Origin of the sequence: Flavonifractor sp. AGMB03687 (assembly GCF_017811815.1) — a bacterium.
Classification (GTDB): Bacteria; Bacillota; Clostridia; order Oscillospirales; family Oscillospiraceae; genus Flavonifractor.
In genome coordinates this window covers 1-55,524 of record NZ_JADKZI010000012.1, presented here as the reverse complement: position 1 = coordinate 55,524, position 55,524 = coordinate 1, and the positions used below count along the sequence as shown (strand labels likewise).

Genomic DNA, 55,524 nt, shown 5'->3' with positions numbered 1-55,524 from the left:
TTTAAATTCAACAGTGAGCTTATCATCAAATACCGTAACTTTTTCAATAAGCCGCCTTACTAATTGCTCATCATATTCCTCCAACTCGCAGGATTGTTCATTTAAGAAATCAGTCATTTCAGCGATTCGTTGCCTTTTTCCTTCACGCTCTGCATTCTCTGCAAGTGCATTTTGCTTCAATTCTCGAAGGCGGTAAATTTCATCAGCCACATCTTCATAGTCATTCTTGGACTTTGCTTGTATAAGAAGCTGTTGTTGTAATTCTTCCAATTTGCCATCAATATCATCGGTGGCATTATCATTTTCTTCATTAAATACAGTAGCTATGTTTTTCTGCAAGGTTGAGAGGAAGGGTTCTTTGTTAGCCAAAAGCTCGTTAATAGCCTTGACCACTGCTGTCTGCAATGTTTCCTCGTTTATGGTAGGAGCAGTGCATTCAGACCCTTTTTCCTCCAATCGGCTAACACATCTCCAAACAATAGACTTGTAGCCTCTGTTATTCCAATGTACCCGTCGGTAAATATCGCCGCAGTGTCCGCAGTAAACAATACTCGATAAAGCATACTTGCTGCTATAGACTCGCTTTTTACCGCCTTTGCGGCCACGAAGATTTGCTCTTCGAACCATCTCTTCTTGAACTTGCATAAAAAGCTCCCTTGGAATAATCGGCTCATGGCTGTTTTCTACATAATACTGGGGAACGATGCCGTTATTCTTGACCCGCTTTTTAGAAAGGAAATCAACCGTATATGTCTTTTGTAGAAGGGCATCACCGATGTACTTTTCATTCTGCAATATCTTTTTTAGTGTTTCTGGTCTCCATTTGGCTTTGCCTGCCGCTGTAAGAATACCGTCTGCTTCTAGTCCTCTTGATATTTGTAAAAGACTAGCTCCTTCAAGGTACTCTCTATAAATCCGTTTAACAACCTCTGCACCCTCGGGGTCGATGACTAGTTGCTTGTTTTCATCCTTGGTGTATCCAAGGAAACGCTTATGGTTGACCTGGACTTCACCTTGTTGATATCGATACTGAATGCCCAGCTTAACGTTCTGACTTAAGGATTGGCTTTCCTGTTGGGCAAGGGAAGCCATAATAGTCAGCATAATTTCACCCTTGGAATCCATGGTGTTGATATTTTCTTTTTCAAAGAATACAGCGATGTTTTTATCTTTTAACTGACGGATGTATTTAAGGCAGTCTAACGTGTTTCTGGCAAATCGGCTGATGGATTTTGTAATGATCATGTCTATTTTTCCTGACATACATTCCTCAATCATGCGGTTGAACTCTTCACGCTTTTTGGTATTTGTACCTGTGATACCATCATCCGCAAAAATCCCTGCCAATTCCCATTCCTTGTTTTTCTTAATATAGTTTGTATAATGTTCAATCTGAATTTCATAACTTGAAGCCTGCTCCTCACTATCCGTTGAAACACGACAGTAAGCAGCCACTCGTATTTTGGGTTTGCTCTCACTAGTTTTATTATTTCCGACTCGTTTAATTGCCGGAATCACTGTGACATTTCTACTCACTGCCACTTGTTACACCTCACTTTCTATCAAACTGTAGGCATATTCCGCCTGCTTGTATGGGTCTTCATATTTTTGCACCAGAGGTTTTGCTTTGAACTTTACAGGGTAATCCGTTTTCGGTTCATCTTTAGGTTCCCTTATCCTCCCGAGCTTTTCTGCTCGTTTTCGTTTTTCTTCTCTGGCTTTTTCAAATGTCTCCTCATCAATAATGGGAGGGTAAAATTCATCGCCTAGGTAGTGCTTGTTCTGCAACATCTTACCTGCTGTGGCATGATAACAATCTATCCCAGCTTTTTTAGCAGCTTCCTTCAAAGAAAGGCCTGCCAAGTATCCGGAAAATAATTCTTTTACCTGCTCAGAAGTCTTTTCATCCACAACAGCTTTTCCATCTTCAATTCTATATCCATAGGGTGTGTGACCCATCTAATTCACCAACCTTTCCTTCAATGTGATTCCACATTTTAATTCAAAACCTACTTCCTCCCGTGAAAAGACAATAATCCTCTCTACGTAATCTTCAAACAACTCATCCTCATAAGCTGTGAGCATTTTGGACTTAGTGGCAAACTTAAGCAGACGGTCAACTTCATCTACTTTAGCAAAATTGCCATTGACGGAACGAGTAAGTTGATCCTTTTCGGCAAGAAGCCTTTCTCTTTCTGCCTCCAGTGCATTCTTTTCTTTATTAAACAGAGCAGGTTCCAGATACCCTTTGGCCATTAAACCTGTCAGTACTTGGCTCTGCTCCATGTTGTTTTCAATTTTAGTTTCCAACTCTTCAATTCTACGAAAACTCGCTGCATTGTTTTGGTTACGTAACCCATGAAAAAGTGGTCTTAATATAAACTTCTGACCGAATATGAGTTTATTCATCATCGTAACAAATGCAGTCTTTATATTCGGCGGTGAGCCTCTCGTAAATATAATACAGGGCTTTTATATTTTGGAAAACCTGAAAAAATACTGCGACTCACATGGAATTAGCCTTTTTTGCGGTATAATCACTAATGGATCTTTAATAACATCTGAGATCATTGACAAACTTCTCTATTATAATTGTACCATGGTACAGATTACTCTCGATGGAACCAAAGATGTTCATGATGCTAGGCGTCCTTATAAAAATGGAAAAGGTTCCTTCGACGACATTATCTGCGCAATTAAGTTATTGTCTAAAGTAAGCAACAAATTACGTACAATCATCCGAATCAATATCGATAAAACTAATACCACTGAAGCCGTGAATCTACTGCGTTATCTCGGCAATAATGGCGAAGGCCTTACAATGTGTGGTATAGACTTTGGAATTGTACGCGGTAGTACATCGGCATGCTCCGCATATTCGGGTAACTGCTATATAGATTATGAAATCGGCGATGTTCTTGAATACTTGTGGAATGAAGCTGAAAAACAGGGCTTTTTGATGCATACAAATCCTTTCCAACGTTGGATGTACTGCGGTCTGTATAGCGATGGTCAATATACTGTTACTCCAGACTGTAATGTATATAAGTGTTGGGAACATGCTGGTATGGATGAGCATCGGATGGGAGAAATCGGAGACGACGGTTCGCTAGTGAATGTGTCTTTTGCATTATATGATTGGATGTCAAAAAACCCCTTAGAGGATAAAGACTGCAGAGAATGCGTTTACTTACCCGCCTGCGGTGGTGGCTGCGGTGTCGTTAGTTATAATGAAACTGGCACATATCACGCTAAGGGCTGCTTTAAGGTAAAAGGCGTGTTAGAAAAGCAGATCCAGCGTTTTGCGTTAGAGGTTGCAAACAAAGCTAAAAAGTAATCTTAATATGGAGGCACAGCATGGCATGAAAGATATATTGCTTTTTTGCAAAAAGTACATGAAACTACATCGTAGGCAACTATGTTTTTATATTTTGCTGTGCATTATTCTGGGTTGCTTTTCTTTGGCAACGCCTTATGTATCTGGAAATTTCGTAGATTACTTAATTACCGGCAACAGCATCGGCAGCCTACTTCAGTATTGTGCTTTATACTTTTCCCTGTCGCTAGGTTCGGTTCTTTTAGGATACATAAGTAATAAGCTATTTATCTCCTTACAGACAAGGATGGGATTTGAACTCAATCGTGATGTCATTTCTCATATTCAGCATTTACCATTATCCTTTATCGAGTCAGAAGACACCGCCTACCTTAATCAAAAAGCAAATAATGATTCCAATGCACTCATGACTTTCTGCATCAGTATTATTCAAAGCATTGTAATCAATTTTGTCACTATATTACTTTCATTCTTAGTCATTTTCTTTTTTAATCCTCTAATAGCAGTCTCCTTGTTCATTCTCATTCCCTGCTATTTTATCGTATACCAAATACTCAAAAAGAAATTGTTCACGACCAGCTTTAAATTCAAAGAGAAGCAAGCTGAATATTTTAGTAAACTTTTTGAACAAATATCCCACATCAAACAGCTAAAAGTAAACGCATTATGTTCACAATTCATTTATCGTCTTAATTCGTCTTTTGATCATGTTTTTCACGCTGCAATTCAATACCAAAAGATATCATATATTTTTACGGGTCTAGACAGTATTATTCTCTGTGTTGCACACATTTTTTTATTCCTTTATGGTGGTATATTAGTTTTACAAGGCAAATTAAGTGTAGGGCAGTTCACAATTATATCAAGCTATTTTAGCATCATGCTGACATCAACAAGATACTTCTTCTCTTTAGGAAAAAATGTTCAGGATATTATGGTTTCATTTAAACGGATAACTGAAATTCTTGAACGAACTCCTGATCCTATTGGTTCTATTGAACTTACTCACATTTCAAAAATTGCCCTACATAATTATTCGAAACGCTTCGGTCAAAAATATATTTTAAATTCTGTTTCAGTAGAATTTGAGGAAGGCAAGATATATGTTATAGCAGGTCCAAATGGCTCCGGGAAGACAACACTAATCAATTCTATTTTGGGGCTATACACCAATGAGTGTGCTGATAAAATTTATTATAATGAGTACCCTATAGGGAAAATTGATTTACCAAAAATATATCAAAATCTTTTGGGTATTGTTGAGCAAGAGCCGCTTTTGTTTGAGGACACTATTTATTTTAATATTACTCTTGGTTCTCCCCCAAAGGAAAAGGGAATGATAGACTATTACACCAATTTGTTCGGCTTGGATGGCTTCATCAATTCCCTGCCTAACAAAATGAACACTATAGTCGGAGAAAATGCTTCTAATCTTTCAGGGGGTGAAAAGCAGAAAATATGCCTTATTCGTGCACTGATAAAGAATCCCAATGTATTGGTCTTGGATGAGCCCACATCAGCTCTGGATAGAGAATCTGTGCAAGCATTTAAAGACTACTTAACGGCAACAAAAAAGGGCAAAATAACAGTAATCGTTACCCACGACAGGTCACTTAACGATATTGCCGATGTTGTTATTTCCCTCACAAATCTTTAATACTTTTGTGGTATGCAGTTTTGCTGAGGCATTATCACAAGGGCTTTCCGGCTATCAGGATCTGTAATATAAAACAGCGGCCCCCACCCCAGTAGGCACTCGATTGTGCTTGGGGCGGGGGCTTTTTTGTTTGCTGCTACTCTGAACAGCGAAACAGACATTTAAGGTACTGTCAAGAATTATGCGCAAATTAGTTTGCAGACTCTGGCTGGATGAGGTCAGCCAGCAATAGAGGCGTCTTCCAGAGCCGCCTCCAAATGCTTCATATTCATGTACTTCTTGTTGCCCCACTGGGTTCCGGCCACATGGCGTAATCGGGCACAAACCAGCATCAAAGCAGAATTGCCGTCCGGGAATGTTCCCACCACACGGGTGCGGCGGCGAATCTCCCGGTTCAGCCGTTCAATTACATTGTTGGTACGGATCCGCGTCCAATGCTCATAGGGAAAATCACAGTAAGTCAGCGTTTCCTCGACACTATCCTCTACTTTCTTAGCGGCCTCTTTTAACTTCATTTCCTTCAGCTGAGCCACCACAGCTTTCGCTTTCTCTCGGGCCGCCTTCTTGCTCTCCTGGGCATGGATCGCCTTGAGCATCTTAGCCACCAGTTTTACCTTGGATCGAGGGACGACGGAAAACACATTGCGGTAAAAATGGACTGTGCAGCGTTGGTATTTGGCGTCAGGAAACACTTCCCCTACAGCGTCCAGCATTCCCAGACACTTGTCCCCGACAATGAGTTTCACGCCGTCCAGTCCACGGCTTTTAAGCCACTGGAAGAAATTCACCCAGCTGGCCTTGTCCTCTTTCATACCCTCGGCCGCGCCCAGGACCTCACGGTATCCGTCCTCGTTCACCGCAATTGCCACCAATATTGCAACATTTTCATACTCTCCTCCCCAGTTGCGCCGCAGGTAGATACCGTCCACATAAACGTACGGATACTTACCGCCTTGTAAGGGACGGTTCCGCCAATCCTCGATGTGGACATAGGCTTTCTTGTTCAGCTCGCTGATGGTGGACGGAGATACCTTGCTGCCCCATAAAGCTTCTGTTATATCCTCCACCCGGCGCACAGAGACGCCGGCGAGGTACATCTCAATGAGGGCTTCTTCTACGCTGCTCTCCCGGCGGCGATACCGCTCAATGATGGCCGTTTCAAAAGAAACACCCTTGAGGCGAGGCACATGGAGCGTCACGTCTCCGGAGGTGGTGGTAAGGTTCCGGTCGTAGTGGCCGCTGCGGTAGCCTTGGCGGGCCTCGTTGCGCTCGTAGCGGGCAGCCTGGGTTAGCTCCGCCTCCTGCTCCAGCAGTTCATTCAGCGTTTCTTCGACGCTGCCCCGGACCATTTCCTTGAGCTGCCCCTTGATTACTTCCTCGTTCAGTTGTACAATCTTCTCAGACATGGTTTACAGACTCCTTTCAGAATGGTGTGTGGTAACTTCATTCTACCAGAGGTCTGCAAACCATGTCTCTTTTTATGCCGTTTTCAATTTGCGCAATTTATTGGACCTGTTGACAAAAGTCCCAAACACCCCATTCCCATGGTATAATTAAAATAAGGGAGGGATGGAGCATGATGGGACGGCAAAGCGGTCAGATGAGTATGGTGATTCTGGATATAGCAGAATTAATTCCACGCGATCACTTACTTCGGAAAATCAATCAGATGGTTTCATTTGACTTTATCTACGATCTTGTAGCGCCATATTACCCTGCAAATGGCCGCCCATCTGTTGACCCTGTTAGTATGTTTAAAATGCTGCTGGTGGGATACCTTTATGGCATCAAGTCAGAACGCCGGCTTGTCCAGGAAATTCAGCTAAACATTGCTTATCGTTGGTTTTGTGGCTTTGAGCTTGGAGAAAAGATACCGGATCATTCTACCTTCAGCAAAACAAGAGTCCGCAAGTGGAATGAGAGCAGCTTGTTCCAACAGATCTTTCTGGAAATTGTCCGATGCTGCATGGAACAGAAATTGATAGACGGCAAAGAGATGGCCTCCGATGGCAGCTACATCCCAGCCGAAGTTTCAAGGAACAGCTGGATGGATATAGAAGTTGAAGTCGAGCAGAGCATGTTGAGCTATCTTGATAATCTGGACCAGGAGCTTGCATCACAGCCGGGATTTAAGAAGCCAGCGAGCCATACAGTCACCAAAAAGATTACAACAAGCACAACAGATCCTGAGTGTGGCTATATCCACCACGGGAGCAAACGAGGTGTGGGATACCTCATGGAAGCGACCGTAGATTGTAAATATGGGATTATTACAGGAGTAGATGTATTCCCGGCAAATGAAAAAGAAAGCCTCTTGGTTTTGCGGCATTTGGAACGGCAGCAAAAACAGTTGGGCCTGTCTATGGAGAAAGTTGCTTTGGACAGAGGGTATGACACTGGTGCTGTTCACAGGGGCTTGGAACTACTGGGAATTACCGGTTATATTCCGGCCATCCGTTTTCCCAATGACCCAAGTAAATATGGATTTTCATATGATCCGCAACAGGATACATTTATTTGCCCAATGGGACAGCCTCTTGTATATCACCGTCTGAACTGCAATAAGTCCACAGGGAAATATCTTCGTTGTTACCAGGTACAGGGAGATGTCTGCCGGAAATGCACTTCCTGTAAGACTTGTTTTGATACAGCCGGTGTGCGTAGAAGAATTTTGGCCAGCAGCTGCTATCCTGCGTTTTACAGAGGGCATTTAAGGGTCAATACTCCGGAATACCTGTACATGATGAGAAAACGAAAAATATGGGCTGAAGGCAGCTTTGCTGCTATGAAAAGAGAGCATAACCTTTTAAAAATTCGGAAACGAGGCATTCTTGCAGCGACTGAGGAATGTCTCCTGTCTGCCATGGCATTAAACCTAAAAAGGATGGTTAAAGCCATCTTTTCTGCAATGCTAATGGATAAAATATGGGCCGAGAATATAATTTCTCAGCCCATATTTCGTCTTTGTCAACAGGTCCTTTATTGTACCTTATCACATTTAATAGCGTAAAGGTTTGAACTGCTTATCTGTCTTTTATGCGCGACCGGATTTTCGAAACAGCGATATCGATTGCCTTATTAGCAACAATCACTATAAAGGCGACGATATATAAACTTTTCACCTCGCGCCAGCTTGTCAGCCATCCTATAATTACCATTACTTTTTGCTTTTGAACTCGATATATGTTCCTATTCCAAAGAGAACAATGCCCAGAACAATAAAGGCAATAGATACTATGAAGAAATCCATAGCACCATAGCCTTTGAGCAAACCGATAATTCCTACTGTTCCATTTAATGTGACATCGTTTAGTGTAGCCAGCGTCATTAAAGCAACAGAGAAAAATGCGCCTATCAGCGAAATGAAAGCGCCCAGTATCATTATTCCAGACATTTTAGCACCTTCTCGTTGAGAATTTTCTAAAAGGCTATTTATTATTTGAAATTGTATCGCTTGATTAACAGCGTTTGTATTTTCCAATGGAACTTTGCTCCCGAGTAAAGTTTCCACAGGCACCTCCAAAACTTGAGATAATTTTATAAGCATATCCCCATCTGGAATTGACAGCCCTTTTTCCCACTTTGAGATAGTCTGTCGCACAACATTTATTTTCTCTGCAAGAGCCTCTTGAGAAAGCCCCTTTTCTTTTCGTACTTTTTTCAAATTATCTCCAAACATATAGTTCAACTCCTCTTTAAGTCATTTTTATTATACTCAAAACATCCTGCTACCACAAGCAACGCAAATTAACATTTAGTTCTGTATGCCCTGCTGGTCACACTCGAAAAACAGGTCTATTATTATTTCATCATCGGTCATTGCGCCACCTTCCTTCCAGCCTCACCATATACTACGTTTTTAGCAGCAAATACTAGGCCTTGTTTGAAAAATAAAAGTTGCACAATAGGACGCAATATGTAAAACTAAGGGCATGAAACGCTATGAGTTAACAAAAGAACAATGGGACCGGATCAAACCGATGCTGCCACCAGAAGAAACAGGAAAGCGAGGTCGCCCGCGCAAGGATAACCGGACGATGCTGAATGGAATGCTCTGGATTGTCCGAAGCGGCGCCCAGTGGCGGGAGCTGCCGGAGGCCTACGGCCCCTGGCAATCAGTGTATGCCCGATTTGCCAAATGGCGGGATGATGGTACACTGGAAAGGGTATTTCACACACTTTCTGGGGATGCAGACATGGAGAACCTGAGCGTAGACTCTACCTGCATAAAGGTACACGAAAGTGCCAACGGTGGGAAAAAAAACGGCGAATAAGGCAGTTGGCCGCACCAGAGGCGGGCTGAATACAAAGATTCATGCTGTCGTGGATGGCCTGGGGAATCCTGTGGAGTTCCTTCTCTCAGCTGGAAATGACCACGATTCTGTTCACGCCGTTGAGCTATTGGAACAAGTCAAAATCACTGGAAGCAACATACTGGCAGACCGCGCTTACGGTGCGCAAGCCATCCGGGAATATATCTCAGAGCGTGGGGCCAGTTATGTGATTCCGCCTCAGAAAAATGTTTCTCAGCCCTGGCCGATAGATTGGCATCTGTACAAGGAGCGGCATCTGATTGAGTGTTTCTTTCAGAAAATCAAGTGGTTTCGGAGAGTCGCTACCAGATATGACAAATTGGATGTCTCTTTTCTGGCCTTCGTCTACCTTGCTGCTATTGCTATCTTGTTGCTTTAGAACAAGACTACACATTTTTCAAACAAGGCCTAAATGAAAGAGAAAAGTTTTTCAAAAAATCATACCATACCTTTGATAAAGCTGCTCTCGGTAGCTTTCGCCGCTTTACTGGCGGCTCGCCGGCATTCCTCGTTATGTAGTGCGGTGAGACGGAAAGAGAAGTGAATCTTTTTCACAAAACCAACACTTCATATTGAACGCATCACCATCTTAACAACGGCACATTCCTTTATCAAAAAATAATGTGCCGTTGTATCGCTCGTCCTTGACATCCGCACATTATTTTTATATAATATAATGTGTCACTGTCAGATATAAAAAGGAGCTAAAGCCTATGACAGATCGTGAACGGATTAAAACACTTCTAAATGCATCACCAAATGGGACAATTACCACGGAGCAGGTAACCTCCGCTGGACTACACCGCAGCATTTTACAGGAACTTGTAGACAGTGGTGTGATTTATCGTTTCGGACGTGGTTTATATGTACGCACTGACGCATGGGAAGACGATCTTTACCTGTTACAACTAAGATACGGGCGCGGAATCTATTCGCACGATACTGCATTGTACCTGCACGGTTATTCTGACCGCACCCCGGCACAATACACCATGACCTTTCCCAAAGGCTACAACTCACGCTCCTTGAAAGAGGAAAATATTCTTGTCAAACGCGTTGTGGCAGAGAATTATTCGCTGGGCGTTATGGAATTGCCCTCTCCTTGCGGCAATCCGCTCCAAGTTTATGACCTTGAAAGAACGATATGTGATATTCTTCGCGGCAGCGGGAGCGACATCCAGATCGTAAGCACAGCAATGAAAAAATACGCTGTGTCAAAAGAGAAGGATATTTATAAATTGATGAAGTACGCAGAGCAGCTGCGTGTAAAACCCAAGGTGCTTCGATACATGGAGATACTATTATGATCACAAAAAATCCGATGCAGCTAAAGGCTTTTATCAAAAAGAAAGCCGCCGAGAAAAAGATTTCCGCTCAGTTGGTCATGCAAAACTATATGTTAGAGAGACTGCTGGAGCGGATCTCGCTCTCAGCATATAAGCAGAATTTTATTTTGAAAGGCGGCTTCCTCATTTCCGCAATCGTCGGCCTTGACACACGGGCCACCATGGATTTGGATACCACGATCAAAGGCTTCACTCTGACACATGAAGCCATCCGAAGGATTTTTGAAGAAATCTGTGCTGTGGAGGTTGCCGATGATGTACGCTTTGAATTGGTGGATATTGCCGACATCCGCGAGGGTGATGATTATCCAGGGATTCGGGTTTCGCTGAAAGCAAATTATCCGCCAATCAGTGTCCCTTTGACTGTAGATGTGACGACCGGAGACATTATCACCCCACGAGAAATCGAATACACTTTTTCTTTGCTGTTTGACGACCGTTCCATCAGCATCCTTGCCTACAACCTTGAAACCGTATTGGCAGAGAAAATTGAAACCGTATTGTCCCGCAGTATTGCCAACACGCGCCCGAGAGATTTTTATGACATACATATTCTATATTCTTTGCGGGGTTCTGAGTGTGATTCACAAACACTGCTTCAGGCCCTGAAGCGCACAGCCAATAAGCGAGGCAGTCAAAAAGTTCTCAACCTCTATCCGGATATTATCGCCGAGATTCGCTCCAGCGAACAGCTTCAAGGTTTTTGGAAAAAATATCAGAGAGATTTTGACTATGCAAAAGATGTCTCGTTTGATGATGCTTGTGATACGATCCAGCGTATCATGGACACCATAAGCGATGTACTGAGGTGTGGTCTTGCGGAGCATTTTTCAAGAGAATAAAGTTTTTCATTAAAAGATAGGAGGTGGTTGTTTTTGTTGATCTTTTTATCAATGCTGGAAAGTGACAATGATAGAGAACTTTTTGCGGCATTATATAATCAGTATGGAAGTGCTATGCTACGGGTGGCAAAACGGTATTTTCCAGATGATGGATATACAGCAGAAGATGTTGTCCAGAACGCATGGGTACGAGTTGTAAATAATTTTCAAAGAATTTCGAGTTTACCAAGTAATAAATATGGGGCGTATCTCGTTGTTATAGTAAAAAATGAAGCTATAACAATTTTGAGAAGAAAAAAGCAGGAATTACCTTTTGAAGATGCTATAATCGGAAACGATGATAGGTTCGCAGAAAATGACGAACGGTCAATTATAGAAGTTATACAGTCGATGCCTGATACATATCGAGCAGTGCTGGAAATGCGATTTATAGAAGAACGCAGCACAAGGGAAATCTCGAAAGCTCTTGCATTAACAGAAACGGCAGTTAACGTTCGTATTCATCGGGGTCGGACAATACTCATAAAAAAATTGAGGGAGGAGGGATACATAAAATGACAGAAGGCAAGGAAAATTCTATATTAAGAGATATTTTACTAGAAGCTGCAGAAAAAGAGTTTTCTCAAGAACTTTTTGAACATGAACAGGTTAATGTATCTTCTCGCTTTATCCGAGAGATGGAAAGTATGGTTTACAACCCAAATAGATGGGCAAAGAGGCATAAACGTCCTCGCTGGAAAAAAATCTTAAACATAGCAGCCAGTATTGCGCTCGCATGTTCAGTCTCTCTGGGGGCGTTGATGATTTTTAGTCCAACAGTGAGAGCTGCTATAGTTGAATGGGTTACAGAGTGGTATGAAACATATGTTATTTATAGATTCTTTGGAGACCAAGATTCTATTGAAATGCCTTTGTATAAAATTTTGGATTTACCTCAGGGATATATAGAAACAGAGTCTTCAATAGAGTTTTCCAATAATATTGAAATTCATTATGAAAATGAAGAAGGAGATATACTTCGATTTGAATATGTGAGAGTTGAAGAGGGATCTGCAATTTTAATCGATACAGAAAACATGCAAGTCGAGAATGTTACGGTTAATGGATGTCCTGGACACTTATATATTTCAGCCGATGAGGAACAGAGTAGTTGTATAACATGGTACGATGATGAAGCACACATTCAATTCGTTATAGACGGATTTTTTGAAAAGGATTTGTTGATGAAGATGGCATGCAGCGTTTCTAAATGTTCGGGTCGGGTATAGCTACCCTCAAAATGCCGGAAGTTCACGGCCAAACTCAGCCGCAAAAAAAGTCGTTACTGTCACTCTCTGCAAACCTGTCCACTGGAAAGTGCCAACACCCCAGTGGACAGGACAAGCTATAAGAAAGTTAAGTGGAAGTCAACAACACACACAGGAAAATAAGTGGATAATGGTTTACTCGTTCGCACATGGCGTGACGGGTAAACCGTTATCTCAAAGGAAAGGGGGCCTCTTACCAACTCGTAAGAGGCCCCCTTTCCTGCGTCCTGCACAATACAATAATGATTTATTGCGCAGTTACACATTTACACATTGGGTTTTCCCGTTGGAGGCTGCGGAGTTCTGGCGTTTACATCCTTCGCCTTATTCTCTCTGGACCATACCTCATGGGTATCCAAAACCAACTTCTTATTTACGCCTTCATGTTCGTCATACCATACCTTCTGGTATACGCCGCCCGGGTTCGGAATAATAGTGGTAATCTTCATTTTTCCATAATAGGTCTGTTCATCAAACAGTGTATACGGACGCCAATTCATCGTTGTCCAAGCCGGGCAGGTTTGGCTCTCCGATACAGTTACACTCGATGTGTGGCTGAAACTTGCTTTTAGCTCATTTTTTACCTTTTTAATTTCTGCACTTCCCGTATATCCCAAAGAAAATGTGATACTCTTGGTCTCCGATCTGCCCTTAGTCATTCCCACAGAAGATCTATATGCATCGATGCCGATCCACTGGGTCGCATACTGTACCATTCTCCTTGTGCTTTTAATGTAAGGCTTGATATACCACTCTGGGTGGTCATAAAGGCCATACACGGGAGCAATCCCAGCTTCAAAATCCTCACTGGTGTAGTAGCTTACAATCTGGGAAATTTCTTCTTCTGTCAGTTGAGGGGCTTTCTCATGCAGAGCGTTAGCTAATTCACTTTCGCTCATGGTTTTGATCTCCTCAGCGGAAATAAGCAGACTCTCTCCTTCCGGAACCTCTTCCGACAAAGGTGCCGGACAATCGTAAGTGATTTCCGGCCCCCAAAATGCGGTTTCTCCCTCTTCAACCGGAGTGTTGTCCATTGTCGTAGCGTCGCAGTTATTGGCCGCAAATGCTACAGTGGATACACTGAGCACTACTGCCAACGTCAAAATTGCAGATAAAATTTTCTTCATAGATATGACCTCCTTATTGTTTGGAAATTACTTTTACACCTTTTTTTACATACTTTCCCCTCCTATCCTTACAAAGTTAAACCATGTTAGTAAACAGACGGCTCCTCAGATAACGATTACCCTCTCAAGCTGAGTTCTCTCTTGAGATTCGCATGTGTGCGAGTTCGTTTCTGCTGATTACTTACCTGTTGCCGTTACTGTTACGCTTGGTTTTTCTTTGCCATTAACCTTCGCAGATAAAACTAACTGATATGATTTCTTTGCTTGCACAGTATAAGTCTTTGAAACTGTAGCAGTTCCTCTCCCTGAGGCGCTCCAGGACTTAATTTCCCTTTCTCCCTGTTTTAATGTGATCACTATCTCAATATAATCATTTTTGTTTCCACTACTATACTTTCCAGCACAGTATGCCGTTGTCCCTTCAATTCTTAGGGAAGGTCGACCCGATATTACATAAGTATCAACGTCTGCTGCAAATACACTTGGAGCCATGATTGTAAATGCGAGCATAGAGATTAACAAAAACGAAATAATGCTTTTTTTCAAAGAAACACCTCCTTTCTGCAACGGAAGAAAAGTACTGTTATCTGCTCACACTTACAACGCAAAAAAGGGGGCTTTTCTTACAAAGAAAAATTTATATTTTTTAAGTTAGACCGACGCAACAGAGCATACCCCAAGGATATTTTCCCTAGCAAACCTAAACAGCGTTTGAATTGGCACAATCTTGCCCCTACATTGGCGCAGTCCTGCCCTTTCGCCGTAAATCTATATCTGCTATACTTGGTACAGTCAATACTTTGTAAAGCAGCCGCTCCGGCAGGGGGCGGCTGCTTTCATTTGTCAGAAAAGGTGGTGGTTCACATTCATACTTTCCTGCAGAAAGCCCGCAGGACAATGAAGAGCGAGCGAGGTGAGGCCAACTATTTCTCCACGGTGTTCTTCATCTTTATCGCCGTTGTCCTGCTGGCATTTATCATCGATCTGTTCGGTATCATCTCCACGAAACAGGAGTTGGATCACGCAGCCGATCAGATGGTAAAGCAGATCCAGCTGTCCGGTGGCATCAACAGCGAGACGGATTCTCTCTTTGAATTTCTGTGCTCGGAGATCGAGGGAGCGGAAAACATAACCTACTCCATCGATGCCACATACAAGTCGCCCACACCGGCCGGAATGTCCAGAGCCATTCAGCTCGGGACACCTTTCTATATCACCATTGAGGGCGAAGCAAAGCTGGGTGGCTTCTGGAATCTGGATCTGGTCAACATCACTGTGGTGGCCCGCGGCTCCGGCGTCAGCGAACACTATTGGAAGTGAGGTGGCCTATGAAGCATTTTATGCGGTGGCTGCGACGGCCACTCCGCAACGAGCGGGGTGAGATCACTTTCTTCGCCTGCTTTTTTGTGGTCGGCGTAGTGATGCTCATTTCCTTTCTTCTGTTGTATACCTCGGTGCGGATCACTTGCATCAACATCCGAAACGGCGCTAAAATGGAGCTGAATAATCTGAGCGCCACCATTTATGCGGACACTTACCGCTCCCAACGGGAAACTAACTTTGAAGAGTACCTGCGCACCCTCTATTCCAGCAGTGACTACACGGAAATGCTGGAGTCCACGGTGGCCGGCGGACTGGCCTCCAAAATCCCGCTCTCCACGGACGACTACCAGGTATCCGACATCAGCCTGGAGTTCAATGTGGTGGGCGACCGAGTCGAGTATATCTTCTATTGTGATGTAGAGTTCTATGTGCGGATGTTTGGGCACAACTACCCTACCATCACACAGCGGGTAGAGTTGACTGGCTACCATAACACCAAATTTTAGCGGCGCTGTTGAAACATCAGTCAGTTCCGCAGTATATGCTTTATATAACAGTAAAAAAGGAGTGTGGACACACATGAAAAAGTTTTTCCAATCCAAGGGCTTTATCATTTCGGTCCTGGCCGTTCTCTGTGCTGCGATCCTGGGCGTCTGCTGGTTCGTAAGCCGGGATCGAACGGAGAATTTTAAGCCGGATGAATCGCCTCCCAGCAGCACCACCAGCGATTGGTCGGACGGCGGCGCCCAAAACGGGGATGATTCCGGCGGAGCAGATGCGTATTCCCCTGGGCAGTCTCCCAGCTCTGAGGAGGAATACCCCAAGGTAACCTCCGAAACGGAAAGTGAAGTGGTGATCGACTTCACTGATACGGACAAGCCGGAGGAAACTCCGCCCCCTGCTCCGGAAGGCAAGACAGAGATTGCAGACCCCGGCAAAGATCACGATGTCAACCCCGACCCGTCTGTACCTCAAGTCACGGCGCCGCCGGCAGAAGAATCCACTTCCAGTAATGAGCCGGCCCCCGGCTCCAGCAATGGCAGTGGTGCCGTCTACGATCCCGTCTTTGGGTGGGTGGTGCCCGGCGATGTGCAGCAGTCCACCGGCGGCAGCGATGGTGACCTGAACAAGCAAGTCGGAAACATGGGCTGATTGCCCCACAACTAAACACGGATCTCCAGGGCCGTCACAGCTATGTGGCGGCCCTTCAATTTTATATGATTGGAGTGTGATGTCATTTGAAACGACTTCTCGCCCTCCTGTGCAGTCTGGCGCTGACCCTGTGCCTTGTTCCTGCCGCTGCTTTTGCTGCCGGCGGGAACGGCAACATTGATGGCGGCGGCGGTGGTATGGGCCAGGGCACCAGCACCAACTTCTGGAACCCGGGCAATGACGGCGTTCGCATTACGGTGGTAGATGCAGCGAGCGGCTCTGCCGTCTCTTCTCCGATTGACTTTTCCAATCGTACGCAGAACAGCAGCATTCTGCACTTTGGTAAAGTCAATAAACTGCAATATCTGGCCGGTACCGGGCTTTCTCTTCAATCCGGCGTGGCCTATACCTGCATCAAGCCCACCCAGTCTATGCCCACAATCGTCAGCAGCAGCGGGCAGAATAATATTGATGCCATCAAACGGTACTTCTGCTCAGAATATGCCTGCATGATGGTTGCTCAGGCAGCAGGTGTGGACTACGAGCGGATGATTGCCGGCGAATATAAGCTTCTTATCGAGCCCATCGCCTACTTTACCCACAATGGCCAGTATTACTGCATGACAGCAACTGAAGCTGGCCTGTACGATCAGCTGGCGGGTGGTTCACTGCGAAGGACTATGACCTCGCTCACCCATAAGAACTTGCCCTTGAGCATGTTTCTGGAGTTCAGTGACCTGGGCATTTCTGCATGGGGCGGCAGCACCACCGGGACGCAAAACAACTCCGACATCATCAATACCCTCGGCGTTGGCATCGTCTGGTTTGATGAAATCCCGCCCGAAGGCGAGATTGAGGCCCCTGATGTAGAGTATCGGGTAGATACCGATGTAATCACGACCGTGACACTTCGTACTGACACCGACCTTACACCGGATAACCCCGCCTCGGTGACTTTTTCTATTCTCGGCACATCCTACCGGGTCAACAATATCGTGATTCCGGCTGGCGACAGCCAGAAAGTCTGGGTCAAATGGCACACTCCCTCCACTCCCCAGACAGTCACTATAACGGTATCCGTCAGTGGCGCTTATACCGCTCAGGATACCTTTGTGGCGAAGATCGTAGATCTGAACGAACACATCCCGCCTGATCCCGTAGCTACGGATACCAATCCGAGCTATACACTGCCGTCCCTTCCCAGCGAAACACAGAAGCTGACCGCCAACTGGGGTGTTTGGAGCTGTTACTGGGTGCCGGTGTGGGTATGGTGTGACCACGGAGAAGACGGCGGGCACTGGGTTGATGAAGGCTATTGGGAGTATGAATACACCGGTTACTCCGCTTCGATCAGCGGTGTCATGTCCTTGATGCCGGATGATATTGTACCGACTGCCTCCGGCAAGGCCATGAAGAGCGGGTATGGCGTCAAGCAGGATGTGACCGCAACGCTCTCCACCGATGCACCCACCAGTCACATTACCCATCCGCAGACGGCGTTTTCTGTGTTTCCGGAATTCCAGTACCAAACCTATCTGCGTCTTCTGCAGCGGGTGTCCAGTGGTCGAAGTGCAAAATTCACCTTCCAGCCCAACGACTTCTCCACTTACAACAGAACGGTGCATTTTACGCCTATCTGGTTCCCGGATTCTACCAACTACACAGTATTTACTCAGGTTTGGGACACGTGGACGCCGGATGGGATGCTGAGCATCAACCTGAACGATTATGTATCGATCAACGGGAGCCTCTATGATGACTGGTATACCAATCGAGAATAGTATCTGGTCGGCATATCTGCTCACCGCATTTTTGGTGATTGTCGGTTTTGCCTTCTACGATATCTTTCATCGGCGAGTGCCCGACCGGGCGCTCGTCTTTTTTATCCCGCTGGCTGCGGCGGCGCCGCTGATCAAAGCGTGGTTCGCCCTGGACTGCGGACAATCTTCGCTTTGGCTCTGGCCGATATTCGCAAAGTCCTTAATAGGCGCTCTGCTTGGATTCAGTATTCCTCTGGCTGCTGCCATGGTGACTGGAGGGACCGGCATGGGCGGCGGTGACATCAAATTCTGCGGTGTGCTGGGACTCATCTATGGTCCTTCCGGTATGTCCATCGTTTTTCTGGTTTCCGCAGTATGTGCTATGCCCATCATTTTGATGATTCGGCGGATTTACCGGGATCGGCGCCCTTTGTCCATCCCGTTTCTACCTTTTCTGGCCTGCGGCTGCTCTGCGGCGACATTGGCCGAACTATTTTTGCATTAGGAGATTATGCTTATGAAATTGAACAACCGTTTTATCTTCGGCATTTTGTCCCTGGTCCTGGCAGCAGTCATTGCCTTTGTTGCCCTCCCCACCATCGCCCGTCAGACCAACGGAAAAGCCGAAATCGTCCGTATCACGCAGCCGGTGCTGAAAGGCGAAAAAATCACCTCGGACAATGCCGAGGTTGTGGAAGTTGGCGGCTACAATCTGCCCTCCAATGTTGCGCACAGTCTCAGCGATGTGGAGGGCCTGTATGTAACCGCGGATCTGGCTGAGGGTGACTACATCCTTACCAGCAAGGTCAGCAGTGTTCCGGTTTCTTCGGATGTGGCACTCAATGACATCCCTTCTGGAAAGGTAGCTATCTCAATGACTGTTAAGACGCTGGCCTCCGGCCTCTCCGACAAGCTCCAGCCCAACGACATCATTCGGATCTATCACTTCCTGGAGACAGCAGAAGAGGTCCCGGAGCTCCGCTTTGTTAAAGTGCTGTCGGTTACCGATTCCGATGGTGTCAATGTGGACAACACCAAGGAACCCACGGAGGACGAAGAGCGGCAGCAATCTGCTACCATCACAGTTCTGGCGACACCTGAGCAGGCCCGGATCATCACAGAGATGGAAAACGACGGCGTCGCCCATGTGGCCCTGATCTCCCGTAACAACGATCAGCTGGCCAAGGAACTTCTGGCAGCGCAGGACAAAACTCTGCAGGAGATCTATTTTCCCGAAACGCTGACGGAAGATGGTGAGACTACGGAGGGCAGCGAGCCTACGGCCGAGGACGGTTCTGAGGCGCCGGACAGCGGCGCTGAAACGCCCCCCGCGGACACCAGCCAACCGGCTGAGTAACAGAAGGAGGTCGGAAACGATGGGAAAAGTCATTACTGTCTGGGGCAGTCCGGGAAGCGGGAAAAGTATGTTTTCCGCCATTCTTGCAAAAGCCCTGACCCGAGATAAGCGGAAAGCCATCATCATCAACGCGGAGATCAGCGTTCCCATGCTCCCGGTCTGGCTGCCGGATCAGATCATTCAGACCAACGCCTCGGTGGGTCAGGTTCTCAGCAGCGTAGAGATTGATACCTCGCTGGTGGCAAGCCATGTCACGGTTCTGAAAAGCTATCCGTTCATTGGCCTGATGGGGTATTCCGCTGGTGAGAATCCTCTGAGTTACCCGGAAATCAAATACGCCATGGTACTCCAGCTGGTCAATGCGGCAGCCAAACTGGTGGATTTCGTCATTTTGGACTGCAGTTCCAACATGACCAATGTGTTCACACCGGCGGCCATTGAATCCGGCGATCTGGTCGTTCGGTTGCTCACCCCTGATTTGAAAGGGATCAACTACTTGAAGGCCCATCAGCCGCTGCTGGTGGATGGACGTTTTCACTACGATCAGCACCTGACCTTTGCCGGTATGGCCCGGCCGTTCCACGCTCTGGATGAAATGGGGTATATCATCGGAGGGTTTGATGGTTTGCTCCCCTACGGCAAGGAAATCGACCGTTGTGCCACTGAGGGTGGCATGTTCCAGGCCATTAAATATTGCAATCCCAAGTACACCGCTTCGCTCAACAAGGTGCTGGATGCGCTGGAGCAGATGGAGTTGGCGGAACAGGCCGCAGAGGAAGATCCTGACGATGAGGAAGAGTTCGAGGAGGACGATGCCGATGAATAACCTCAACGACATATTCTTTGCGCCTGCCGCCAATCAGGAGCTGACCTATGACCAGGTGTTGGAGGATGTGCAGCGGTATTTTGCTGAGAATCACGCATCCACCATTGCCGAAGCTGGCGAAGCCAATGCCGAGCGGGCCACAGCCTTGCTGAAAGAACTGATGGTGCAGTACATCGTCAAACGCAAATATGCTATCAGCGGGCTGACCACCGAGCAGCTTTGCGAGCAGCTCTATGAAGATATGGCCGGGTACTCCTTTTTGAAGAAATGGATCTACAAGCCCGGCATCGAGGAAGTCAATATCAATGCCTACAATGACATTGAGGTGATCGAGGCCGGCGGCCGCAGCATCAAGATCCCGGATAAGTTCTCTTCTCCGCAGCACGCCATTGATGTGGTGCGGCGTATGCTCAACGCCTGCGGCATGGTCATCGACGATACGATGCCCAGCGTGGTGGGGTTTCTGGATAAGAACATCCGTATCTCCGTGGATAAGACCCCTATCGTGGACCCGGATGTTGGTATCAATGCCTCCATCCGTATCGTCAATCAGCAGACGGTCTCTGAACAGAAGCTTCTGGATTCCGGCAGCGCCACAGCTGAGATGCTTCACTTCCTGATGGCCTGTATTCGGTACGGTGTCAGTGTGTGCATCGCTGGTTCCACGGGTTCCGGCAAGACTACCATCATGGCCTGGCTGCTCTCCAATGTACCCAACAATCAGCGCCTCATTACCATCGAGGAGGGCAGCCGTGAGTTTGATCTGGTCAAACGGGACGAGAACGGCAACATCCTGAATTCTGTCATCCACCTGCTGACCCGCCCCAGCGAGAATCCGGCTCTGAACATCAACCAGGACTTCCTCTTGGAGCGGGTTCTGCGCAAGCATCCCAATGTGATCGGCGTTGGTGAGATGCGGTCTGCGGCGGAAAGTCTGTCTGCGGCAGAGAGCTCCCGAACCGGCCACACGGTCTGTACCACTATTCACTCCAATTCCTGCAACAGCACATACCGCAGAATGATGACCCTCGCCAAGCGCAAATACAGTATGGATGACTCTGTGCTCATGGAGATCATGGTAGAGGCCTACCCCATCGTGGTGTTCACCAAACAGCTGGAGGATCGCTCCCGCAAAATCATGGAAATCCTGGAGGGTGAGGACTTCCGAGATGGTCAGCTCGTCTCCCACACACTATATAAGTTTGAGGTAGAGGACAATGTGACTGACAGGGATGGGAATGTCCGTGTGGTCGGGCACCATCGGAAGGTCGGCCTGATCTCCGATACTTTGAAAAAGCGCCTGCTGGACAACGGTATTTCCAACAAGGAATTGGCCGAGTTCATGCAGCCCCCTAAGGAGGTGGATTAAGCATTGCAGTGGATCTATATCATATGTTTTTCGCTTATCAGCGCGGGCCTCCTGGCTTTGTTCGGTGTGCGTCCGGGCGATTTCATTGACGCTCTCTTCCGCTCCCAGCGCAAAGCGGCCACATTGTCTGATGAACTCAATGTTCTGATGGGCACACCTGCCAAGGGATTCTTCAATCAGGATTATGAGCTGAAGCAGATCCTGAAAGGCACCGGCCGGTCTGACCGTTATGAGGCCGTCAAACGGCTGTCGCTTATCCTATTTGCGGTGGGTGCCGTACTGGCGCTACTCATCAATAATGTGTATATGGTGCCGATTCTGGGCATTGGATTTTCCCTTGCCCCCATTTGGTACCTGCGAAGCACTGCCGCCAGCTACAAGAAGCATCTCAATGAGGAACTGGAGACTGCCATCTCCATCATCACCACCTCTTATCTGCGCACCGAGGATCTGATCCGGGCTGTCAAAGAGAACCTGCCCTACATCAACGAGCCAGTAAAGGCCAATTTTGAAGCTTTCGTCTACGAGGCGGAGCTGATCAATGCCAATCTGACAAGCGCCATCAACTCCCTCAAGATGAAGATACCCAACCGGGTCTTTCACGAGTGGTGCAACATCTTGATTCAGTGCCAGTCTGATCGTTCCATGAAAAACACGCTGCCCACCATTGCCCAAAAGTTCAGTGATGTGCGTGTGGTACAGTCTGAACTGGAGGCCATGATGCAGGGGCCGCGCCGGGAAGCCATCACAATGATGTTCCTGGTGATTGCCAATGTGCCGCTGCTCTATTTCCTGAACAAAGACTGGTTCCATACCCTCATTTTTACGACTCCCGGCAAAATCGCTCTGGCGATCTGTGCAGCCATCATACTGTTTGCGTTGACCCAGATCATGAAGCTGAGCAAACCCATTGAATACGGAGGTGACGGCGCATGACGCTTCTGGCTCTTTTGGCGATCATCTGTTTTGGTTTCGCCACCTATAACCTGTCTTGCGCCTTCGTGGACATTCCCACTAAGAAGACCTCCCGGATGATGATGCTGGCCCGTAAGCAGCAGGGCATCAAAGCAGAAAAGCTGCTGGATGTTTACACTACCAAGATCGCCGGGCTGCTCGCTCCTTATCTGAAACTGGATAAGCTCAAGCGCAATAAGCTTCAGCGGGCACTGGACATTGTCGGCTTGGAACTGTCACCGGAAGTCTATACCGCCCGGGCATGGGTCCGGGCGGGCGCCGTTGGTCTCTGCGCTTTGCTCATGGCGCCGCTTATGCCGCTGGCCGTTCCGATCCTGATTGGTTTGGCGGTGGCGCTGTGGTTTTCGACCTATTACAGCGTCTTCGATTATGTTAAAAAGCGCCGCAAACTCATTGAAAGTGAGATACCCCGATTTGCTTTGACCATTGGGCAGAATCTGGAGAATGACCGTGATGTACTGAAGATCCTCACCTCCTATCGTCGCGTTGCAGGTAAGGATTTCGGTGCGGAGCTGGATCAGACGATTGCTGACATGAAAACCGGCAATTATGAAAACGCTCTGATTCACTTTGAGACCCGCATCGGCAGCCCCATGTTGTCTGATGTGATCCGAGGCCTGATTGGCGTACTACGCGGTGACGACCAGCGGATGTACTTCAAGATGATCTGCTTTGATATGCGGCAGATTGAACAGAACAACCTGAAAAAAGAAGCTGCCAAACGGCCCAAGAAGATCCAGCGTTATTCCATGATGATGCTGATCTGTATTATGATCATCTATCTGGTTGTCCTCTGTACGGAGGTGCTTGCTTCTCTCGGGGCTTTCTTCGGCTGACAGGTTCCCGCTCACACTTCAAGTCTGAGCTTTATATACCAACTCCCCCGCTCGGGAACCAACCCATATAGGAGGTGATACCGTGTATGTCAGCGGGTTCCCATAGCAGCCGGCGTACCGGCTGCTATCAACCTTGCCACAAGACCGGCCTGTCAGCAGGCCGGCCTTGATTTATCGTCTGAACAGGAGAATTCCATGGCGAAGAAAAAGTTTATTCCGCCTGACGGCGAAAATCGGATTCGCCGCCGGTTCCACCAGCTTCTGCATCAGAAGCCCAAGGTATATCCTGACAAGCCCCGTTCCAACAAAAACGGCCTGCTCAAGCCGATCCGTCGCCCCTGACAGGCTGCACCCAACCATTCAATAATCACACTCTCAGGAGGTATTTTCATGAAGAAGTTTACCAGCTGCATCTGCAACAAAGCCAACTGCCTCGTCCTTCGCGCCCGCACGGCGCTCTCCAACCAGCGCGGCGATTTTTATATCTCTGACGCTGTGAAGATCATCATCGCTGTCGTCCTCGGTGCGCTGCTCCTGGCGGCTCTGACCCTCATCTTCAACGATACGGTCATCCCCCGGATTACCAAGGAGATCGAGGGCCTGTTCGCCTAAGTGCCAATATGCGGGGGTCGGTTTGTGGATATACACAACCGGCCCCCGCTTTTATTTTTTCAAATGTAGGATAACGGAGGTACAGGATGAGTACACCCTGCAAATTTTATTCCTTTCTACGTGCCGTCGGTGGGAACTGGCACAACGCCATTTTTATCCCCTGTGATTGTGAGGTCTGCCCACATGAGCGAAAAAAACCATGCTCTGGTTTTCTGTTTACCGTGGATGAATGCGGGCAGGTCATGCTGCTGTCTGCCGAATCGGTTCATCAGCTGACCAGCGAGCAAGTTGATCCCGCCGAGTGCAGCGCCGTCCTGCCGCGCCGTTCTTTTGAATCTGCTTTTTCAAAGTACATTGAATGGCACACGCCGGACCCATCTGACTGCACGCTTCATCAGCTTTGCTCTGCGTGGTCCTGTGGCAGCGCTCCCTAATTTATACCCAAAAAGACGTCATTGCGCCGCCATCGGCGCGTTTTTGGAGGTGATGATTTTTATGATGAAGTCAAAAAAAATTAAATGCCCATATTGTCACGCCAACGCTTCGCTTCGCCCCGCTAGTGTTGTATATGGGCACAATCGGCGTTCTCAGGGAAAATTTCTCTATCTCTGTGATCGCTGGCCTGCCTGTGATGCATATGTGAGCGCCCACGATCGAACGCACCTGCCCATGGGAGTCTTGGCCAATGGTGATCTGCGACACAAACGGATTCTGGCGCACCAGGCACTTCGTCAGCTGCAACAGAGCCGGAATATGGAAAAATGGGAGGTCTATATCTGGCTACAGGCCAAATTGGGTTTAAACGAGCACCAGGCTCATATCGGACAATTTTCTGATTGGATGTGCGATGAAGTGATTCGTCTGTGCAAACAGGCGTCTGGCCCTCCCGCCGACATGAAGGCGGCAGCCTGATGGGGGCGAAAATATGAATAGCCTAACGAAAGCACAACAGGAACTCGTTGCACAGAATCTGCCTGTGGTACATTGGGTGATTTGCGATTATATCCATGTCAATCCTACCATTTGCGGCCTGGAGTACAGTGATTTGTTTCAAGAGGGATGCCTCTGGCTCTGCAAAGCTGCAGCCACTTATAAGGATGATGGGCGGGCACAGTTTTCCACCTACGCCAAAACAGTCGTAAAAAACGGTCTCTTATCCTACTGTAGAAAGGTATGCAATCACCGGAGCCATTTCAGCCGTCTTATCATTGGCGAGCATGGCGAGCTGGCGGCAGACGGTGAGGCGTTGGAACCGCAGGCCGATGATTTTGATGCTCGTATGTCCCTGGTAGAAACGCTGTCGCTCCTGGAGGCCAGCAAACAGGAATATGACGGTGTAGCCAGACTCGGTATTGAGGCTCTTGCTCTTAAACTACAAGGGATGCGGGTCACAGATATTGCGGAAATCTATCATGTGCCTCCTTCCCATGTAGGCGCCTGGATCTCTCGCTCTGCGGCCAAGCTGCGCTGTGATCCCCGCTTTTTGGCAAGTCTGCTTTAAGTCTGTTGAAAACCGCGGTCATACAGCAGTAAAGGATATTTAAAAGGAGGTTTTGAAGCTATGGAATTAAAAAAGCTGTATACTGCGGTCGGCCGTCTGGAGCGGGAGGCCAACGGGTGCGGACATTCCTGCCCGGTCATTGTGCTGGGTGGGGAGCGATACATGGTGGATATTCAGGAAATGGTCGTGTGGACTGCACTGAACTGGCGGATCTCCAAATGGGATGATATTTCCTGCCAGTGTGACAAGCTGGCCTCCTCCCTGGGCGGATGTGTTGCCCGTCCCTGGGATGCCTGCGTCAACCGTTTGCTCATCCGCGGCCTTCTGGTATCCGGATGCGGCGAAACAGAATTCGATGCATTGTACGACCTGCTCAGCTCTCTTGGGGTCATCCCCACCAATGGCTCCGCATTTGTACGCGGCGTGTCCGCTGCCAAACTGGTACTCAGCCGGCGGATAACGATGAAGCAGGCTATGAAGCTATTCCATAAAGACCGCCGGACTGATTATGAATCCCGTGTAATGAGGCTGGCCCATCAGGCGCTTCTTTCCACCGCCGAAATCATCAAATGTGTGGAGCAGGATGTCTTCTCTCTCCCCAGTGAACGGGTCCTGATGGAAAAGGTGTACGGTGACAGCGAGACCACCTGCCAGAATATCGCCAGCATGATGAAGAACAGCCGGAGCAGTCAGGCTGTCACGCTGGCCGTGGCCAACCTGTATCTGCGCCAGCAAATCATTTTTGAAAGGATCAGCACATGAAAAAACAATGGGATCAATTCCCCTTTGTGCTGCGGCGTAAGATTCTACTGACTGCTTTGGCCGGACTTGCCAGCCTCGCTGTCAGTCTCGTAATTTTTACCGCAACCACAGATCACATCCTTCTGGCATTGGGCGGAATTATTTTCATCGCTTCGCTGGTGCTGAGCGGAAGCCTGTGGAGCACCGCCGCTCGTGGCCGGTATGAGGTAGTCGAAGGAGTTTGTACCGGTGTCACTACCCCCGCATTGCATCGTTATCGCAAGGTACAGTTAGTAGATGCCCAAGGTGCAGAAACCACCCTGCTTTTGAGCAAAGCTTCCAGGTTTCGGATTGGCTCCCACTACCGATTCTATTTCCAGACGGGGAGCCGTCCCGCAGTTGGAAATGACTACCTGGACGCAGCCCTTTCTACCAATAGTTTTCTGGGGTATGAAGAGCTTGAAACGACTTCCTCTGCGGATGAAAACCTTGAACAAGAACCCACGAAATAGGGAAAAGCTGCGGTGCCGTCCAAACCGTTATGGTGCCGCAGTTTTTGCTTGCCTTTTCAAATTTAATCTGCATTGCAGAAAAGTGAAAATACTTCCCTATTTAATAAGCGGAACATCAAAAAGGAGGTTTCGCCAATGTATAAGCCACACACCATTGAGCAATACAAAATCCAGCAATTCCTGGATGCCAATTTTGCCATGGAACATTTTCTGGTATCTCCGCTTTCCCGAACTTCTCTTCTTCTGGAAGATAAGACCGGCGAACAGATTGCTTTTGGATTTTTTGATAATAAAGTACAAGAAATCCCGATCCCGCCGCCGGCAAAACCGGAAGATGTGCAGGCCTTTCTCCAAACTTTCCGTGCGCTTAATCCAAAGCCGAAGCTGCATTCCTTTGAAGATGTCACACGCTGGTGGTTAAGTCATTCGAATCCTTTGACCTACCAGCAGGCCCTGTGCCTGTCGGACGAACTCTATCGCCGCTTTCTTTCCCGCCCAATGCTCCAGGAAGAAGATTGCTGCCGACTGGCCGCCTCCGGCCTTGTAACCGAGGAAGAATACCAGGACATTCAGCTCTGGTTCTTTGACGAGGGCAAAAACTACTGCTGGCTGGGTCCCCTTGGAGTGGATGGTACCGGAAACATCTACGGTCTGACAATTCACTATGGCAAAACTTATGCCAGAAGATTGAAGTTTTACCTGCTGGATGACTACTATCGTTACATGAACCATATGTTGTAAGTCGCCGCGCGAAAATATCTATATATAGAATTATATCACTTGACAGACGCAAGATATAGTGTTACACTTACCTTGTAATTGATTTTTGTGCGCTTCCCGTATGGGATACAGACCGATGTTCTGTACCGCAGGCCAAAAGCCCGCATTGCACACGCTGTTAAGTTTGTATGCAAGTGTCAGTGGTATCTCCGCGCCCATTTTGTGGCCGGATTGCTGCTGGCACTTTTTATATATAGATAGTAACGCCAAAGGCGAAGAAAGGAAGTGTTATGGCACAGATCCATGTATTTGGCCGAGTCATGCATGATCTTGTTCCCAAAGAAGGCCAGACAAAACAACCGTATGTCTGCTTTGACCTTATGGAGCGAAACGGCGGTAACCAGCCGGACTTTTATCAGGTATGGGCCCGTGGCGACGCTGTTGCCAGGCTCATGAAGCTCAAGGTTAGAAAGGGCAGCATGATCTGGCTCACCGGATCGCAAAAACTGGTGGATGTCCGCCAAAAGGACGGAAGCACGGTCAAGAAGCTGAAAGTATGGCTGACTGACTTTGGCTACCTTCCCGGACAAACCTCCAGAGCAAAGCCGGAAAGTGATCAGAATGGCTCCGACCAAGCGGAGACTGTTCCTGCACCCGCAGAGGTGATGGACGGTAACCGCGAACCCCTGCCGGGATAAGTACCGGCACCTCAGAGGGACCGTATCAAGTTTTCAGAATGGACTGAAAAACTTGGTGCGGTCCCTCTTTTTTTGTTTTCAGGCAAAATCTAAAGGAAGGACGGCAACAAAAATGAGTAACGACAAAGGACTTTTGAGCGGCAGCATCACCATTCTGATCGGTGCTGTTATCGCCATCATGGCTCTGGTGCGCGGACCATGGCAGGCTTGGCTGCTGATTGGGGTATTCACCCTCTGGGGGCTTTGGGTCGTACTGATCCTCCTGCTCCCCTATATGCAGCAGGCCAAACGCCGCCGGCAGCGCCAGCAGCGGGAACGGCAGCTTCATGCCGAGGGCGTTGGCCGGAGCACATTTCAGGTCCCGGAACTGGAAGAACCGATTTCAGATGATCTGCTGCTCCGCTACGCAAATCACCGCATCCTGACCTACCTGCGCTCCTCGTATGCAAACGCCTGCTTTGAGTGGTGCGAACCTAAGCCGACCGAGCTGATCCGCACCAATGGTACCGGACGCATCCGCCTTTACAACGTGGATGATTTTGACCATGCGGACATCACCTTCGGCAAGGACGCAGCTATCCGCTGTGACCTGCTCCGGATCGTACCTCTGTCCAAGACTGAAGCAGGGGCTGACGACCCGGCCAATATTCCGCCCAACAAGCAGCCCATTGATCCGCGCATCTGGTATGAAAACAGCGGACGCACGGTTTTGGAGGCACTGGTGGCAGATCTGAACTCCCGTGGTCACAGTAAGCTCACTCTGCGTGAAAACGGTGACATCTGCATTCAGCAGGGTGAGGAGTTGGTGCCGCAGGAACACCTCTCCAACTTTCCGGCGAAGGTCTACTGGCCCCGTCTGGTGGAAGTATTTGAGAGCAATGGTCTTTCTGCCGAAACAACGGCGCAGGGCATTCAGGTCTCCTGGTAAGCACCATCATACAAAGAAGGGAGTGAAACACAATGAAATCCGGGATAAGCCTTGTTGAGATGGCAAAGGAGATCCAGCGTCAGGCCGAACTGAAGGCCGATTATGTGATGGATACCCGAAGCCTCCGTCTGGAGCCTTTTGGCTCGGACTTATATCTCAATGCCTATACCCCGTCTGGCGAGATGGCTGTGGAGCCGCTGGAGATCAATGCCATCGCCCACAGGCAGATCGGCACCCATCTGAAGATCCCGGCGGCCTACTACGACAAGATGCTGACACAGCATCCCCAGCTGCTTTCGGAAAATGTGAACGCCTGGTTCGAGCGTGAACCCGCTGTGCGCTTAGTCCGCACTATTGGCGGCACCGCCCGGGCATTCCTTAGTAACCGCTATCGGCGTATCGACAATCTGGATATTGCCGGCATCGTTCTTCCTGTCCTGCAGGATATGGAAGGAATGCACTTTGAAAGCTGCCAGCTCACCGAAAGCCGTATGTATATCAAGGTGGTGAACACCCTGCTGCAAGCAGAGGTCTCTCCCGGCGATATCGTCCAGTCAGGCATCATCATCAGCAACAGCGAGGTGGGCCTTGGCTCGGTGAATATCCAGCCGCTGGTCTACCGTCTGGTGTGCAGCAATGGCATGGTGGTCAACGATGCCCAGACGCGCCGCAATCATGTTGGCCGCGTCAACGAGGCCACGGAGAACTATCAGCTGTACTCCGATAAGACGCTGGAAGCCGACGATAAGGCGTTTGCCATGAAGATTCAGGATACGGTACGGGCCGTGGTGGATGAGGTGCGTTTCACTCAGGTGGTCAACCTGATGAAAGATGCCAAAGACGCCCGGATGAATACCGCGGATGTTCCTGGTGTCGTCAAGCTGGTCAGCAGAGACTTTCATATCACGGAAGAAGAAAGCTCCGGTGTGCTGCAGCGGCTGATTGAAGGAAACGATCTGACGCTGTATGGCTTGTCCAACGCAGTGACCCGCCACAGCCAGGATGTCGAGGACTATGACAGAGCCACCGCTCTGGAGGGCATCGGCTACAACATTCTTTCCATGCCGGCAAGGCAGTGGAGCCGTATCAATCAGATGGCCGCCTGAGTGGCTGCCAACCAGTCAATTCTAAGGAGGAACGAACTATGTACGAACAGAACACTTCCATGATGAACATTCCCGAGCAGAACGCTTTCCTGCTTCCCGCCATGGTAGATGGCGACTTCAGCAGCGAGGAGATCGCGGAGGATGCCGACGGTCTGCAGATGATGAGTTTCCAGCGGGTGAAGATTCCCGCCGGCGGCCAGCTGCAGTTCGAGATCCCCACCGAGGACCCGGACAATCCGGACTATGCCCGGACGCTGGAGGGCGTGATTCTCTATAATCACGCCGCCTGCACCCTCTGGCCGGAAGGCAGTGAGTATGACGAGGACACCAAGCCTCTCTGCTCCTCTGTGGACGGCAAGACGGGAATTGGTGAACCTGGCGGCGCCTGCGCCACTTGCCCGATGAACGAGTATGGCTCGGCCCGAGACGGCGGACGGGGCAAGGCGTGCAAGAATATGCGGGACATCTACCTGCTGCGCAGCGGCGAGTATATGCCTCTGCTGATCTCGCTCCCGCCCACCAGCATCAAGCCGTTCAAAGAGTTCCTGAACAGAGCCTTTGTCTACCGGCGGCGTGCCACCTACGGCAGCCTGGTGCAGATCTCGCTGAAGAAGGAAAACAACGGCAGCAACGACTACAGCGTTGCCACCTTCCGTCTCGTGCGCGACTTCCAGGGCGAGGAGTTGAGTCAGATCCGTGCCTATGCCAATGGCTTCAAGGAGCAAATCAAACTCATCAACATCCAGCGGGCCCTGATCAACGAAGAGCAGCGCACCAACGACTGCGAGTATGAGATCCCCGCATCCGCCACCGAAGCCGCAAATCCTGATGGGAGCTATGCGGTCGGGGCGATCAACGGCGACTACGAAAAGCTGCCGGCATAATGGATTTTCTGCGGGCATAACCGCATGACATGTCATCAAGGGATACCTCTGGCTCACGCCGGGGGTATCCCTTTTTTTGTTTTAGACTGGAGGAAATATATATGTTGTGTGAAGTACCGTTAACAAAGGAACAGCAAGAGTTTGCCGCCGAACATCACGGCCTGGTTTATAAATTTCTGAATGATAACCGTTTGGCTGAAGATGAATTCTATGATGTAATCATTTTTGGCTATCTTAAAGCAGTGCAGGACTTTTTTTTGAGAGAACAGCTGCAGGATTACTCTTTTGCTACGATTGCCTGGAAATACATGTCTCGTAGCTTATCAAATCACTTTAAGGGACAATTTCGTCAAAAACGCAACGCCGAAATTGTCAGTATTCATGTGGGGCCCCATCCCGACAGTCTTTCGCCGGAAGAAATGATGCCGACACAGGATAATCTAATGTTGGATCTTGAAATGCGCCTGTTGCTTCATGATTTGGCGGGCCGTGTTTCTCAGCAACAGATGAAGATTATTCGTATGAAAAGCAGTGGTTATGGCATCCGGGAGATCGCCAGTCGTGAAAAAATCCCCATGAAGCGTATTAAAGAGGTTTTGGAAGAGGTTCGTCTGGTGGTTTTGGAGATGTGCTACGAATAAGGCAAACGCGCCACCAGATCAAGTAAAATTCGACTGAATGGAGGTTGAACACTATGACGAAATCGAAGAAATCCATCGTGATGCACGGAACGCTTTTATGCCCGCTGGTTCTGGGTAACTGCGCTTTTCTGCGTGCCAACGGCACCACCTACCGCACCTCGGCCGTCGTGGCGATCCACGAGCAGTCGGCGGATATGATCCATTTTGAGACGCTCAATTCCGACTACTACCTCTCGATGGACCCTTTCCCGATGGCGGCCGTCTTCCCGGCTTATACGGCCCTGGCCGCGTGCGCGTAGAATTCAACAAGTAAGGGGCCACGCCCCATAAGTCCCGGCCGTGGCAGGCGTCTTTGTCTGCCGCGGCCTTTTTTATGGAGGAATACGATGGAAGAGCAATCCAAAACCCTTGCCGTGTCGGTACGAGCAAAGGAGTTCGTTTCATATCACTGCAGTTGCTGCGGTCATTGCTGCCGTCATATTGAAAATTGCGTGATGGTTGAGAGCCTGGATGCCTATCGGATGGCTAAACACCTGCGTAACCAGCATTGCGGTATCAGCAGCACGGACGATGTGCTGCTCCGATACTGCGAACCCATGCCGCTTACCGATGAAGGTTATCCCATTTATGTACTCAAAACGGTCGGCGCAGATGCCACTTGTATTTTTCTGCGCGAAAACCAGTGCAGCATCTATGCTGCCCGCCCTCGAACCTGCCGCCTTTACCCGTTCTCGGTGGGGCCTGGTGAGCGTGGACGGGATTTTGAATACTGCCTGTGCTTTGATGATAATCAGCAGCATCACTTCAACGGCGGAAAGGTATTGGTAAAAGACTGGCTGTACCACAACTTTCCCAAAGAGGACAAGGAATTTTTGAAGCAACAATATCTGGTCATCCCAGAGATTGGCCGGCTGATGCACCGTATGCCGGAAGAAATGCGCCAAGCAGCTGTATTCAAGATATTGTTCTATCACTACTATCATTTTGAGCTGGATCAGCCATTCCTGCCTCAGTACGAGCAGAACAACCGCAGCTTGCTGAACGAGCTTCGCAAATTGGCTCCTTCAGAGTGAGGTGGCACCCGTGATTTATGTGCTGGAGCATCTCTCTTCACAGAACGGCAACGGTCAACCATGCCATCAATGGATGCAATATGCCGTCTGCGGCAAGCATGAAATTTTGCAAAAGATCTGCCGAAACCAGCGTCACCCGGAAGAATGGCGTGTGACACCACTGGCCGTAAGCACAGCAGAGGAAAGGAGCGTTGCATGAGTACCAATCAATATCAGGAGATGCGTAACCGCCAACAGGCGGAAATCAACGCATTCCCTATGTTCTTTGCGTTCAACAAACAACAGTTTGCCGAAGGGATGCGCACACTGGGCCTCTCTCTTTCGGACACCTGCCAGATGTGCAGTATTTTCGGTGGCGGCTACTGCCGCAAAAGCGATGCTGCCAAGCTGGATGAAATGCTCGCCCGACATCGCAAAGAACTGGAAGATGCCATTTCCTCGGATAAAACGGGGAAAGGCTTTATATTTGATATGTTCCTCCAGGAATTGGAGAATCACGAGTATAGTTACACCGGCGATGTGCAGGAAGCATTGGATGCTTTGGGTATTACACCCCAGTATATGGAGGCTATGCCGCAGTTGATGACAGGCCTCTCTCTGGCCTGCAATAAGGCTATGCAGCACGACTGTTTTGGCTGATTTTCAGTATCTATTATGGATGGTCTATGACCTTATCAGAGGTCTCAATCAGTAACCACCGCATCTTTTGTACCGTCGGTGGTTCTTTCATTGACAGGAGGTGCCAACCTTTGAATTTCCACGAAACGATATACGGTCACCGCTTTTTTGAGGCCCAGCTGCCCAATCTTATCAAGGCGATGGAACGAATTGCTGACGGACTTGCACATCTTGAGGCAGGTTCGCCGCAGAGTGCAGCTCCTACATCCAGTTTTCTGCACGACCTCTACTACGGTGACTATGAGCCGAGCGTGTTCAAAACGCAGAGCAGTGAGCAGGAAAAAATGGACAAGTCGGTTTCCGCTGCCGAAGCAGCCCTGCGAAACATCCTGCAGAAATCCCCGTCAGCCATAAAAGCGTTCGAGGCCTATCAGATCGCTGTTGGTGAGCAACACGGCGCCGTTACTGAACAAGCGTTTGAATCCGGTTTTCAGACTGCCTTTCAGATGCTATTGGCTGGTCTTCCGCTGCCTGAAGGCACGCATGATGACGAGTTTCCTCTCACTCTGCAGGAACTCAGAAAAATGAACGGCCAACGAGTGTTCTGTCTCGAAACAAATGAGGAAGTCCAGGTCGTGGCCTACAAAAAGGGATTTATCCGAGTAACCAATGACAAAGAGAACCTCCCTATCCATGGCTTGACTTTATATCGTCGTCGGCCAAGCTGGTGTGAATAGAACCAATGCCTCAATCAAGGAGAATACGGCATGAATATTTGCGAAGATAAAATCAAAGTGTTTCTTGAGCGGCTTTTACCCCTTCAGAAATCGGAACAACAGATTCTCTGCCCAAGGTGCGGCCACAATGAGTTATATACCGGCAATTACTTTTTTCTGAACCCGCTGAGCCGATACGCTCATGTTTATATCTGTGAAAAGTGCTGGATGGATGAAGCGTTGCGGGAAATAGACCGCCAACCAATTCCTCTCAGGATATGGAGTGCGGCACTTCCCCTGGTTTTAAGCGGAGAGTTACCGTCATCTATGAATCCAACAGCTGAGGAACCACATCCATGAAGTATGAGAACTATAGACTGCCCGGTGGGAAAACCCTCTCTGAAGCTACATTCGAGGATATCCGCTGGCAATATGGAGTGTTCCGCTGTAACAGCACCGGTGCTGGCCGAGATAAAAAATATACTCCTTGGCGGGCTGTCAAAACCAAATTAGGTGAGATCGAAGAATGTGACTGGTGCAAGCTGGTGGAGGCTGTCATCGAGCGGGAAAATGAGGTTCCGCTGCTGAATGCGCTTATCCAATGGTGCAATGAGCACAACTATGTCTCAGCATCTGTGTCTGAAATGCGGAAGGAGGCGCTCCAGCTTCATGCTTCCCGGATCTTCGACAATCCTCAATGGATCGGTTTTATCCCCTTTAACGCAAAATATCGGCCAGAAATACTGAACACTGCCGACATCGTTTTTGTTCGCATGGCGTGCTGCCCCGAAGCCGGCACAGTCACCCAAGAACAAATTGACCGCGCTTGCAGCGGCCAGATTTCTTGCCCACACTGTGGGCGTTGGAACAGCTTCACGATTTTGGAGCGAGGATCTGTCCCTGGTACTTATCCTTTCGATTCAGAGCACACCAGCGTGGAGCACATGGAGCATATGACAAAGAAGGAGGCTGATACAAATGATGCAGATTCCCCTTGGGAAGAAGATGACGAACTTTAAGTGTAAACCGCCTGAGAATCGGCTGAACCTACCCGGCAGGGGTTCCGTCAAGCAGTCCTCTAAAATGCAGGCGTACCGCGCCTATGGTGCCGCCCATTTTTATGTTCAGGAACGGTGCCGCCACTTCCGGCGTGGATAGCCAAAATCAATCCAGGGGCAAGGATATACCCCCTACCCTCTAAAGAAGGAGGTATGACCTACGATCTACCAAAATGAAAACGAAGAACTCTGGCACGAAGGCATCTGCTTCAAAATCGGTGCACGGGTCTTTGCCAACGATCAGAGCGAATACGAAGGACTCTTTGGAACCATCTTCGAGATCCGCACCGGAACCGACAAAGAAACTGAAAACGACACGCCGGATATTTACTGCAGGTTTGACCTGCCTGTTCTCTCCGCTGACCGCAAAGCTCTGGAACGGACTTTTTCTGAACTCTACCATGAGCCAAAGAGTGTGGAGGATCTGGGACTTGATTTTGTTATCATGTCACCGGAAATGTTGATTCCTTTGCCGGCTCCGAAACAGGATTATCCCCAAGCGACACTTTATATTGTGGCTTCCCACTGGGCCAGCGACGGAGAATATGGCTCTTATGAGATCCCATTCACCAGTCTGATCGATGCCCAGAGGCAGTTCCATGATGATCTCCGGGAGGAACAGGACGGCGGCAGCATTGATAGTTGGCGCCAAAAGAGTCAGTTTGTGGAGGAAGAGACGCAAAATAGCTATGAATGCTATCTGGACGGTGAGTATTGTGAAAACCACTTTTCCATTGAGCTGAAAAGTTTTTCGTTGCCGATGGCCCCCTGCTTTATGGAAAATGTGGCTGGTCTCTGGCAGGCGCAAAATATGCGCGAGGACTTTAGAGAGCAAGTTGAAGACTGGGAGGAATTTCAGGAGCTTACTGTATCCCAGCGTGAAAGATTGCTGGCCTCTCCGGATTTTCCCCGGCGCCTTCTTGCACAGTTAAGAAGCAGTTCTGCTTATCAGGAGGCCTATTGGGAAGCGGTGTCTGAAGTAGCGGCGGCGCTTTTGACGGAAATCAGCCGACAGCCTGATACTGATAAATGAATGGAGGGATATGTTTTTATGGACGAAATGGAAAAGGCTCTTCGTGAAGAATTGGAAAAGCATCTGGACACACTCCGCCGCAATCTGGAGGTCGTGCCTATGGATGTGCTGAAAACCAAGTATAAGAAACCCTATCAGGAGTTGAAGGAAAGCATCTGCAAAGCCGCTACGGCGTACACCCGCCATGTGTCTCTCGGGGGTATTCGCATCAAACAAAAGTATGGAGATGAGGCAACGAGCTATGCCAACGAAGCGGAAAAAGACTCCCAATGTCTGAAGCGGATTTCCGAGGCTGCTTTTGAGCGGCAGGACATGAATGAGATCGCTGCTTTGGCGAAACAGCTGAGAGAGGAAATTCTTCAGGTCCTCCATGTTTTTTACCTGCAGCATATGTGCATTTATGTGTCCAAAGAATGCATGAGCGACCATCATCTGGCGCCGGAGGTCTATAACGACGCTACCGCACAGGTTTGGCGAAACGGAGAATGGCAGACTATGGAGGATACTTCCTGCGGTGCGTTGCTTCCCGTTGAGGTCATCTATGAGGTTCCTGGCCCTGTCGAGGCAGCCGCATGACAAAAAAGCAGAAATATCTGAACAGCGAGGCCCATGGCTATCTGTTGGAATCGGACGCCTGTGCTCTTCTGATCAAAGAATTGGAGCGAGTTTGTACCAAGTTTCAGCGCCGCATAGATAAGGAAAATGCCGCACGGCAGGCTGATTTCGATGCCGCTATGGAGTACCACAGTGAAAATGAGATCCAGGATGCTTACGGCTGGGAGTTGATCACCGAAGCACAGTACCATGCGTATATGGACCTGTTCCACCGCGGCCGGCAGGCTCTTGAGGAACACGCCCCCACCGTATCTGAGCTGGCATTGTCCATCGCAAGGCGGGTCATCTATGATTTGGAGTCCGATCAGCGTGAGTTTGCCTTCTCTGCTCTCACACCAGAACAGCAGACTGCCGAACTGCTGCGCGCAGAGAAAGCTCGCAAAGAGTGGAAAGAACATATTGCCCGGTTGAAAGAGCAGCAGGGGCAAATCGTCAAATGGGAAGACAAAGACGGCACATCAATGTTGACTCTTTGACTATGAGAAAAAGACCCTTCTGGTTCATTCAGAGTAAGTGTCAAAAGCCCGGCAGATTGTTTTCTTGCAATCTGCTGGGCACTTTTATGGAGGGACAGTTTTATGATCATATACCATGATACATCTTATGTGAAACCATCCAACGCAAAGTGGATCGCCAAAGGATATGCAATGGAGGACATCTATTCTCTGCGCCTGCAGTTCTTATATACGGAAGCGCAGCAGGAAGAAAACAGAATGGCTCATGCGGCCGGAATCAGGGATACCGTTCAGCTCCGGCAGGCCGCCGAACACAGAAACGCGGTTATGGCTCCGATCATGGCTGCCATTGCTCATAATTTCATTTGCTACGGCTACACAGAAGAGGAGCCGGCCCCCTACCTCAGCGATGGTTGGGAAGTCTATTTCTGGTGCAACGATTTCAGCAATACTGCACACGGCTGTGGACTCTCTGGCAGAGATTATTCTTATTTTACGCTGACCTTCAATGAACGGCAGACAGTTTCTCAGCGCAGGGTGCTTTGTGAGCGGCTGCTGGAATTTCTGGATACGGAATTTAAAAGCCATCCGAACCTGCATGTGGCGGTACAGTATTCCACCTGGTATGACACCAAAAAAATTGAAAGAGACGCCCAAAAGATGCAGTATCTTCTGGATGGGCGGCGCCATATCTACGGTGGGAAGGAGGGGCGATTTTTCCTTGAAAGCGGCGAATTGCTCTTCCGCCCCAAATATGCAAAACGAACTGTCTATCGGGTAGACCGGGCAGACATTCTCACAATCTGCTGGGAATTGGGACTAATGCCTGATAGCTGCAACGAAGACAGCCATCCCGCATCTGTGGAAACCAACCACGCCACCGCTCTTCTCCCCTATGAGAAGTACGGCTCTACCCACCAGATCCAGCTCACAGTTACCTCTTATGTAGGCGGCAATCTTGCAATTCAAATGGTAGCCTGGGAGGACGGATATCCCGAACCTTGGGCGTCTTTGACCGTCAATTTGGATGGCAAGCGTCAGAAAGACTGTGCATTCATTGACACCAACGGAGACCCCGATTTTCCTGTTTGGCTCATCCGTAATGGGCTGGCAATTCCAACTGGCGTCCTACAGCGCAGTGGGTTCTGCGAGTACCCGGAATACCGTTTCCGAGCGGACCGGCTGCAAGAGCTTGATCCGGATGGGTACGCTTCCTACCTTGCTTCACAGCAAAGCGGAAAAAGCGCATAAACAACAATGACGACGAGACTGCCTCTCCCCTATCCTGCACTTTGGAGTCAGTCTTACAACACAACGACCGGTGGGTTGCTTTTTGCAGCCCACCGGTTTTGCTTGGAGGAAATCAATGCAGCCAATACCATTCAACATGAAAGGAACGGAATATGCCATAACCATTAAAGTTGCCACCTACTCGGAAGGCAACCTTGCTATCAAACTTTATCAAGAGAATTTCGGGCAGTTGATATTCTGGGACACTCTCACCACAAATCTGGGTGGTCTGCGGCCGAAGGACTGTGGTTTTGTCAACACAAAGACCACCGGCAAACGGTTTTATGCATGGATTAAGCGCAACGGACTAGGAGAACCAACAGGCCAAATTCGCTCTGAAAACGGAGTGGATAATGTGGAATATCTCTTTAATAGCAAGAAGCTTAAAAAGCTTGACCCAGACGGCTATACCTACTATTCCAGGCGATTGAAAGGAGAACTTGGCCGCCAATATGAACGCTTGTATTTGGCACTTCGCCGGCTCGCAAATCATGTTCCTCACTTCCACTACACGGATTACAGCGGATGGCGAAAACTCCAAGGCTCTGATGATACGCTCCCATTATGGATTGAAGCCGAAGATCCGGCTCACTGCTTGCGGTATATTTTTGAGCAGCGCGGAATTATGTTGCGGACCACAATTATTAACTGCGAGACCCAAACTGTGCAACGCTATATTCACCGCCGCAAAGAAGATATGGCCACCAACCTGCTTTCGTTTTATCAAGGGGAACTTCCTGTATACCCGCCTTGGTCAGAAGATCGGCGGCGCCAGAGTGATACAAGACACGAAAATCCCCTTATCCAGACTTTCAAAGAAACTGCAGAAATCCGCCAGCAGGCAGGAAAGAAAAAGAAATCTCAAAAAAGGAGGACTTGACAATGAAACTGCTGCTCTACCCCAAGGGGCTGTTGGAAGCAGCCTGGCGCAAAGACAAAAAACTTTATGCGGACGGTGACGCCGCAGATCCGCCCAGATGTCTGCGGTGTGGCGCCCCGTTGGCTCCGCATTTGATGGTAAACGCCCTTAGCCGCTATGTGGATGTCCAGATCTGTGAGGCCTGCGGGATGGACGAAGCTCTCCGAGATGCAGCGCATATTCCCTTGCCTCTTGAAGAATGGGACGCGATTAAGCAGGGGCGGCTGTTGAGGCCCCAAAAAAGTCGTGACTGCTATCTGAAGACCACCTGCGGCTTTGATCAAGTGTTCCAGCACACCTATACTTCCCCCATGCAGGCCACCAAGCGACCTGTCAGCGAGGTGGCTTACTCCCGCTCCGATTATGACGGGTGCCGATGGTGGACGACCTGGCATGATGAGCGTGGGCAAAAACCGGCTCCAGAGCTGGCAAAAGAAATTGACGAGTTTCAGAGTGCCCTGTTCAAACTGCCGGCCTTCAAGACGCTGGAAACCATGCGGCGGTTCTGCCGCTATGCACAGCCTACCAACGAGGCAACGGAATTCAACCTTTATTCCGAGACCGATCACCTGTATATCTGGGTTCGTTTGATCACCCGGTTTCGGGATTACAACGTCTATGTTCACTATTACGATAAGAACTACCAGTAAAATGTGAAATGGGGCGCAGATTTACAGTCTGCGCCCCATGATTATTACAAGCAACTCCGTTTTCTTCTTATGTTAAGCTCTAGCTGCAAACCGTCAAGCATCAAAATCTAAGCTACACTACGGTATTTTTATATCATTTGCACGATTGAATGAATAACATTCATTGACATCTCAAAAAATGGTGTTATACTGATAGATGGAAAGGAGGTCAATGCCATGAATGCTGTAAAAGAAAACTCAAAGGCTGCTTTTAACCAACAAGCTGCTACCTATGACACAGATATTAAGGGCCAGCACGCCCGCTCCCTTTACCCTGTCCTGTTGGAAAAGCTGTCGCGCATTCCATTCCAATCTGCCCTTGATTTAGGGTGCGGAACTGGCGAGATGTTAAAGCTTATTTTACAAGAAGATGTTGGCAAAAAATTATACGGAATTGACTTGTCAGAAAAAATGCTTCATGTTGCAAAGTCAAAGCTACCGGAGCAAGTGAAACTGTTGTTGGGAGATAGTGAGGCACTCCCTTTCCCGGACAATACCTTTGATGTCGTGTATTGCAACGATTCGTTTCATCATTATCCGGCTCCGATGAATGTCCTAAGAGAAGTACACCGGGTATTGAAACCCGGCGGCACATTCCTGATGGGCGATTGCTGGCAGCCACTTGTAGGGCGCATCATTATGAATTTCTATATGCGTCACAGCAAAGAGGGCGATGTTAAGATTTACTCCGAAGCAGAAATTGTTTCTATGCTTTCAGAATATTTTCGTAATGTATCGTGGGAGCAGATTGGAAATACTGCGTATATTGCTATGGGCGCAAAATGATTGATATTCACTCATTGATTTTTTCGTGTGGGGGTGATATGATAAAAAAAAGGAGGCTCAAAACTATGCGAGTTACAAAAGAGCCGGAAGTACGGAAACAGGAAATCTTAGACACTGCCCTCAAATTGTTTGGGGAAAACGGCTATGAAAAAACCTCGATTGCAGATATAGCAAAAGCAATCGGCGTGGCACAAGGTTTGTGCTATCGCTATTTTCCGTCCAAAGAGGCTTTATTTGACTGTGCGATTGCACAATATGCCGATGTGTTAGTAGAGCAATTCGCGGATGCCGAAAAAGACGACCGCAAAACCTTGCGTCAGATCATTGAAGAAATGCCTACCACTATGGAAAAGCAGGACACAAAATATTATTCTGTTTTTCATGGAACGGAGAACAGAAAATTTCACGATCAGCTCGCCCTCAAGGTATGCGAGAAGTTGGTGCCGCTTGTAGAAAAACTGCTGCAACGCGCCAAACAAAAAGGCGAAATTCAGTTTGATGATTTGCAGGCCGCTGCGACATTTTGTGTATATGGTCAGCTTGGTATTCTGCTGGCAGAGGATCTTACGCAAGAAGATAAATCCAAACGGATTCGTGAATTTCTCATATTTGCACTTCACCTTTGAGATGATCCCCCGTTTTGGGACGGGGGATTTTCAAAGAGCAGAAAATGAATAATCTTCATTCAGTATAGTGTGCCGCGAGCAGCGGTGCTTATTTTGAGTTTTTATATGAATGTTGTTCATTCATTATCTACGGAAAGGATAGACTTTTTATGCCAACGAAAATTGATTTTATAGGTGGCAACACAAAGCGCTGCCTTATGGCAATGGCGCTGCCGATGATTGCTGCCATGTTCCTTAATATGATGTATAACCTTGTAGACAGTCTGTGGATCGGAAATCTGCTCGGTAAAACGGCCTATGCCGCTTTAACAAATTCTACCCCCATCATTTTAATTTTGACTTCTGTTGCAATGGGAGCAACAAACGGTGTGTCTATTTTGATCTCCCAAGCCATTGGTGCAAAGGATAAGAAAAAGGCCGAAAGTTTGATAGCCACATCGTTCTGCGTAGCAGTGACATTTTCTCTACTTGTCACCATTTTGCTTGAAATTTTTCTTCCGGGAATGTTAAAAGCCTTGAACACTCCTGTCGAAACTTATGATATGGCATACAGCTATTTGGCAATTTATATCCTTGGCTATCTGGCAGTTTACCTCTACTTGTATTTCACTGCGGTTTTGCGCAGCTTTGGTAATTCCATGTTTCAGGCTGTTGCAATGCTGGTATCAACCATTTTGAACGCAATTCTCGATCCCATTTTTATTCATTTTATCGGGTTTCATGGTGCAGCGATTGCGACATTGCTTTCACAGATGATTTGCCTGCTGTTTATGCTGATCTATCTGAAAAAGAAAAAGTTATTTACATTCAAAATCTCTGCTTTTAATAGCAATGATGCTCTGCTGCTGATTCAAAAAGCAATTCCCTCTGTAATTCAGCAAAGCATTCCAGCAATCAGCACAACTTCCCTTACAGCACTCGTCAGTACATATAGTGTAACGGCAATCGCGGCTTATGGGGTAACGGGAAAACTGGAAACCATCCTGTTCTATCCGGCTATGGCTCTGAACATGGTTTTAACCACCATCATCGGCCAATGCGCTGGTGGAACGCGATATGATCGAGCGAAAGACTATTTGAAATGCGCTTTGGGATATGGGTGTGGCCTGCTTGTGATCCTCTCTGTTCTGGTAGTTGGATTTTCAAAACAGCTTTCCGGTCTGTTCGTCAGAAGCAGCGATGTTGCGGTTATTGTCGGTACATATTTTCTGATTGTCAGCATCGGGTATGTTCTGAACACAGTCACAAACTGCTATTTGGGTGCGCTTAACGGCATGGGAAAGCCGTCAAAAAGTATGTTCTTGATGATTTTCTATTATATTGTGGTTCGGATACCTTTGGCCTATTTGCTATCTTATTTGGGATTTGGCCTAAACGGGATTTGGGTTGCGGTACTGGTTAGTCATATAGTAGCCAGTCTTGCAGCTACTATGACAGGGACAGTTCTTATAAGGAAGAAAGGAAACATTAAAGCGTAACGACTTCTTTCAGACAAAATATGTTGAGATAGCTGCCGCACGACGGCAAAAGAAAAAAAGCCGTCGTACAGCAGCCCTTTTGACACGCCCAAACTATTATATGGCGGCTTTGAGAAATCAAAGCCGCCTTTTTATGGTGGCTACCAAAGGAGATGCTACCATGAAAAAGAAAATCATCATTCACTTTGAAGATCTCACAACACCCCAGGAAGTTTTGCTCCAGGAGCTTCTTCAGAGTTTTTGCGTGGAGCAGATTGAGGTGTTTGAAGATACCACCTCTACCCTGCTGGTCGGTGACCTGCAAATTGATGTGGAGCGGCGCCAGGTGTGGCGGGCCGGCAGTCAGATAGAACTGACACCGATGGAGTTTGACATTCTTCACCTATTGGCCCGGCGCCCAGGGCAGGTATTCTCCGCTCGGCAGATCTATGAGTCTGTGAGCACAGATTTTGCAGCTGGTAGCTGGTCAGGGATTGGCAATATGGTCTACAAATTGCGTCGAAAAGTTGGACCTGATTTTATTAAAACAGTGCGAAATAGCGGGTATTTCCTACCCACAAGGCGATAAAGTATAACACAGGACACGACGAGTGCAAAGTTGCATTTCACAATCCCTTGTTAATTCTACGCTCTTTCTTTTTGTCATAAATTTAAAGCCATCCTAATTGCATCCTGCAAAATAACTCTTGACACCAAAAATTAAAACAGGTAAACTGTATACATACCAAGAGAATGTTTCAAACAAGTAGGTGATACCCAATTATGGCACGAAACAAATACCCGGAAGTCACCGAGGAGCGGATTTTGGATGTTGCTCAGCGCCTCTTTTTGGAAAAGGGCTACGAGAACACCACGATTCAGGACATCGTGAATGAACTGGGAGGCCTTACGAAAGGTGCGGTATACCACCACTTCAAGTCCAAAGAGGAAATCATGGATGCGGTGAGTGACCGTATGTTTTTTGAAAATAACCCCTTCGAGGCAGTGAAAGGTCGCACCGATCTGAACGGGCTCCAAAAGCTGCGTGAAGTAGTCCGGCTGAATCAGGCAGACACAGCCCGTACCAATATGACAGCACAGTCCATTCCGATGAATCACAATCCCAGAGTATTGGTCGGAATGATCGATGCCAACCGCCGGATTCTCACCCCGTATTTTCTGGAACTCATCGAGGAGGGAAACCTGGACGGTTCCATCCACACGGAGTATGCCAAGGAGATTGCTGAGCTGCTGCCGCTGCTCACTAGCCTGTGGTTGCTGCCATCTGTATTTCCAGCCACCAAGGAGGAGATGCGGCGGAAATTCTCCTTCATCGGGGAGATGATGGAGAAGATGGGCGTGCCTCTGTTTGACGATTCCATTCAGCGGCTGGTGGACGAATTCTTTGAGCAAATCCCTGACCTAGAATAAAATTGCCTTACGGCAATTTTATTTTGGACACATACATTCATCCGGAAGGTATTATATTGTGAATACCGCAGTCACTCACTGCGGCAGTTTTTTTACAAAAATACATACCTTGCGAATGTATGAAAGGAGCATAACATGAACCAAATTGTAATCTCTGCAAACAACCTGACAAAAGCCTTTTCAGGAAAAGAAGTCATCCAGAACTGTACCTTTTCTGTGGAACAAGGCAGTATTTACGGTTTTCTGGGGCGCAACGGAGCAGGGAAAACCACAATGCTCAAACTGTTGCTGGGGTTGTTAAAACCATCTGCCGGAACCGCCAGTGTGCTGGGACTGGACAGTGTGCGGGATAACAAGGCAATCCTTCGACGCACCGGAAGTCTGATTGAAACGCCAATATTTTATGAGCATCTGTCGGCCGCGGATAATCTACTCCTCCATTTAGCTTACATGGGAATCGAGGATACCGATGTGGAATCAACGCTCTGCCGTGTGGGGCTGCCCGGTACAGGGAGTCAGCCGGTGTCTACCTTCTCCCTGGGTATGCGGCAGCGTTTGGCCATTGCGCGGGCCATCATCCATCGGCCCGAAGTGTTGATTCTGGATGAACCGGTCAACGGTCTGGACCCTGTGGGAATGAAGGCGATGCGTATTTTGTTCCGCCGCTTGGTGCAGGAAGAAGGAATGACCATTCTGATGTCCAGTCACCTTCTTTCGGAGATCGAGCAGATTGCGGATCGTGTGGGTGTCATTGTGGATGGTACTGTGGTGCAGGAAGCAGAGATGGCAGATATCCGCAAACAACATCCCTCCAATATGGAGGACTATTTTATTTCGCTCATCCAGGGAGGTGCTGACCATGCGTAATCTGATTGCATTGGAATTAAAACGGAATCGTCTACGCCCATATCATATTGCAACTCTAATTTGCGGAGTGACGATGCTTGGCTTCCAATACCTAATGGCTGCCATCCCTCATATGGACCCCACCGATCCGGATATGGAATTGTTCTCCCAGTACTTCTTCTTGATGGGGATCACCTGGTTGGTATGTATGGCAATCTTTGCAATTCTTTCGGCAGTCATGGCCTCCCGCTTTGTGGTGGAGGAATACAGCGGGAAACGGGCAATTCTGCTGTTGAGTTATCCAGTCAACCGGGAAAAGGTACTGTGTGCAAAGCTGGTGTTGGTGTTTGCCTATACTGTTGGCGCGATGCTCCTGTGCGGAGCGGTGATCCAGGCTGTGTTCTTTCTAACAGAATCACTGTTTCCGCTCTGTTCTGACCAACTGACGATAGAAGTGATCCTTCAATCACTGGGCTTCCTGCTCTGTTGCTCCGTTCTATCTGGACTGCTGGGTGTGGTTTCCCTGTGGTTTGGCTTCCACAAAAAGTCGGTTTCAATGACCATTGTGGCATCGGTCGTTCTGGTAACCATTGTGTGTCAGATAATCAGCGCAGCACTAACATTCTTGCCGATTATGGTAATTGTTTTTGGCGTGACAGGCATTTTTGCAATTTTAGCAATGCAAAATCTACTAAGACAAGTAAAGAACATGGAGGTATGAGACATGACAGAACGAGAATTTGACCAAAAGGTTGAACGGGCCGCCGCAAACTTTGAGCGCCGGGTGGAAGCCACAGCAGATCATCTGGACAAAACCGTAAATCATGCGTGGAATCACAGCCGCCTATTTCGCTGCGCATCCAGAGGAATCTCCCTGGCTGCGGAGGTTGGATTACTTCTGGTTGCCGGACGCCTGGCGGATCGCGGAAACCGAACTGCTGCGGCGTGGTGTGCTGGATTAAGCGCCGTCGGTCTGGCAGGTGATGTGTTGACTGCAATCTGTTTTCGGAGGAAGAAAAAATGAAAGACAAACTGTTCACCCGCAATTTCACTTTCCTGATTCTGGGGCAAGTCAGTTCCTTGATCGGCAACTACACCCTAAAGTTTGCCCTATCCATGTATGTACTGGAGCAGACCGGCTCGGCGTCCATTTTTGCGACATTGCTGGCAGTAGCCATGCTTCCTACCATCCTGTTGTCCCCCTTTGGCGGTATTCTGGCGGATCGAGCCAACCGACGTAACATCATGGTAGGACTGGACACCCTCTCCGGACTCACTGTGCTGGCAGCCGGATTGGTGCTGCCCTTTGGACATGATATTTGGGTCATTGGTGCATTGTTAGTGATTCTGTCTGTCCTGGCCGCTTTTGAATCTCCCACGGTACAGGCCTGCATTCCTCAGATGCTTTCTGGAGACAATCTGATGAAGGGCAATGCGGCGGTCAATCAAGTGCAGGCCATTGCCGGGCTTATCACTCCGTTTCTGGGCAGTCTGGTTTACGCTGCTTTTGGACTTACTCCGGTCCTCTGGGGCACGGTGGCCTGTTTTTTCCTCACCGCCATTCTGGAGTGCTTCATTCGCCTGAACTATCAGAAGGCCGAAGTCACTATGGGTATCCGGGAGATCATCAGAGAGGACTTCTCTGTCAGCATTCACTTCCTGCGCCGGGAGCAGCCGGGTATCCTCAAATTGCTCCTGCTTGCATCCCTAGCCAGCTTGTTTGTAGCTGGTACGGTGGTGGTCGGCTTTCCTTACCTGGTGCGGACTGTTCTTGGACTCTCGGCAGAGCATTACGGAGCAGCGGAGAGTGTTATGGGTGTAGCCGCCGTGCTGGGCAGCCTCTTTGTGGGAATTACAGCGCAGAAATTCCGTTTGCGCTGGCTGGCCTTTGTCTTTATTGGACTTGGCCTTAGCCTCATTCCAGCGGGAATTTCTTTCCTCTTACCGATAGGTTCTCTCGGTGTTTACATTATTCTCCTTGTCATGTTCAGCCTTGGGCAATTTGGATGCAGCCTGTTTTCCACCTATGCAATTTCCGTTATCCAGGCTCGAACTCCGGAGCATTTGATGGGAAAGATTATGTCCTATGTATTCACCCTTTCCATGTGTGCCCAGCCTGCAGGACAAATCATCTATGGTGCGCTGTTTGACTGGTTTTCAGATAGTCCCTATTTTGTGTTAATTCCAAGTGGAATCCTTGTCTGCATTATTGGCCTTCTTTCCACACAATTTTTCAAAAACTTTGAAATTGCATGAATCAAGTATGCTCCTCAAAAATAAAACTGAAAAAACAGTTCCCAGGAAACAATTCACTCCAAAACTCAGTAAGAGCATGGCAATACCGCTCAATAGACCTATAAATAGATTGGAATCAAAACGGACACGAAAAAATTTGCCATCCATGTTAAGTATCCTCACAAGTTTCTAACAGCCTTTTCGTCCCGCAGATTTCTGCGGATACAATATCAGACATCCTTTGAACATTAGCAACATGGCATCGTGAGGTTCCGTTAATCCATTCTGGGCTAATCTGATTATCAATTCCTGCTTTACACTTACGCAATATTTCCAATCTCTTTTCCAGCAATGCCTTTCTTTCTTCACATTCAAAAACATGGAGGAAAAATGCTGCAATCGAAAAAACATTGGTGTCATAATCAAATTTCAAAATGGAATCTTTCAATGTTTTGCGTAGCTCTTTTTTCCCCAGTTCCGTTAAGGTATAGACTGTTCGATCCGGCATATTCCCAATTTTTTCGGTGTTGCCGCATATTAGCCCCTTCTTTTCAAGGGTTTTGATCGTCGCATAGACTGTTGAATCAGCGATATTGAACCACCAACGAACATTCATGTGTCCCAGCCATTTGGTAATTTCGTAAGCATTAAGAGGTCTTTCATGGATAAGCCCCAGTAACATTGTTGCCGGTTTCGATAGCATTTTGAAGCTCCCTTCTTGACAAAGCTATTTGCTTGAAGTACTCTATATATAGAGTACTATTTAGTTGCAGTAATACTATACCATAATTTTCAACCAAAATAAAGACCTCATTGCGAGATAGGAGCTAAATATGCAAGATTATAAGCAAAAATCTAAGCAGTCATTCGACCTTCAGGCGGAAACCTATGACCATGATAAAAATGGCCTTCATGCCAGAAATCAGTACCAAGCAATATTAGAAAAAGTTAAAGATTTTCCATTAGGGAAAGTATTAGACGTTGGTTGTGGAACAGGTGTGCTTCTCGAACAATTACTCAAAGTGTATGGTGGCTCTGCTAATCAGTTCTTTGGGCTTGACCTTTCTAAAAAAATGCTTGAAATAGCTGATTCAAGATTAGCAGAAAAAGTAACTTTGGTTCAGGGGGATGCTGAAACACTTCCTTTTGCAGATTGTACCTTTGATACTATTTTGTGCTGTGATTCTTTCCATCACTATCCCAATCCTCAGCAAGCAATTATAGAATTTTGTAGGGTTATAAAGACCAACGGAAGATTATTGATTAGTGACTACTGGAAACCATCTCCCATTCGTCAGATAATGAATTTGTTTTTGCCATACAGCAATGATGGTGATGTAAAAATATATTCTCAAAAAGAAATTATGGCGTTTCTGGAAACAGTTCATTTTGATGTGACTTGTTATGAACACACAAATAGTTCCTCATACATAGTTATTGCAAAAAAAGGATTTTGACAATTTTATTTATATGTAACATTCTGCCGGGCGACGGCAAAAGAAAAAAGCCGTCGTACAGCAGCCCTTTTGACACGCCCGAACTATTACATGGCGGCTTTGAGAAATCAAGGCCGCCGTTTTTTGGTGGCTCACAAGGGAGGGGGACACCATTATGAAAAAGAAAATCATCATTCACTTTGAAGATCTCACAACACCCCAGGAAGTTTTGCTCCAGGAGCTTCTTCAGAGTTTTTGTGCGGAGCAGATCGAGGTGCTTGAAGATACCACCTCTACCCTGCTGGTCGGTGACCTGCAGATTGATGTGGAGCGGCGCCAGGTATGGCGGGCCGGCAGTCAGATAGAACTGACACCGATGGAGTTTGATATTCTTCACCTATTGGCTCGGCGCCCAGGGCAAGTATTTTCCGCTCGGCAGATCTATGAGTCTGTGACCTCAGATTTTGCAGCAGGTAGCTGGTCAGGGATTGGCAATATGGTCTATAAGCTACGCTGTAAAATCGGAACTGAGGTCATCAGGACAGTAAGGAACTGTGGCTATAGCCTAGTTACAAATCAACCAAACAATAAATAAGAAACGCCGGGCGCGGCGGCTTGTTGGCCCTGCGCCCGGCGCTTTCCTATCCGGTTGCCACAAAAAGAATGAAAACGTAAAATCTTTCTTCGCTATTATTACAGTTGAGGTATTTAATATTGCTATATGCCGCTCAGCAACTTCTTCTTATGCAAATGCTATCAACATTGATGCTATAAAATTTCCTGTCCCATGCAAAAGAATGCTGGGGATTATTGAACCATTAAATATTTTTTCGTTTAACCAACCGAGCAACAATGCACCCATACCAGTAAATGCAAATGTCAATGTGTGATACCACAATCCCACATCAAGCCCTGCTATGATGTAAAGTGCGTTGTGCATTAAACCAAATAGTACAGCTTGTATAATAATACCTTGAATATCGCCGAATTTTGCACATAATCTTTTGCATAAGAAACCCCTGTATAAAATTTCTTCTGCCACTCCATTTCCAATGAAATTCTCAATTAGAGCAGGCAGAATTGCCAATGCTCCTATGCCTGCAAAAGCATTTGCAGATACAGAAGAACTGCTCTGTATATAATCCAATGTTTCTTTGTCTACAAGCTGTGTGAAATCGAAATTATAAAAGAAATAATACAAAACAGCAAATGCCGCCAATACCCACCATTTACTTTTCAACTTCGGCATATAAAAACCTAACCATGTAAAAAAGCCCGTTTCCTTTCTATGTCTAAAGAACCACCAAAGAAACGGTATCAGTGAAAATACTATTAAATTGATAATTGCAGTTACAATGCTCGATATTACAAGTTCCATTGCAATGTCCTCCTACAAACAAGTTATTGCACATTAAATGTTATTATATCATACGGCGGATGACAGCACCAAGGCTTTTTCATGTCTGTACCAAGATTTGTTGAACCCAGTGGGATTATTCAACATTTATCACATTTTACTTCCCACCTAAGTTCTGGACGCTGACATTCATTAAGCCATCCTGAGCATCCAATAAGAAATTTTCGATTTCGGCGGCCTGTTGGCCCTGCGTCTGGTGTTTTCCTTTAAGCTCACGGGAAAGGCCCTGGGATCTGTTTTGATCTCAGGACCTTTCTCATAAGCTCAAATCTTGAACAGCTTAATTGCTCGCATCAATGTAATGCACAGTTCTTGATAGAGATCTTCGTCCAGTCTGCCATTGATGATAGCATATCTGATCAGCATTGGTCGATACATGGTCAAAATACTGGTGGTCGCTTCGTGGTCACCAGTTTTGGCACGACGAAGCATTTCTTCAAATGTCACGGCTGTTCACCTCCTTAATGATCCGACGCACCTTTTTGATAGCACGGTAATACACGGCAGCCGCTCCCTTGTAGGAGAGCCCCTGTTTTGCTCCAAGCAAATCAAACGAATGTTCATCAAGAACGCGGCCCAACAATATGTATCGTTCCCGTTCATCCAGTTGCTTTAAGGCATACAATAGGGCGCTGTCCTCAATAGTCTCCCAGAAAGGCATTTGCTCCATCACTTCTTGTTCAAGAGTTTTGCCTATGGCATAAATTTCTTCTGTCAAAACTTCTTGCGTGCTATCTTTGTAAAGTGACATCAGATAATCTCGCTGAGTACGCTTTACCGCCTGGATCAAATATCCAGTAAATCTGATTTGCAGTTCATCCCCTATTTGTCCATTTCCTCGCTGTCTCATGACTTGTCCTCCGTAAAAATCAAGAATTTCAAGAAACTCTCGATTCCGGGAGGAGAGCGGCAATGGACTGATAAACATAAAAAGCGATCGTTTCTCTGGTTGGGAAGCCAGCAAACGACCGCATAATACACATAAAGAAGCCTTCCACTTCCTTGTTCTTCGGCAGGCGGAGGCTTTTCCTTTGTAGAACGATTTTCGCGTGTTCTGCCTGGGCGAAGATTGCGGAAAGTCGATTCTTTTAAGTAAGCAGTGTGTCGATGTGTAAACAGATGGATGGCATTCTTTATGTGCATGATCCATTTCTTTGTCATGCACTTGCACCTTATTCCATCTGAACCCACATCCAGCACACGACCTGTAAATAGTTACAGGCCTGCTGTCGTAAGGGGTTCAGTCATTCATTTTTTGTAGAATCATGTCGAACAAAAATTAAAAGGGCGGCCTCATTCAGTAATGAATAAGGCCGCCCCTTGCATCTTAAAATGTGTCCATTTTGTTCTTTGTATCATAGCGAACCATCCTTTTCTTTGCTGTTTACTCTATAAGAGAGTTCTTTTATATTCCATGTTTCCATGTTCTGCTTTAATATCAGCGTAACATATATTTTTCACCCTTATTTCACCGAACTCGACTATAATTTAGCCAAAAGAAAATTTATAGCAACAGCAAAGCAGCAGTGCTCTCGGCAACTGCTGCTTTGCTATGATACCTTTCCCGTTATTCAATCCGCAGACGCTCCACAATACTCTGCTTCTCCAGGTTTTTGAAGCAGATAAAGGGAATCAGTACTGCGAAAACAAGTAGAATGGGGGTGCAGATTGCCAGAGGAAGCAACGTAAAGTGGAAAGTAGTAAAGCCGCCGGCTACCATAGCCCGAATTACCACACCAACCGCAAAGGCGCTGACCAACCAAGAAACTACCAATGTAATGGCTGCGTAATCCAGCCCTTCATACACCAGCATTTTGCAGAGTTGCTTTTTGGTCATACCCACACTCTGAATCATGGCAAATTCCCGCTTTCGAGATACAATGGCAGTAACCATGGAATTGACGAAGTTCAATACACCCACCAAAGCGATGATCGTGCTGATGGCGTTACCCATAACAGCAGCGGAGCGTGTCTCGCTCTCATACTGCGCCGCCATGGTCTGCCGGGAAGTTACCGGCAGACTGGAGTCTACCGTGGCGGTATAGTCATCCAGCCAGGTCTGAACCGCCTCGATGTGGTCATCATCCACATTCAAAAACAGCTTTCGCAATGTGTTTTCCGACCAGTACTGACGGAAGGCGTCAGCGGGCAAAATGAAATGCTGCTCCATAGAAGCCGGAGCTCCCGATTCCGCCGCGCCGTCATCGATGGACATCACCGGATCGACAACCGCCATCACGGTGTAATCCTTGCCTTCCAACGTGACCGTACTGCCCACAGATGGCACAGGTAAAACAGGATACTCCTCCCCTGCCCCGATTGCCGGACCAATCGCAAGAACATATTCACCGCTGGCAAAGGCATCCGGATCGAAACTGCCCTGCATGATATGCTGTGTCTGCGTGATAGTATCCAGCGGGATGCCGTCCAGGCCAAAGATAACTGCGTTCATCTGTTGGGTATCCACCGCCTGATGGAAAGCGTCCACACCAGTTGGATCGTAGCTGGCCCAGTCGTTCAGCATTTCTTCTGTATAGAACCCTTTCAGGTTTTCTGTCATCTGGTCATCAAACTGCCAAACAAACTGGTGGGAATATTGATGGCCTGTTGCTTCTACACCATCCATAGATTCCAGTTCCTGCACCAGCTCAGCCCCCAATGTCGTACCTTGAGGATCATAGCCGTTGATATAGTCCTCGCTTGTGACATCAGCCAGTTCAAAATCATCGATCGACAGTTCGGCCAGATATTTCTCCATGTCGAAGGCAGCGTTTTTGGCGTAGAAGCAGCTGAGCAATACCAGCCCCAGGGTCAGAGAGCAAATCACAGTAATGGTGCGCTTTTTATTCCGCCCCAGATTGGCCCAGGCCATACCCGCAAGGGACGCACCATTGTGACTGCGCTTCGCTTTTTTTCTATTGGAGATTGATGTATCACTCATGCGCAATGCCTCGATGGGCGACACCTTACCCGCCAGACGCGCGGGACGCAAACAGGAAATCACGACGGTGAGCCACGCAAAAGCTGCTGAACCAACGAAGATTAGCGGATTTGCCGATACGCTTCCTCCATCCTTTATAATGCCAGTGAAGGCAGGAACCAGTACCAATCCAAGAACCCAACCCAGCACAAGGCCCACCGGGATACCAATGAGACACAGGCGGTTTGCCTGACCGTAAATGAGCTTTTTGATCTGCCGAGTGGTAGTGCCCAAGGTTTTCAGCTTGCCATAGAACTGCACATCAGCGGTGACACTGATCTGGAAGATGTTATAGATGATCAGATACCCGGCCAAGAACACCAGCACCATGCCCAGATACATAGGAAGGGTCTCTTGCAGGGCAGTTGCGCCCATCTCAGGAGAATAGGCCAGGTTCACACTGTAATCGTGGCCAGTCAGACCGGTATCAGCAAGTATCTGTTCCATGGATGCCTCGATGTTGCTGTCGCTGTATAGATTGACCTGTGCCATGAACAAACCAAGCACACCATTTTCCGAAGCCGGATTACCGCCGGTCATCTGGTCAGCGTACTCCCGGCTGACCCATGCCATGCTGGCATAGACGGATTCGTTGCCCTCCCAAAATCCGCAGAGGACAAATTCTGCCTGAAGGGGTTCCGAATCCTGATCGGACAGATCTTTGCGCCATTCCAGCGTTACGGTCTGCCCCAGCTCATGAGGAATGCCGAGTCGATCCAGTGCGATGGTGTCCAGCGCAACCTCATTGGCCGACTGGGGCATTTGGCCTGTGGTAGGTGCTGCAAAGCTGTGGGTAGCATAGCTGTCGTTGGCCCAGCGGATCTCCACCTGACGACCGGCCAACTTGTCGTTTTCAGCAAGGCCCAGTACGATACTTTCACCCAGCTCCTTTACATCCGGATGGGCAGCCAGTTTCTCGGCCTGCTCCGGGGTGATGTCCTTAAAGCTGGCTTGTGCGTCATAGCCAGTCTGGCGGAAGGTCATTTCCACCAGATTCTTGTTCATGCTCTGGGCCAGAGTAAACAATGTGGTGAACATGAGGGTGGTCATCAGGATAGCCAAAACTGCTACCAGATTGCGGCCCTTATTTTTGCGGAAGGTTCGCTGATTCAACACCCGGATAGGATCAAATTTTCTTTTCTTGTTTTGCTTGGTCATTCCGCCCACCACCTTTACTGTGCCACGATGCGGCCGTCCTCGATGCGAATAACTCGGTCAGCCATTTGCGCGATTTCCGGGTTATGAGTAATCATCACAATGGTCTGATGGAACTCCTTGCTGGTCATTTTCAGCAGACCGATCACATCATCACTGGTTTTAGTGTCCAGATTTCCGGTCGGCTCGTCGGCCAAGATAATGGAAGGCTTGCTGGCGAGAGCGCGGGCAATGGCCACTCTTTGCTGCTGGCCGCCCGAGAGGTTATTGGGCAAGCTGTCCAGTTTCTTTTCCAGCCCCAGCAGTTTCACCACCTGCATGATGAAGGTCTTGTCGGGCTTGCGACCATCCAGGGAGATAGGGAAAATGATGTTTTCCCAGACGCTGAGCACCGGGACAAGATTGTAGTTCTGAAAGACAAAGCCGATCTGTTTGCGGCGGAAAATGGTAGCCTGCTCGCTGTTCAGTTTGGCAAGCTCGGTATCGCCAACCTTGATGCTGCCGGCACTGGGAGTATCCAACCCTCCCAACATATTAAGAAGCGTGGATTTTCCGGAGCCGGAAGTGCCAATGATGGCAGTGAATTTTCCCCGTTCAATATCAAGATCCACACCGTCCAGGGCGCGCACCTCAGTTTCACCTTTACCATAATATTTTTTCAGGCCACGGACCTGCAGGATTGTGTTGTCAGTCATGATTCGTTCCTCCTTCTTGGTTTCTGAAGAAAGAATACCAAACCAATGTCACAATCAAGGTACATGAAAGGTACATTTTTGTAACTTTATAGGCTGTGCCTTTTGCGAAGGAGAAAATTTTAAT

The 55,524-nt window shown here is 47.9% G+C and carries 67 protein-coding genes and 1 pseudogene; 55 read left to right on the top strand and 13 right to left on the bottom strand.

The annotated features are described in order from the left end of the window. From J9789_RS16510 to J9789_RS16500, 3 genes are all read right to left on the bottom strand, one after another. On the bottom strand, nt 1-1,542 hold a 1,542-nt coding region (locus J9789_RS16510; RefSeq protein ID WP_209346739.1), incomplete at its 3' end, for a recombinase family protein. 3 nt (nt 1,543-1,545) lie between these two features. After that, nucleotides 1,546-1,959 (bottom strand): recombinase family protein, encoded by a 414-nt coding sequence (locus J9789_RS16505; protein WP_000510187.1) that lies wholly within the window; start codon nt 1,957-1,959, stop codon nt 1,546-1,548. After that, a complete protein-coding gene (locus tag J9789_RS16500; protein ID WP_245185347.1) occupies nt 1,960-2,412 on the bottom strand; it encodes a hypothetical protein in 453 nt (150 codons plus the stop codon). Here J9789_RS16500 and J9789_RS16495 point away from each other — a divergent pair. Then, a complete protein-coding gene (locus J9789_RS16495; protein WP_209346738.1) occupies nt 2,396-3,337 on the top strand; it encodes an SPASM domain-containing protein in 942 nt (313 codons plus the stop codon). The genes J9789_RS16500 and J9789_RS16495 overlap by 17 nt on opposite strands. 25 nt (nt 3,338-3,362) lie before the next feature. Next, nucleotides 3,363-4,994 (top strand): ABC transporter ATP-binding protein, encoded by a 1,632-nt coding sequence (locus J9789_RS16490; protein WP_209346737.1) that lies wholly within the window; start codon nt 3,363-3,365, stop codon nt 4,992-4,994. A gap of 218 nt (nt 4,995-5,212) precedes the next feature. Here the strand turns inward: J9789_RS16490 and J9789_RS16485 are convergent, their stop codons facing one another. Continuing rightward, on the bottom strand, nt 5,213-6,400 hold the full coding sequence (locus J9789_RS16485; RefSeq protein ID WP_209346736.1) for an IS256 family transposase: 1,188 nt from the start codon (nt 6,398-6,400) through the stop codon (nt 5,213-5,215). A gap of 170 nt (nt 6,401-6,570) precedes the next feature. Here J9789_RS16485 and J9789_RS16480 point away from each other — a divergent pair, with 170 nt between their 5' ends. After that, nucleotides 6,571-8,004 carry a transposase gene (locus tag J9789_RS16480; RefSeq protein ID WP_209346735.1) on the top strand — a complete coding sequence of 478 codons (1,434 nt, stop codon included), beginning with the start codon at nt 6,571-6,573 and terminating at the stop codon, nt 8,002-8,004. Between the two features lie 147 nt (nt 8,005-8,151). Here J9789_RS16480 and J9789_RS16475 read toward each other — a convergent pair whose 3' ends face one another. Next, on the bottom strand, nt 8,152-8,673 hold the full coding sequence (locus tag J9789_RS16475; protein ID WP_209346734.1) for a helix-turn-helix domain-containing protein: 522 nt from the start codon (nt 8,671-8,673) through the stop codon (nt 8,152-8,154). 253 nt (nt 8,674-8,926) lie between these two features. Between J9789_RS16475 and J9789_RS16470 the strand changes: the two are divergent. The 5 genes and pseudogenes from J9789_RS16470 (at nt 8,927) to J9789_RS16450 (ending at nt 12,763) form a co-directional block, all read left to right on the top strand. Then, a pseudogene (locus J9789_RS16470) lies at nt 8,927-9,686 on the top strand (IS5 family transposase). A 334-nt stretch (nt 9,687-10,020) separates the two neighbouring features. Next, a complete protein-coding gene (locus J9789_RS16465; RefSeq protein WP_209346733.1) occupies nt 10,021-10,614 on the top strand; it encodes an AbiEi antitoxin N-terminal domain-containing protein in 594 nt (197 codons plus the stop codon). Then, complete coding sequence (locus J9789_RS16460; RefSeq protein WP_209346732.1) at nt 10,611-11,495, top strand: nucleotidyl transferase AbiEii/AbiGii toxin family protein; 885 nt, start codon at nt 10,611-10,613, stop codon at nt 11,493-11,495. The genes J9789_RS16465 and J9789_RS16460 overlap by 4 nt, the downstream gene beginning before the upstream one ends. Nucleotides 11,496-11,528: 33 nt before the next feature. Next, entirely contained in the window at nt 11,529-12,053 is a 525-nt protein-coding gene (locus J9789_RS16455; protein ID WP_209346731.1) for a sigma-70 family RNA polymerase sigma factor, read from the top strand. After that, nucleotides 12,050-12,763 carry a DUF4367 domain-containing protein gene (locus J9789_RS16450; RefSeq protein ID WP_209346730.1) on the top strand — a complete coding sequence of 238 codons (714 nt, stop codon included), beginning with the start codon at nt 12,050-12,052 and terminating at the stop codon, nt 12,761-12,763. The genes J9789_RS16455 and J9789_RS16450 overlap by 4 nt, the downstream gene beginning before the upstream one ends. 305 nt (nt 12,764-13,068) lie before the next feature. Here the strand turns inward: J9789_RS16450 and J9789_RS16445 are convergent, their stop codons facing one another. Together J9789_RS16445 and J9789_RS16440 are read right to left on the bottom strand one after the other, a co-directional pair. Beyond that, nucleotides 13,069-13,929, bottom strand: coding sequence for a hypothetical protein (locus tag J9789_RS16445; RefSeq protein ID WP_209346729.1), 861 nt, complete (start codon nt 13,927-13,929; stop codon nt 13,069-13,071). A 177-nt stretch (nt 13,930-14,106) separates the two neighbouring features. Beyond that, nucleotides 14,107-14,475 carry a hypothetical protein gene (locus J9789_RS16440; protein WP_209346728.1) on the bottom strand — a complete coding sequence of 123 codons (369 nt, stop codon included), beginning with the start codon at nt 14,473-14,475 and terminating at the stop codon, nt 14,107-14,109. A gap of 351 nt (nt 14,476-14,826) precedes the next feature. Between J9789_RS16440 and J9789_RS16435 the strand changes: the two genes are divergently transcribed. From J9789_RS16435 to J9789_RS16215, 45 genes are all read left to right on the top strand, one after another. Beyond that, the gene (locus J9789_RS16435) at nt 14,827-15,249 is read left to right on the top strand and encodes a DUF4320 family protein (protein WP_007712733.1); all 423 of its coding nucleotides are present in this window, start codon (nt 14,827-14,829) and stop codon (nt 15,247-15,249) included. Nucleotides 15,250-15,257: 8 nt separating this feature from the next. Beyond that, on the top strand, nt 15,258-15,758 hold the full coding sequence (locus J9789_RS16430; protein ID WP_209346727.1) for a hypothetical protein: 501 nt from the start codon (nt 15,258-15,260) through the stop codon (nt 15,756-15,758). 73 nt (nt 15,759-15,831) lie between these two features. Further along, nucleotides 15,832-16,404 carry a DUF6550 family protein gene (locus tag J9789_RS16425; protein ID WP_209346726.1) on the top strand — a complete coding sequence of 191 codons (573 nt, stop codon included), beginning with the start codon at nt 15,832-15,834 and terminating at the stop codon, nt 16,402-16,404. Nucleotides 16,405-16,490: 86 nt separating this feature from the next. Next, nucleotides 16,491-18,185 (top strand): hypothetical protein, encoded by a 1,695-nt coding sequence (locus J9789_RS16420; RefSeq protein ID WP_209346725.1) that lies wholly within the window; start codon nt 16,491-16,493, stop codon nt 18,183-18,185. Further along, nucleotides 18,157-18,669 (top strand): prepilin peptidase, encoded by a 513-nt coding sequence (locus J9789_RS16415; RefSeq protein ID WP_209346724.1) that lies wholly within the window; start codon nt 18,157-18,159, stop codon nt 18,667-18,669. The genes J9789_RS16420 and J9789_RS16415 overlap by 29 nt, the downstream gene beginning before the upstream one ends. A 12-nt stretch (nt 18,670-18,681) precedes the next feature. Continuing rightward, on the top strand, nt 18,682-19,521 hold the full coding sequence (locus J9789_RS16410; protein ID WP_209346723.1) for an RcpC/CpaB family pilus assembly protein: 840 nt from the start codon (nt 18,682-18,684) through the stop codon (nt 19,519-19,521). 19 nt (nt 19,522-19,540) lie between these two features. Then, nucleotides 19,541-20,347, top strand: a complete 807-nt coding sequence (locus J9789_RS16405; protein ID WP_209346722.1) for a hypothetical protein — start codon at nt 19,541-19,543, stop codon at nt 20,345-20,347. Further along, a complete protein-coding gene (locus J9789_RS16400) occupies nt 20,340-21,716 on the top strand; it encodes a CpaF/VirB11 family protein (protein ID WP_040411864.1) in 1,377 nt (458 codons plus the stop codon). The genes J9789_RS16405 and J9789_RS16400 overlap by 8 nt, the downstream gene beginning before the upstream one ends. 3 nt (nt 21,717-21,719) lie before the next feature. Continuing rightward, complete coding sequence (locus tag J9789_RS16395; protein WP_087259510.1) at nt 21,720-22,652, top strand: hypothetical protein; 933 nt, start codon at nt 21,720-21,722, stop codon at nt 22,650-22,652. Further along, complete coding sequence (locus J9789_RS16390) at nt 22,649-23,527, top strand: hypothetical protein (RefSeq protein WP_209346721.1); 879 nt, start codon at nt 22,649-22,651, stop codon at nt 23,525-23,527. Before J9789_RS16395 ends, J9789_RS16390 begins: the two co-directional genes overlap by 4 nt. Nucleotides 23,528-23,722: 195 nt before the next feature. Next, the gene (locus tag J9789_RS16385; RefSeq protein ID WP_209346720.1) at nt 23,723-23,869 is read left to right on the top strand and encodes a hypothetical protein; all 147 of its coding nucleotides are present in this window, start codon (nt 23,723-23,725) and stop codon (nt 23,867-23,869) included. 48 nt (nt 23,870-23,917) lie between these two features. Next, complete coding sequence (locus J9789_RS16380) at nt 23,918-24,139, top strand: DUF6133 family protein (RefSeq protein ID WP_130868802.1); 222 nt, start codon at nt 23,918-23,920, stop codon at nt 24,137-24,139. A gap of 86 nt (nt 24,140-24,225) precedes the next feature. Further along, nucleotides 24,226-24,573: a hypothetical protein gene (locus J9789_RS17215; RefSeq protein ID WP_245185345.1), complete on the top strand. Its 348-nt coding sequence runs from the start codon at nt 24,226-24,228 to the stop codon at nt 24,571-24,573. A gap of 61 nt (nt 24,574-24,634) precedes the next feature. Beyond that, nucleotides 24,635-25,051, top strand: coding sequence for a zinc-finger-containing protein (locus J9789_RS16370; RefSeq protein WP_209346719.1), 417 nt, complete (start codon nt 24,635-24,637; stop codon nt 25,049-25,051). Between the two features lie 13 nt (nt 25,052-25,064). Further along, nucleotides 25,065-25,640 (top strand): sigma-70 family RNA polymerase sigma factor, encoded by a 576-nt coding sequence (locus J9789_RS16365; protein ID WP_087259544.1) that lies wholly within the window; start codon nt 25,065-25,067, stop codon nt 25,638-25,640. Between the two features lie 60 nt (nt 25,641-25,700). Beyond that, the gene (locus J9789_RS16360; RefSeq protein ID WP_209346718.1) at nt 25,701-26,402 is read left to right on the top strand and encodes a hypothetical protein; all 702 of its coding nucleotides are present in this window, start codon (nt 25,701-25,703) and stop codon (nt 26,400-26,402) included. Next, nucleotides 26,399-26,893, top strand: coding sequence for a hypothetical protein (locus J9789_RS16355; protein WP_209346717.1), 495 nt, complete (start codon nt 26,399-26,401; stop codon nt 26,891-26,893). Before J9789_RS16360 ends, J9789_RS16355 begins: the two co-directional genes overlap by 4 nt. A 135-nt stretch (nt 26,894-27,028) precedes the next feature. Further along, entirely contained in the window at nt 27,029-27,634 is a 606-nt protein-coding gene (locus J9789_RS16350) for a hypothetical protein (RefSeq protein ID WP_209346716.1), read from the top strand. Nucleotides 27,635-27,903: 269 nt separating this feature from the next. Beyond that, complete coding sequence (locus J9789_RS16345) at nt 27,904-28,311, top strand: single-stranded DNA-binding protein (protein WP_209346715.1); 408 nt, start codon at nt 27,904-27,906, stop codon at nt 28,309-28,311. 112 nt (nt 28,312-28,423) lie between these two features. Further along, nucleotides 28,424-29,239, top strand: a complete 816-nt coding sequence (locus tag J9789_RS16340) for a hypothetical protein (protein WP_209346714.1) — start codon at nt 28,424-28,426, stop codon at nt 29,237-29,239. 32 nt (nt 29,240-29,271) lie between these two features. Further along, the gene (locus tag J9789_RS16335) at nt 29,272-30,345 is read left to right on the top strand and encodes a DUF932 domain-containing protein (RefSeq protein WP_209346713.1); all 1,074 of its coding nucleotides are present in this window, start codon (nt 29,272-29,274) and stop codon (nt 30,343-30,345) included. A gap of 38 nt (nt 30,346-30,383) precedes the next feature. After that, entirely contained in the window at nt 30,384-31,229 is an 846-nt protein-coding gene (locus tag J9789_RS16330) for a hypothetical protein (RefSeq protein WP_209346712.1), read from the top strand. Between the two features lie 101 nt (nt 31,230-31,330). Further along, nucleotides 31,331-31,870: an ECF-type sigma factor gene (locus J9789_RS16325; protein ID WP_209346711.1), complete on the top strand. Its 540-nt coding sequence runs from the start codon at nt 31,331-31,333 to the stop codon at nt 31,868-31,870. Nucleotides 31,871-31,923: 53 nt separating this feature from the next. Beyond that, a complete protein-coding gene (locus tag J9789_RS16320; protein WP_209346710.1) occupies nt 31,924-32,169 on the top strand; it encodes a hypothetical protein in 246 nt (81 codons plus the stop codon). Nucleotides 32,170-32,256: 87 nt separating this feature from the next. After that, on the top strand, nt 32,257-32,943 hold the full coding sequence (locus J9789_RS16315; RefSeq protein ID WP_087259520.1) for a YkgJ family cysteine cluster protein: 687 nt from the start codon (nt 32,257-32,259) through the stop codon (nt 32,941-32,943). A 10-nt stretch (nt 32,944-32,953) separates the two neighbouring features. After that, the gene (locus J9789_RS16310) at nt 32,954-33,142 is read left to right on the top strand and encodes a hypothetical protein (RefSeq protein ID WP_130868811.1); all 189 of its coding nucleotides are present in this window, start codon (nt 32,954-32,956) and stop codon (nt 33,140-33,142) included. Next, complete coding sequence (locus J9789_RS16305) at nt 33,139-33,582, top strand: hypothetical protein (protein ID WP_186906134.1); 444 nt, start codon at nt 33,139-33,141, stop codon at nt 33,580-33,582. The genes J9789_RS16310 and J9789_RS16305 overlap by 4 nt, the downstream gene beginning before the upstream one ends. A gap of 110 nt (nt 33,583-33,692) precedes the next feature. Beyond that, a complete protein-coding gene (locus J9789_RS16300; RefSeq protein WP_245185344.1) occupies nt 33,693-34,298 on the top strand; it encodes a DUF6809 family protein in 606 nt (201 codons plus the stop codon). Nucleotides 34,299-34,328: 30 nt separating this feature from the next. Then, nucleotides 34,329-34,637 carry a hypothetical protein gene (locus J9789_RS16295; RefSeq protein ID WP_209346708.1) on the top strand — a complete coding sequence of 103 codons (309 nt, stop codon included), beginning with the start codon at nt 34,329-34,331 and terminating at the stop codon, nt 34,635-34,637. After that, entirely contained in the window at nt 34,634-35,296 is a 663-nt protein-coding gene (locus tag J9789_RS16290; protein ID WP_130868815.1) for a hypothetical protein, read from the top strand. Before J9789_RS16295 ends, J9789_RS16290 begins: the two co-directional genes overlap by 4 nt. 454 nt (nt 35,297-35,750) lie before the next feature. Next, nucleotides 35,751-36,368 carry a hypothetical protein gene (locus tag J9789_RS16285; protein ID WP_245185343.1) on the top strand — a complete coding sequence of 206 codons (618 nt, stop codon included), beginning with the start codon at nt 35,751-35,753 and terminating at the stop codon, nt 36,366-36,368. A gap of 18 nt (nt 36,369-36,386) precedes the next feature. Beyond that, nucleotides 36,387-36,944 (top strand): decarboxylase, encoded by a 558-nt coding sequence (locus J9789_RS16280; protein ID WP_245185342.1) that lies wholly within the window; start codon nt 36,387-36,389, stop codon nt 36,942-36,944. Beyond that, complete coding sequence (locus tag J9789_RS16275) at nt 36,941-37,459, top strand: hypothetical protein (protein WP_007712869.1); 519 nt, start codon at nt 36,941-36,943, stop codon at nt 37,457-37,459. The genes J9789_RS16280 and J9789_RS16275 overlap by 4 nt, the downstream gene beginning before the upstream one ends. A gap of 102 nt (nt 37,460-37,561) precedes the next feature. Then, a complete protein-coding gene (locus J9789_RS16270) occupies nt 37,562-38,689 on the top strand; it encodes a DUF4313 domain-containing protein (RefSeq protein ID WP_209346706.1) in 1,128 nt (375 codons plus the stop codon). A 115-nt stretch (nt 38,690-38,804) separates the two neighbouring features. Continuing rightward, nucleotides 38,805-39,608: a DUF4313 domain-containing protein gene (locus J9789_RS16265; protein WP_209346705.1), complete on the top strand. Its 804-nt coding sequence runs from the start codon at nt 38,805-38,807 to the stop codon at nt 39,606-39,608. Between the two features lie 2 nt (nt 39,609-39,610). After that, a complete protein-coding gene (locus J9789_RS16260) occupies nt 39,611-40,297 on the top strand; it encodes a hypothetical protein (protein ID WP_209346704.1) in 687 nt (228 codons plus the stop codon). A gap of 216 nt (nt 40,298-40,513) precedes the next feature. Further along, on the top strand, nt 40,514-41,122 hold the full coding sequence (locus tag J9789_RS16255; RefSeq protein ID WP_209346703.1) for a class I SAM-dependent methyltransferase: 609 nt from the start codon (nt 40,514-40,516) through the stop codon (nt 41,120-41,122). Between the two features lie 65 nt (nt 41,123-41,187). Then, on the top strand, nt 41,188-41,748 hold the full coding sequence (locus J9789_RS16250) for a TetR/AcrR family transcriptional regulator (protein WP_209346702.1): 561 nt from the start codon (nt 41,188-41,190) through the stop codon (nt 41,746-41,748). Between the two features lie 149 nt (nt 41,749-41,897). Beyond that, entirely contained in the window at nt 41,898-43,226 is a 1,329-nt protein-coding gene (locus J9789_RS16245) for an MATE family efflux transporter (RefSeq protein ID WP_209346701.1), read from the top strand. 160 nt (nt 43,227-43,386) lie between these two features. Continuing rightward, the gene (locus J9789_RS16240; RefSeq protein ID WP_209346700.1) at nt 43,387-43,794 is read left to right on the top strand and encodes a winged helix-turn-helix domain-containing protein; all 408 of its coding nucleotides are present in this window, start codon (nt 43,387-43,389) and stop codon (nt 43,792-43,794) included. 194 nt (nt 43,795-43,988) lie between these two features. After that, nucleotides 43,989-44,636, top strand: a complete 648-nt coding sequence (locus J9789_RS16235) for a TetR/AcrR family transcriptional regulator (RefSeq protein WP_209346699.1) — start codon at nt 43,989-43,991, stop codon at nt 44,634-44,636. Nucleotides 44,637-44,771: 135 nt separating this feature from the next. Next, nucleotides 44,772-45,503 (top strand): ATP-binding cassette domain-containing protein, encoded by a 732-nt coding sequence (locus tag J9789_RS16230; RefSeq protein WP_209346698.1) that lies wholly within the window; start codon nt 44,772-44,774, stop codon nt 45,501-45,503. Next, nucleotides 45,496-46,203: an ABC transporter permease gene (locus J9789_RS16225; RefSeq protein WP_209346697.1), complete on the top strand. Its 708-nt coding sequence runs from the start codon at nt 45,496-45,498 to the stop codon at nt 46,201-46,203. The genes J9789_RS16230 and J9789_RS16225 overlap by 8 nt, the downstream gene beginning before the upstream one ends. Nucleotides 46,204-46,206: 3 nt before the next feature. After that, nucleotides 46,207-46,506, top strand: coding sequence for a hypothetical protein (locus J9789_RS16220; RefSeq protein ID WP_209346696.1), 300 nt, complete (start codon nt 46,207-46,209; stop codon nt 46,504-46,506). Then, entirely contained in the window at nt 46,503-47,738 is a 1,236-nt protein-coding gene (locus J9789_RS16215) for an MFS transporter (RefSeq protein WP_209346695.1), read from the top strand. Before J9789_RS16220 ends, J9789_RS16215 begins: the two co-directional genes overlap by 4 nt. Nucleotides 47,739-47,886: 148 nt before the next feature. On the opposite strand, the gene J9789_RS16210 is transcribed toward J9789_RS16215, so the two are convergent. After that, nucleotides 47,887-48,420 carry a PadR family transcriptional regulator gene (locus tag J9789_RS16210; protein ID WP_209346694.1) on the bottom strand — a complete coding sequence of 178 codons (534 nt, stop codon included), beginning with the start codon at nt 48,418-48,420 and terminating at the stop codon, nt 47,887-47,889. 130 nt (nt 48,421-48,550) lie between these two features. Here J9789_RS16210 and J9789_RS16205 point away from each other — a divergent pair, with 130 nt between their 5' ends. Both J9789_RS16205 and J9789_RS16200 read left to right on the top strand, forming a co-directional pair. After that, nucleotides 48,551-49,174 carry a class I SAM-dependent methyltransferase gene (locus J9789_RS16205; RefSeq protein ID WP_209346693.1) on the top strand — a complete coding sequence of 208 codons (624 nt, stop codon included), beginning with the start codon at nt 48,551-48,553 and terminating at the stop codon, nt 49,172-49,174. Nucleotides 49,175-49,328: 154 nt separating this feature from the next. Continuing rightward, nucleotides 49,329-49,748, top strand: a complete 420-nt coding sequence (locus J9789_RS16200) for a winged helix-turn-helix domain-containing protein (protein WP_209346692.1) — start codon at nt 49,329-49,331, stop codon at nt 49,746-49,748. Between the two features lie 147 nt (nt 49,749-49,895). On the opposite strand, the gene J9789_RS16195 is transcribed toward J9789_RS16200, so the two are convergent. The 5 genes from J9789_RS16195 to J9789_RS16175 all read right to left on the bottom strand — a co-directional run bounded on the left by J9789_RS16195 (nt 49,896) and on the right by J9789_RS16175 (nt 55,400). Beyond that, complete coding sequence (locus J9789_RS16195; RefSeq protein ID WP_209346691.1) at nt 49,896-50,531, bottom strand: CPBP family intramembrane glutamic endopeptidase; 636 nt, start codon at nt 50,529-50,531, stop codon at nt 49,896-49,898. A gap of 303 nt (nt 50,532-50,834) precedes the next feature. Then, on the bottom strand, nt 50,835-51,017 hold the full coding sequence (locus J9789_RS16190; protein ID WP_209346690.1) for a helix-turn-helix domain-containing protein: 183 nt from the start codon (nt 51,015-51,017) through the stop codon (nt 50,835-50,837). After that, nucleotides 51,007-51,420: a sigma-70 family RNA polymerase sigma factor gene (locus J9789_RS16185; RefSeq protein WP_209346689.1), complete on the bottom strand. Its 414-nt coding sequence runs from the start codon at nt 51,418-51,420 to the stop codon at nt 51,007-51,009. Before J9789_RS16185 ends, J9789_RS16190 begins: the two co-directional genes overlap by 11 nt. Nucleotides 51,421-52,137: 717 nt before the next feature. Next, complete coding sequence (locus tag J9789_RS16180; RefSeq protein ID WP_209346688.1) at nt 52,138-54,708, bottom strand: ABC transporter permease; 2,571 nt, start codon at nt 54,706-54,708, stop codon at nt 52,138-52,140. A 14-nt stretch (nt 54,709-54,722) separates the two neighbouring features. Beyond that, the gene (locus J9789_RS16175; protein WP_209346687.1) at nt 54,723-55,400 is read right to left on the bottom strand and encodes an ABC transporter ATP-binding protein; all 678 of its coding nucleotides are present in this window, start codon (nt 55,398-55,400) and stop codon (nt 54,723-54,725) included. Nucleotides 55,401-55,524 lie beyond the last annotated feature (124 nt).

Coding starts and splice junctions, on each gene's coding strand:
- J9789_RS16290 (WP_130868815.1), top strand. CDS start 34,634: ATGAAGTATGAGAACTATAGACTGCCCGGTGGGAAAACCCTCTCTGAA.
- J9789_RS16180 (WP_209346688.1), bottom strand. CDS start 54,708: ATGACCAAGCAAAACAAGAAAAGAAAATTTGATCCTATCCGGGTGTTG.
- J9789_RS16480 (WP_209346735.1), top strand. CDS start 6,571: ATGATGGGACGGCAAAGCGGTCAGATGAGTATGGTGATTCTGGATATA.
- J9789_RS16220 (WP_209346696.1), top strand. CDS start 46,207: ATGACAGAACGAGAATTTGACCAAAAGGTTGAACGGGCCGCCGCAAAC.
- J9789_RS16445 (WP_209346729.1), bottom strand. CDS start 13,929: ATGAAGAAAATTTTATCTGCAATTTTGACGTTGGCAGTAGTGCTCAGT.
- J9789_RS16210 (WP_209346694.1), bottom strand. CDS start 48,420: ATGCTATCGAAACCGGCAACAATGTTACTGGGGCTTATCCATGAAAGA.
- J9789_RS16450 (WP_209346730.1), top strand. CDS start 12,050: ATGACAGAAGGCAAGGAAAATTCTATATTAAGAGATATTTTACTAGAA.
- J9789_RS16270 (WP_209346706.1), top strand. CDS start 37,562: ATGATCATATACCATGATACATCTTATGTGAAACCATCCAACGCAAAG.
- J9789_RS16295 (WP_209346708.1), top strand. CDS start 34,329: ATGAATATTTGCGAAGATAAAATCAAAGTGTTTCTTGAGCGGCTTTTA.
- J9789_RS16500 (WP_245185347.1), bottom strand. CDS start 2,412: ATGATGAATAAACTCATATTCGGTCAGAAGTTTATATTAAGACCACTT.
- J9789_RS16350 (WP_209346716.1), top strand. CDS start 27,029: ATGTATAAGCCACACACCATTGAGCAATACAAAATCCAGCAATTCCTG.
- J9789_RS16425 (WP_209346726.1), top strand. CDS start 15,832: ATGAAAAAGTTTTTCCAATCCAAGGGCTTTATCATTTCGGTCCTGGCC.
- J9789_RS16485 (WP_209346736.1), bottom strand. CDS start 6,400: ATGTCTGAGAAGATTGTACAACTGAACGAGGAAGTAATCAAGGGGCAG.
- J9789_RS16380 (WP_130868802.1), top strand. CDS start 23,918: ATGAAGAAGTTTACCAGCTGCATCTGCAACAAAGCCAACTGCCTCGTC.
- J9789_RS16250 (WP_209346702.1), top strand. CDS start 41,188: ATGCGAGTTACAAAAGAGCCGGAAGTACGGAAACAGGAAATCTTAGAC.
- J9789_RS16465 (WP_209346733.1), top strand. CDS start 10,021: ATGACAGATCGTGAACGGATTAAAACACTTCTAAATGCATCACCAAAT.
- J9789_RS16185 (WP_209346689.1), bottom strand. CDS start 51,420: ATGAGACAGCGAGGAAATGGACAAATAGGGGATGAACTGCAAATCAGA.
- J9789_RS16230 (WP_209346698.1), top strand. CDS start 44,772: ATGAACCAAATTGTAATCTCTGCAAACAACCTGACAAAAGCCTTTTCA.
- J9789_RS16175 (WP_209346687.1), bottom strand. CDS start 55,400: ATGACTGACAACACAATCCTGCAGGTCCGTGGCCTGAAAAAATATTAT.
- J9789_RS16240 (WP_209346700.1), top strand. CDS start 43,387: ATGAAAAAGAAAATCATCATTCACTTTGAAGATCTCACAACACCCCAG.
- J9789_RS16410 (WP_209346723.1), top strand. CDS start 18,682: ATGAAATTGAACAACCGTTTTATCTTCGGCATTTTGTCCCTGGTCCTG.
- J9789_RS16460 (WP_209346732.1), top strand. CDS start 10,611: ATGATCACAAAAAATCCGATGCAGCTAAAGGCTTTTATCAAAAAGAAA.
- J9789_RS16385 (WP_209346720.1), top strand. CDS start 23,723: ATGGCGAAGAAAAAGTTTATTCCGCCTGACGGCGAAAATCGGATTCGC.
- J9789_RS16475 (WP_209346734.1), bottom strand. CDS start 8,673: ATGTTTGGAGATAATTTGAAAAAAGTACGAAAAGAAAAGGGGCTTTCT.
- J9789_RS16255 (WP_209346703.1), top strand. CDS start 40,514: ATGAATGCTGTAAAAGAAAACTCAAAGGCTGCTTTTAACCAACAAGCT.
- J9789_RS16305 (WP_186906134.1), top strand. CDS start 33,139: ATGAGTACCAATCAATATCAGGAGATGCGTAACCGCCAACAGGCGGAA.
- J9789_RS16335 (WP_209346713.1), top strand. CDS start 29,272: ATGAAATCCGGGATAAGCCTTGTTGAGATGGCAAAGGAGATCCAGCGT.
- J9789_RS16495 (WP_209346738.1), top strand. CDS start 2,396: ATGAGTTTATTCATCATCGTAACAAATGCAGTCTTTATATTCGGCGGT.
- J9789_RS16370 (WP_209346719.1), top strand. CDS start 24,635: ATGATGAAGTCAAAAAAAATTAAATGCCCATATTGTCACGCCAACGCT.
- J9789_RS16320 (WP_209346710.1), top strand. CDS start 31,924: ATGACGAAATCGAAGAAATCCATCGTGATGCACGGAACGCTTTTATGC.
- J9789_RS16260 (WP_209346704.1), top strand. CDS start 39,611: ATGAAACTGCTGCTCTACCCCAAGGGGCTGTTGGAAGCAGCCTGGCGC.
- J9789_RS16265 (WP_209346705.1), top strand. CDS start 38,805: ATGCAGCCAATACCATTCAACATGAAAGGAACGGAATATGCCATAACC.
- J9789_RS16400 (WP_040411864.1), top strand. CDS start 20,340: ATGAATAACCTCAACGACATATTCTTTGCGCCTGCCGCCAATCAGGAG.
- J9789_RS16340 (WP_209346714.1), top strand. CDS start 28,424: ATGAGTAACGACAAAGGACTTTTGAGCGGCAGCATCACCATTCTGATC.
- J9789_RS16195 (WP_209346691.1), bottom strand. CDS start 50,531: ATGGAACTTGTAATATCGAGCATTGTAACTGCAATTATCAATTTAATA.
- J9789_RS16345 (WP_209346715.1), top strand. CDS start 27,904: ATGGCACAGATCCATGTATTTGGCCGAGTCATGCATGATCTTGTTCCC.
- J9789_RS16360 (WP_209346718.1), top strand. CDS start 25,701: ATGGAATTAAAAAAGCTGTATACTGCGGTCGGCCGTCTGGAGCGGGAG.
- J9789_RS16215 (WP_209346695.1), top strand. CDS start 46,503: ATGAAAGACAAACTGTTCACCCGCAATTTCACTTTCCTGATTCTGGGG.
- J9789_RS16280 (WP_245185342.1), top strand. CDS start 36,387: ATGGACGAAATGGAAAAGGCTCTTCGTGAAGAATTGGAAAAGCATCTG.
- J9789_RS16205 (WP_209346693.1), top strand. CDS start 48,551: ATGCAAGATTATAAGCAAAAATCTAAGCAGTCATTCGACCTTCAGGCG.
- J9789_RS16405 (WP_209346722.1), top strand. CDS start 19,541: ATGGGAAAAGTCATTACTGTCTGGGGCAGTCCGGGAAGCGGGAAAAGT.
- J9789_RS16235 (WP_209346699.1), top strand. CDS start 43,989: ATGGCACGAAACAAATACCCGGAAGTCACCGAGGAGCGGATTTTGGAT.
- J9789_RS16505 (WP_000510187.1), bottom strand. CDS start 1,959: ATGGGTCACACACCCTATGGATATAGAATTGAAGATGGAAAAGCTGTT.
- J9789_RS17215 (WP_245185345.1), top strand. CDS start 24,226: ATGAGTACACCCTGCAAATTTTATTCCTTTCTACGTGCCGTCGGTGGG.
- J9789_RS16325 (WP_209346711.1), top strand. CDS start 31,331: ATGTTGTGTGAAGTACCGTTAACAAAGGAACAGCAAGAGTTTGCCGCC.
- J9789_RS16315 (WP_087259520.1), top strand. CDS start 32,257: ATGGAAGAGCAATCCAAAACCCTTGCCGTGTCGGTACGAGCAAAGGAG.
- J9789_RS16330 (WP_209346712.1), top strand. CDS start 30,384: ATGTACGAACAGAACACTTCCATGATGAACATTCCCGAGCAGAACGCT.
- J9789_RS16435 (WP_007712733.1), top strand. CDS start 14,827: ATGAAGAGCGAGCGAGGTGAGGCCAACTATTTCTCCACGGTGTTCTTC.
- J9789_RS16430 (WP_209346727.1), top strand. CDS start 15,258: ATGAAGCATTTTATGCGGTGGCTGCGACGGCCACTCCGCAACGAGCGG.
- J9789_RS16275 (WP_007712869.1), top strand. CDS start 36,941: ATGACAAAAAAGCAGAAATATCTGAACAGCGAGGCCCATGGCTATCTG.
- J9789_RS16415 (WP_209346724.1), top strand. CDS start 18,157: ATGATGACTGGTATACCAATCGAGAATAGTATCTGGTCGGCATATCTG.
- J9789_RS16390 (WP_209346721.1), top strand. CDS start 22,649: ATGACGCTTCTGGCTCTTTTGGCGATCATCTGTTTTGGTTTCGCCACC.
- J9789_RS16490 (WP_209346737.1), top strand. CDS start 3,363: ATGAAAGATATATTGCTTTTTTGCAAAAAGTACATGAAACTACATCGT.
- J9789_RS16200 (WP_209346692.1), top strand. CDS start 49,329: ATGAAAAAGAAAATCATCATTCACTTTGAAGATCTCACAACACCCCAG.
- J9789_RS16225 (WP_209346697.1), top strand. CDS start 45,496: ATGCGTAATCTGATTGCATTGGAATTAAAACGGAATCGTCTACGCCCA.
- J9789_RS16355 (WP_209346717.1), top strand. CDS start 26,399: ATGAAAAAACAATGGGATCAATTCCCCTTTGTGCTGCGGCGTAAGATT.
- J9789_RS16365 (WP_087259544.1), top strand. CDS start 25,065: ATGAATAGCCTAACGAAAGCACAACAGGAACTCGTTGCACAGAATCTG.
- J9789_RS16245 (WP_209346701.1), top strand. CDS start 41,898: ATGCCAACGAAAATTGATTTTATAGGTGGCAACACAAAGCGCTGCCTT.